At 50.6% G+C, this 48,319-nt stretch carries 47 protein-coding genes, 1 tRNA gene and 1 pseudogene (1 of these 49 only partly in view); 34 read left to right on the forward strand and 15 right to left on the reverse strand.

From position 1 onward, the window contains the following. The 4 genes from DUE52_RS28515 to DUE52_RS28530 all read left to right on the forward strand — a co-directional run. A protein-coding gene (locus tag DUE52_RS28515) for a sulfate adenylyltransferase subunit 1 (protein ID WP_114409503.1) crosses the window boundary here: on the forward strand, positions 1–838 show its 3' portion. It extends 416 nt beyond the left edge of the window; the window shows 838 of its 1,254 coding nt (coding positions 417–1,254); the start codon falls outside the window, past its left edge; its stop codon occupies positions 836–838. 213 nt (positions 839–1,051) lie between these two features. Next, a complete protein-coding gene (locus DUE52_RS28520; RefSeq protein ID WP_114409504.1) occupies positions 1,052–3,196 on the forward strand; it encodes a ferredoxin-like domain-containing protein in 2,145 nt (714 codons plus the stop codon). 100 nt (positions 3,197–3,296) lie between these two features. Further along, the gene (gene cobA / locus DUE52_RS28525; RefSeq protein WP_114409505.1) at positions 3,297–4,046 is read left to right on the forward strand and encodes a uroporphyrinogen-III C-methyltransferase; all 750 of its coding nucleotides are present in this window, start codon (positions 3,297–3,299) and stop codon (positions 4,044–4,046) included. A gap of 124 nt (positions 4,047–4,170) precedes the next feature. Then, on the forward strand, positions 4,171–4,740 hold the full coding sequence (locus tag DUE52_RS28530) for a precorrin-2 dehydrogenase/sirohydrochlorin ferrochelatase family protein (RefSeq protein ID WP_114409506.1): 570 nt from the start codon (positions 4,171–4,173) through the stop codon (positions 4,738–4,740). On the opposite strand, the gene DUE52_RS28535 is transcribed toward DUE52_RS28530, so the two are convergent. After that, entirely contained in the window at positions 4,737–5,072 is a 336-nt protein-coding gene (locus tag DUE52_RS28535; protein WP_114409507.1) for a hypothetical protein, read from the reverse strand. The genes DUE52_RS28530 and DUE52_RS28535 overlap by 4 nt on opposite strands. A 90-nt stretch (positions 5,073–5,162) precedes the next feature. Here DUE52_RS28535 and DUE52_RS28540 point away from each other — a divergent pair, with 90 nt between their 5' ends. Together DUE52_RS28540 and DUE52_RS28545 are read left to right on the forward strand one after the other, a co-directional pair. Continuing rightward, positions 5,163–5,624, forward strand: coding sequence for an OsmC family protein (locus DUE52_RS28540; protein WP_229312341.1), 462 nt, complete (start codon positions 5,163–5,165; stop codon positions 5,622–5,624). Positions 5,625–5,786: 162 nt separating this feature from the next. After that, positions 5,787–6,581: a thymidylate synthase gene (locus tag DUE52_RS28545; RefSeq protein WP_114409508.1), complete on the forward strand. Its 795-nt coding sequence runs from the start codon at positions 5,787–5,789 to the stop codon at positions 6,579–6,581. A 3-nt stretch (positions 6,582–6,584) separates the two neighbouring features. Here the strand turns inward: DUE52_RS28545 and DUE52_RS28550 are convergent, their stop codons facing one another. Beyond that, positions 6,585–6,869 carry a 2TM domain-containing protein gene (locus tag DUE52_RS28550; protein WP_114409509.1) on the reverse strand — a complete coding sequence of 95 codons (285 nt, stop codon included), beginning with the start codon at positions 6,867–6,869 and terminating at the stop codon, positions 6,585–6,587. Between the two features lie 143 nt (positions 6,870–7,012). On the opposite strand from DUE52_RS28550, the gene DUE52_RS28555 reads away from it, so the two are divergent. The 19 genes from DUE52_RS28555 to DUE52_RS28645 all read left to right on the forward strand — a co-directional run bounded on the left by DUE52_RS28555 (position 7,013) and on the right by DUE52_RS28645 (position 31,320). Beyond that, positions 7,013–8,707 carry a helix-hairpin-helix domain-containing protein gene (locus DUE52_RS28555; protein ID WP_114409510.1) on the forward strand — a complete coding sequence of 565 codons (1,695 nt, stop codon included), beginning with the start codon at positions 7,013–7,015 and terminating at the stop codon, positions 8,705–8,707. A gap of 114 nt (positions 8,708–8,821) precedes the next feature. After that, positions 8,822–11,224, forward strand: a complete 2,403-nt coding sequence (locus tag DUE52_RS28560; protein ID WP_114409511.1) for a TonB-dependent receptor — start codon at positions 8,822–8,824, stop codon at positions 11,222–11,224. Positions 11,225–11,230: 6 nt separating this feature from the next. After that, on the forward strand, positions 11,231–12,328 hold the full coding sequence (locus DUE52_RS28565) for a DUF4249 domain-containing protein (RefSeq protein WP_114409512.1): 1,098 nt from the start codon (positions 11,231–11,233) through the stop codon (positions 12,326–12,328). A 382-nt stretch (positions 12,329–12,710) separates the two neighbouring features. Beyond that, a complete protein-coding gene (locus tag DUE52_RS28570; protein ID WP_114409513.1) occupies positions 12,711–13,175 on the forward strand; it encodes a hypothetical protein in 465 nt (154 codons plus the stop codon). A 163-nt stretch (positions 13,176–13,338) separates the two neighbouring features. Further along, positions 13,339–14,361, forward strand: coding sequence for a glycosyltransferase family 9 protein (locus DUE52_RS28575; RefSeq protein WP_114409514.1), 1,023 nt, complete (start codon positions 13,339–13,341; stop codon positions 14,359–14,361). Positions 14,362–14,378: 17 nt separating this feature from the next. Next, positions 14,379–15,251, forward strand: a complete 873-nt coding sequence (locus DUE52_RS28580) for a carbon-nitrogen hydrolase (protein ID WP_114409515.1) — start codon at positions 14,379–14,381, stop codon at positions 15,249–15,251. Positions 15,252–15,259: 8 nt separating this feature from the next. Then, entirely contained in the window at positions 15,260–16,930 is a 1,671-nt protein-coding gene (locus DUE52_RS28585) for a hypothetical protein (RefSeq protein ID WP_229312342.1), read from the forward strand. A 184-nt stretch (positions 16,931–17,114) separates the two neighbouring features. Then, complete coding sequence (locus tag DUE52_RS28590) at positions 17,115–17,846, forward strand: hypothetical protein (RefSeq protein ID WP_114409516.1); 732 nt, start codon at positions 17,115–17,117, stop codon at positions 17,844–17,846. A 30-nt stretch (positions 17,847–17,876) separates the two neighbouring features. Then, complete coding sequence (locus tag DUE52_RS28595; RefSeq protein ID WP_114409517.1) at positions 17,877–18,902, forward strand: hypothetical protein; 1,026 nt, start codon at positions 17,877–17,879, stop codon at positions 18,900–18,902. A 118-nt stretch (positions 18,903–19,020) separates the two neighbouring features. After that, positions 19,021–20,055, forward strand: a complete 1,035-nt coding sequence (locus DUE52_RS28600) for an acetate and sugar kinases/Hsc70/actin family protein (protein ID WP_114409518.1) — start codon at positions 19,021–19,023, stop codon at positions 20,053–20,055. A 114-nt stretch (positions 20,056–20,169) separates the two neighbouring features. Further along, positions 20,170–20,673 carry a hypothetical protein gene (locus DUE52_RS28605; RefSeq protein WP_114409519.1) on the forward strand — a complete coding sequence of 168 codons (504 nt, stop codon included), beginning with the start codon at positions 20,170–20,172 and terminating at the stop codon, positions 20,671–20,673. A gap of 83 nt (positions 20,674–20,756) precedes the next feature. Then, entirely contained in the window at positions 20,757–21,836 is a 1,080-nt protein-coding gene (locus tag DUE52_RS28610) for an agmatine deiminase family protein (RefSeq protein WP_114409520.1), read from the forward strand. Beyond that, entirely contained in the window at positions 21,836–22,174 is a 339-nt protein-coding gene (locus tag DUE52_RS28615) for an avidin-fold protein (RefSeq protein ID WP_114409521.1), read from the forward strand. Before DUE52_RS28610 ends, DUE52_RS28615 begins: the two co-directional genes overlap by 1 nt. Positions 22,175–22,184: 10 nt before the next feature. Next, entirely contained in the window at positions 22,185–22,865 is a 681-nt protein-coding gene (locus DUE52_RS28620; protein WP_114409522.1) for a hypothetical protein, read from the forward strand. Positions 22,866–22,899: 34 nt separating this feature from the next. Then, entirely contained in the window at positions 22,900–25,233 is a 2,334-nt protein-coding gene (locus DUE52_RS28625) for a peptidylprolyl isomerase (RefSeq protein WP_229312343.1), read from the forward strand. A 100-nt stretch (positions 25,234–25,333) separates the two neighbouring features. Continuing rightward, positions 25,334–26,695 carry a peptidylprolyl isomerase gene (locus tag DUE52_RS28630; protein ID WP_114409523.1) on the forward strand — a complete coding sequence of 454 codons (1,362 nt, stop codon included), beginning with the start codon at positions 25,334–25,336 and terminating at the stop codon, positions 26,693–26,695. A 176-nt stretch (positions 26,696–26,871) separates the two neighbouring features. Next, the gene (locus DUE52_RS28635) at positions 26,872–27,837 is read left to right on the forward strand and encodes an AAA family ATPase (RefSeq protein WP_114409524.1); all 966 of its coding nucleotides are present in this window, start codon (positions 26,872–26,874) and stop codon (positions 27,835–27,837) included. Between the two features lie 208 nt (positions 27,838–28,045). Next, on the forward strand, positions 28,046–28,831 hold the full coding sequence (locus DUE52_RS28640) for a hypothetical protein (RefSeq protein WP_114409525.1): 786 nt from the start codon (positions 28,046–28,048) through the stop codon (positions 28,829–28,831). A 38-nt stretch (positions 28,832–28,869) separates the two neighbouring features. Beyond that, on the forward strand, positions 28,870–31,320 hold the full coding sequence (locus tag DUE52_RS28645) for a TonB-dependent receptor (RefSeq protein WP_114409526.1): 2,451 nt from the start codon (positions 28,870–28,872) through the stop codon (positions 31,318–31,320). Between the two features lie 38 nt (positions 31,321–31,358). On the opposite strand, the gene DUE52_RS28650 is transcribed toward DUE52_RS28645, so the two are convergent. From DUE52_RS28650 to purL, 6 genes are all read right to left on the reverse strand, one after another. Beyond that, complete coding sequence (locus tag DUE52_RS28650) at positions 31,359–31,931, reverse strand: dihydrofolate reductase family protein (RefSeq protein ID WP_114409527.1); 573 nt, start codon at positions 31,929–31,931, stop codon at positions 31,359–31,361. Positions 31,932–32,051: 120 nt separating this feature from the next. Then, the gene (locus DUE52_RS28655) at positions 32,052–32,642 is read right to left on the reverse strand and encodes a nucleotidyltransferase family protein (RefSeq protein ID WP_114409528.1); all 591 of its coding nucleotides are present in this window, start codon (positions 32,640–32,642) and stop codon (positions 32,052–32,054) included. Continuing rightward, positions 32,639–33,616: an XdhC family protein gene (locus DUE52_RS28660; protein ID WP_229312344.1), complete on the reverse strand. Its 978-nt coding sequence runs from the start codon at positions 33,614–33,616 to the stop codon at positions 32,639–32,641. The genes DUE52_RS28655 and DUE52_RS28660 overlap by 4 nt, the downstream gene beginning before the upstream one ends. A gap of 84 nt (positions 33,617–33,700) precedes the next feature. Beyond that, positions 33,701–34,471, reverse strand: coding sequence for a tRNA pseudouridine(38-40) synthase TruA (gene truA / locus DUE52_RS28665; RefSeq protein ID WP_114409549.1), 771 nt, complete (start codon positions 34,469–34,471; stop codon positions 33,701–33,703). A gap of 39 nt (positions 34,472–34,510) precedes the next feature. Beyond that, positions 34,511–35,113 carry a Uma2 family endonuclease gene (locus DUE52_RS28670; protein ID WP_114409530.1) on the reverse strand — a complete coding sequence of 201 codons (603 nt, stop codon included), beginning with the start codon at positions 35,111–35,113 and terminating at the stop codon, positions 34,511–34,513. Positions 35,114–35,128: 15 nt separating this feature from the next. Continuing rightward, positions 35,129–37,378: a phosphoribosylformylglycinamidine synthase subunit PurL gene (gene purL / locus DUE52_RS28675; protein WP_114409550.1), complete on the reverse strand. Its 2,250-nt coding sequence runs from the start codon at positions 37,376–37,378 to the stop codon at positions 35,129–35,131. 268 nt (positions 37,379–37,646) lie between these two features. On the opposite strand from purL, the gene DUE52_RS28680 reads away from it, so the two are divergent. Together DUE52_RS28680 and DUE52_RS28685 are read left to right on the forward strand one after the other, a co-directional pair. Then, the gene (locus DUE52_RS28680; RefSeq protein WP_114409531.1) at positions 37,647–38,441 is read left to right on the forward strand and encodes a HipA family kinase; all 795 of its coding nucleotides are present in this window, start codon (positions 37,647–37,649) and stop codon (positions 38,439–38,441) included. Then, complete coding sequence (locus DUE52_RS28685; protein ID WP_114409532.1) at positions 38,422–38,802, forward strand: DUF3037 domain-containing protein; 381 nt, start codon at positions 38,422–38,424, stop codon at positions 38,800–38,802. Before DUE52_RS28680 ends, DUE52_RS28685 begins: the two co-directional genes overlap by 20 nt. 40 nt (positions 38,803–38,842) lie before the next feature. On the opposite strand, the gene DUE52_RS28690 is transcribed toward DUE52_RS28685, so the two are convergent. The 5 genes from DUE52_RS28690 to DUE52_RS28710 form a co-directional block, all read right to left on the reverse strand. After that, positions 38,843–39,067: a hypothetical protein gene (locus DUE52_RS28690; RefSeq protein WP_114409533.1), complete on the reverse strand. Its 225-nt coding sequence runs from the start codon at positions 39,065–39,067 to the stop codon at positions 38,843–38,845. Continuing rightward, entirely contained in the window at positions 39,051–39,284 is a 234-nt protein-coding gene (locus DUE52_RS28695) for a hypothetical protein (RefSeq protein WP_114409534.1), read from the reverse strand. Before DUE52_RS28695 ends, DUE52_RS28690 begins: the two co-directional genes overlap by 17 nt. 107 nt (positions 39,285–39,391) lie before the next feature. After that, entirely contained in the window at positions 39,392–39,619 is a 228-nt protein-coding gene (locus tag DUE52_RS28700; RefSeq protein ID WP_114409535.1) for a hypothetical protein, read from the reverse strand. Positions 39,620–39,710: 91 nt separating this feature from the next. Then, positions 39,711–39,784: transfer RNA gene (locus DUE52_RS28705), tRNA-Arg, on the reverse strand. 66 nt (positions 39,785–39,850) lie between these two features. Continuing rightward, entirely contained in the window at positions 39,851–39,991 is a 141-nt protein-coding gene (locus tag DUE52_RS28710; protein ID WP_222930338.1) for a VOC family protein, read from the reverse strand. 593 nt (positions 39,992–40,584) lie between these two features. On the opposite strand from DUE52_RS28710, the gene DUE52_RS28715 reads away from it, so the two are divergent. Beyond that, a complete protein-coding gene (locus tag DUE52_RS28715) occupies positions 40,585–42,909 on the forward strand; it encodes a T9SS type A sorting domain-containing protein (RefSeq protein ID WP_165841054.1) in 2,325 nt (774 codons plus the stop codon). Positions 42,910–43,033: 124 nt separating this feature from the next. Here DUE52_RS28715 and DUE52_RS28720 read toward each other — a convergent pair whose 3' ends face one another. Beyond that, positions 43,034–43,879 (reverse strand): DUF1206 domain-containing protein, encoded by an 846-nt coding sequence (locus DUE52_RS28720; protein WP_114409537.1) that lies wholly within the window; start codon positions 43,877–43,879, stop codon positions 43,034–43,036. Between the two features lie 572 nt (positions 43,880–44,451). Between DUE52_RS28720 and DUE52_RS28725 the strand changes: the two are divergent. From DUE52_RS28725 to DUE52_RS28735, 3 genes and pseudogenes are all read left to right on the forward strand, one after another. Beyond that, positions 44,452–44,790: pseudogene (locus tag DUE52_RS28725) on the forward strand (DDE-type integrase/transposase/recombinase); the annotation flags it as partial. A gap of 227 nt (positions 44,791–45,017) precedes the next feature. Then, complete coding sequence (locus DUE52_RS28730) at positions 45,018–45,596, forward strand: Crp/Fnr family transcriptional regulator (RefSeq protein ID WP_114409539.1); 579 nt, start codon at positions 45,018–45,020, stop codon at positions 45,594–45,596. A 77-nt stretch (positions 45,597–45,673) separates the two neighbouring features. Continuing rightward, on the forward strand, positions 45,674–46,291 hold the full coding sequence (locus DUE52_RS28735; protein ID WP_114409540.1) for a hypothetical protein: 618 nt from the start codon (positions 45,674–45,676) through the stop codon (positions 46,289–46,291). A 1-nt stretch (position 46,292) separates the two neighbouring features. Here the strand turns inward: DUE52_RS28735 and DUE52_RS32230 are convergent, their stop codons facing one another. Further along, positions 46,293–46,487, reverse strand: coding sequence for a hypothetical protein (locus DUE52_RS32230; RefSeq protein WP_133299971.1), 195 nt, complete (start codon positions 46,485–46,487; stop codon positions 46,293–46,295). A gap of 47 nt (positions 46,488–46,534) precedes the next feature. On the opposite strand from DUE52_RS32230, the gene DUE52_RS28740 reads away from it, so the two are divergent. From DUE52_RS28740 to DUE52_RS28750, 3 genes are all read left to right on the forward strand, one after another. Beyond that, complete coding sequence (locus DUE52_RS28740; protein WP_114409541.1) at positions 46,535–46,906, forward strand: DUF6567 family protein; 372 nt, start codon at positions 46,535–46,537, stop codon at positions 46,904–46,906. A 131-nt stretch (positions 46,907–47,037) separates the two neighbouring features. Continuing rightward, positions 47,038–47,661, forward strand: coding sequence for a hypothetical protein (locus tag DUE52_RS28745; RefSeq protein WP_114409542.1), 624 nt, complete (start codon positions 47,038–47,040; stop codon positions 47,659–47,661). A 10-nt stretch (positions 47,662–47,671) separates the two neighbouring features. Beyond that, positions 47,672–48,118, forward strand: a complete 447-nt coding sequence (locus DUE52_RS28750; protein ID WP_114409543.1) for a DUF6326 family protein — start codon at positions 47,672–47,674, stop codon at positions 48,116–48,118. Positions 48,119–48,319 lie beyond the last annotated feature (201 nt).

Genomic DNA, 48,319 nt, shown 5'->3' on the forward strand with positions numbered 1-48,319 from the left:
AGCCATCAACAAAATGGATCTGGTGGGGTATTCGCAAGACGTCTTTTCCAACATCTGCATCCATTATAACGAGCTGGCGCAAAAGCTGAATGTTGGCGAAGTAACCTATATTCCGCTGAGTGCCTTAAATGGTGATAATGTGGTTGATAAGTCGGTCAACATGCCGTGGTATGAAGGTGAGCCGTTACTCAGCCATCTGGAAACCGTCGTACTTGATCAGGATGAGAACCTGACGGATGCCCGTTTCCCCGTTCAGTATGTGATCCGCCCCCAAACCCCTGAACTGCACGATTACCGCGGGTACGCCGGTAAAATTACCAGCGGTATTTTCCGCAAAGGCGATGCCGTAACGGTTTTGCCAACCGGCGAAACGTCGACGATAGACGCCATCGAAATTGCCGAAAAACACTATGACGAAGCCTTTGCACCGATGTCGGTCGTTCTGCATCTGGCCGACGATGTGGATGTGAGCCGTGGCAATCTCATCGTGAAGTCGGACAACCAGCCGATTGTGAGCCAGAACGTCGAAGCGCTGCTTTGCTGGATGGACGCCAAACCGCTGAAAGTAGGCAGTAAATACACGCTTCAGCACGGTACATTCCGGACGCGTTGTGCGGTACGCGAAATCGTTTACCAATTGAACGTCAACACCTACGAAGAATTTACGGATGCCGAGAGCCTGAAACTGAACGACATTGCCCGTGTCATTCTAAAAACGGCGAAACCGGTCAGTTTTGATCCATACGGCAAAAACCGGGTCAACGGTGGTGCGATCCTGATCGATGAAACCTCGAACGTCACCGTGGGTGCGTTGATGTTACAGGGTGAAGTGGCGTAAGTGATGTATTCCTGTGGATCAGGGGATTGGTCTAGCTATAACCGCAGGGAATGACCAATAATAAAAAGTAGGTCTGCTCCTGCCGGTAACGGAACTCATAAATGAGTACATTTGTATGTAAACCATAGCTAAAAGTGCCGGAAAAACTTCCGGCCTTTTATTCAGAATATTAGTCTTTTAATTCTATCGACTATCTCACTAAAGCAATAGATCATGTCAGTTCAATTCACCGATAACGTCAGCGCAGCCGCAAAACGCGATATTCTGGTTCTACAGGAAAAAATTGGCAGTTTTGCTTCCGGCGACATGGCCGAAGAAAATTTCCGCAAATTCCGACTGGGACGCGGGGTGTATGGCCAACGCCAGCCGGGTGTGCAAATGATCCGGATCAAATTGCCCTACGGACGCATTACGGCGGATCAATTGATTCGAATTGCCGATATTTCCGACAAATACGCAACCGGAAACCTGCACGCTACGACGCGTCAGGACATCCAACTGCACTTTGTCAAACTGGCCGACACGCCCCAACTCTGGTCGGACCTCGAAGATGCCAAAATTACGCTGCGGGAAGCCTGTGGCAACACCGTCCGGAATGTGACCGGTTCGGCCAAAGCGGGCATTGATCCCGACGAACCGTTCGACATCACGCCCTACGCCTACTCCATTTTCGACTACCTGCTCCGCAATCCGATTTGCCAGGAAATGGGCCGGAAATTTAAAATTGCCCTGTCATCGAGCGAGAAAGATGCGGCTTACGGCTACATGCACGACGTTGGTCTGGTTCCCCGCATCAACGAAGAAGGCCAACGGGGCTTCAAGGTGATGGTCGGTGGCGGTTTGGGCGCGCAGCCTTACATGGCCGAAACCGCTTTTGAATTCCTGGAAGAAGATAAAATCATTCCGTTTATTGAAGGCTGTATCCGCGTTTTCGACCGCTACGGCGAACGGACCCGGCGGCACAAAGCCCGGATGAAATTCCTGTTACAGGACATTGGTCTGGAAGAATTTCTACGCCGGGTAGAAGAAGAACGGCTGGCATTGAAGAACAAAACATATGCAATTGATACCGATCTGGGTTTTACCTTCACCACGGACGAACCGTCATCCCAGGTAAATCCGGCGGAATTGTCAACCGACGCGCCGTATCAGGCGTGGTTGAAAACCAACGTTTTCGAGCAGAAACAAAAAGGCTGGTACGCGGTGCAATTGCGCGTTTTGCTGGGTGACATGCATTCCGACAAAGCCCGGGCACTGGCGTCGCTGGTGAAACAATACGCGGGGGATGACATCCGGGTGACCGTCAATCAGGGGTATCTGCTGCGCTTCGTTCGTCCGGAAAACCTGCCCGCTCTGTATGCCGGGCTCGACACGCTCGGACTGGCAACACCCGGTTTTGACTCAACCGCCGACATCACCACCTGCCCAGGAACCGACACTTGTAACCTCGCTATTTCGAGCAGCTACGGGATTACACGGGTGCTGGAAAAAATGATGACCGCCGAATTTCCCGATCTGATTTACAACAGCGACATCAAAATCAAGATTTCGGGTTGTATGAACGGTTGCGGACAGCACTCGGTCGCCAACATCGGTTTTCACAGTAGCTCCGTGAAAAACGGCGCTTACGTCATTCCAGCTTTGCAGGTGTTGCTCGGCGGTGGTTTCAACGGCAAGGGCGAAGGGCTATTTGGCGATAAAGTCGTTAAAATTCCAACCAAACGCGGCCCCGACGGACTCCGGATTTTGCTGAACGATTACGAAACCAACGGATTCGAAGGCGAATACTACAGCGACTACTACGCCCGTCAGGGTAAAAATTACTTTTACACGTTACTAAAACCGCTGGCTGATCTGAAAACCCTGTCGCAGGAAGACTATACGGACTGGGATCATACCGAACAGTTTGTGACCGAAATCGGAATCGGCGAGTGTGCGAGTGTCATGATCGACCTCGTTGCCACCACCCTGACCGAAGCCGCCGAAAAGCTGGGCTGGGCCAACGAAGCCTTCCGGGAAAGCCGCTGGGCCGACGCCATTTACCACGCGTACAACGTGTTCATTACCGGGGCCAAAGGCAGTTTGATGACGAAAGAAATCAACACCAATACCCAGCACGGTGTTGTGAGCGATTTCGACAAAAACTTCATCGGTGAACCCGGTTTTCATACCGAAGAAGGTGGCTTCAAAGCCCTGGTGTTCAGCATCAATAAAAACGAACCGACCGAAGAATTCGCACAGTCGTTCATCGCCCAGGCCGAATCCTTCATCGAGAACGTGAAAGCGTACCGCGAACGACAAATTGAACAGGACGGTCTGCCGCAACTGCGGGAACTGGTTATTGCGAAAGACAGCTAAGAATGATGAGTTGAGAGTTAAGAGTTAAGAATTAAGAGTTGGCTGACGCAGACAACTTTTAACTTTTAACTCTTAACTCTTAACTCTTAACTTATTTCTAATGAAATTAACGTTGGTAGGTGCGGGTCCCGGTGATCCGGATTTGATAACTTTGAAGGGTGTGAAGGCATTGCAGCAGGCTGATGTGGTCATGTACGATGCATTGGTACACCCCGATTTACTGGACTATTGCAAGCCGGATGCGCTGAAAGTGTACGTTGGCAAACGTTTGAACGAATACTCTTGTACGCAGGAAGAAATCAACCCGTTGATCGTCCATTATGCGCAGAATTACGGCCACGTTGTTCGGCTGAAAGGGGGCGATTCGTTCATTTTCGGGCGCGGGTATGAGGAGATGGAATACGCCCGGCAATTTGGCATTGAAACCGAAGTGATCCCGGGTCTATCGAGCAGCTATGCCGTGCCGGCACTGGCAGGCATTCCGCTCACCACGCGGGGCGTCAGCGAGAGTTTCTGGGTGGTTACCGGCACTACGAAAACCGGACAACTCTCTCAGGATCTGCACCTTGCCGCCCAGTCGACAGCGACTGTCGTTATCCTGATGGGCATGCACAAGCTGGCCGAAATCATGACGGTTTTTGGCGACTGTGGCAAAGCCGGACTGCCGGTTGCCATCATCCAAAACGGTTCACTCACGGAAGAACAAGTGGTTACCGGAACGGTTTCGACCATTCTGGAGCAGGTAGCTAGTTCACAAATAAGCTCCCCGGCCATCATCGTCGTTGGCGAAGTAGCCCGGCTGCGGGAGTTGCAGTTGGCTGATTTACAGAACTCTCTGGAACGGGATTAAGCCCATTACTTTTACATTTATTATTCATCATTTATTATTTTACATTGTTTTTTTAATAATAAATGATGAATGTAAAAATTAGAAGTAGGTTGTAAAATGGTATCATTTGCTTCTTTCCCCCTCTATGAACAACCTCTTCCCTATTTTCCTGAAGATTGAGAATCTGCAAACACTGGTGGTGGGTGGCGGATATGTGGGACTGGAAAAAGTGACAGCGCTGCTCTCCAATGCGCCCAACGCACCGGTTACGCTGGTTTCGCCCGAAATCCGGCAGGAAATTGTGGCTCTCGCGGAACAACACGCCAATCTCCACCTGATCTACGACTCCTATACAATCAAGTATCTGGACAACAACGATTTAGTCATCGTAGCGACAAACGATAAAGCCGTTAATGTTCAAATACAAACCGACTGCAAAACCCGCCGGATTCTCGTCAATGTGGCCGACACACCCGATTTGTGCGATTTTTACCTGAGTTCGGTTGTCAAGAAAGGGGATTTGAAAATTGCCATTTCGACCAACGGCAAATCGCCGACATTTGCCAAGCGGTTTCGGGAAGTGCTGGAGGACATATTGCCGGACTCCCTGCAGGAAACCCTCGACAACCTGCAAGCGATCCGAAACCGCCTAAAGGGTGATTTTCAACACAAAATGGAGCGGCTGAACGAGATTACTAAGGTGATGAAATCCTAAAACCGGGGCAGCAATTCCGCCAGATTGAGCGGTTCTTTCCGCAAAATGAAAACGTAGATCAACCCGGCCAGAACCAGATACATCGCAATCAACCACTTCTTTTTCTGCTCAAACTCGGCAGGGTGATGGTAGTAATCGTAATACATCGAGGCTGACAGGGCCAACACCATCAAAAAGAAAGAGAACACCGCACAATCCGTCCGATACGCCACCAGATCATGCATGAAACGGGCCCCCATCACAATGTAAAGCAGCCAAAAACCGAACCCGGCGCGGTATAGGTAAACGCTGAACCGCCGGTCGTTTTTTAAATCAAAGAGTCGGTCCGACATGATTGTCAGGAATTTATTCGAGTGAAATTACGTAATTTATAAGAAACAAGCAATTTTGTAACGGGTCCGTATACCACTAACGAAAAAACCATGCTAAGTGAGCAATCCAATACCGTTTCTCCGAAAGTAAAAACCATGAAAGTGGAGTTGAATCGCGTCGACGACGCTTTCCATTTTGAAGGCACGGGAGTTTCCGATGTTCCCATCCACATCGACGGTGCTGTTGACATCGGCGGTCACAACGCCGGCGCGCGGCCGATGGAGATGCTGCTGATGGGGCTGGCCGGCTGTAGTGCCATTGACGTCATTCTGATTCTGAAAAAACAGCGTCAGGTGATTGAGAACTTCCGCATTACTGTCGAAGGGCAACGACCCGCCGATGTTACGCCCGCTCCTTTTCAGTCCATCCATTTGCACTATATTCTGAAAGGTGATCTGGACGAAGACAAGGCGCGCCGGGCCATCGACCTGTCCATGGACAAATACTGTTCGGCTACGGCCCAGCTTCGTCCGACGGCCAGCATCACGTATTCACTGACGATTGAAAAATAAAAATAGACAAAAGAGGTGAGACAAGAGATGTGAGAAAAACCGGACGTTAGTAGTCAGAACATGAACGCTTTGTCTTTTTTCTCTTGTCTCACCTCTTTTGTCCGGAATCTTTTATCTCCCGAAAGGCTTTTTAACCCGAAAGCCTTTTTTTATTTTGGCACTATGAAACAGTACCACGACCTGCTCCAACATATTCTGGCAAACGGCACCCGTAAAACCGACCGAACCGGTACGGGTACACTCAGTGTTTTTGGGCACCAGATGCGGTTTGATTTACAGGAAGGCTTTCCGCTCGTTACGACGAAAAAAATACATTTGAAGTCGATTATTCACGAATTGCTGTGGTTCATCAAGGGCGATACGAACATCGGGTACCTGACCGAACACGGGGTGAAGATCTGGGACGAATGGGCCGATGAAAATGGCGAACTGGGCCCGGTATACGGCAAACAATGGCGGAGTTGGGAAGCACCGAACGGCCAGCTCATCGACCAGTTACAGGACGTTCTGAAGCAACTGAAATACCGCCCCGACTCGCGCCGGATGATCGTCTCGGCCTGGAATCCGGCCGACGTTCCCAACATGGCGTTGCCGCCCTGCCATGCGTTGTTCCAGTTCTATGTGGCTGAAAATCAACTATCTTGCCAGTTATACCAGCGCAGTGCCGATGTGTTTCTGGGCGTTCCGTTTAACATTGCTTCCTACGCGTTGCTCACGATGATGATTGCGCAGGAATGCGGCTATGAAGCGCACGAGTTTATCTGGACAGGCGGTGATACTCACCTGTATCTCAACCACCTGGATCAGGTAAAGGTGCAGCTTTCCCGCGAACCACGCGATTTACCGGTGATGAAACTGAATCCGGCGGTGAAGTCGATCTTCGATTTCAAATACGAAGACTTCAAGCTGGAGAACTACGATCCGTATCCGGCCATCAAAGCACCCGTAGCAGTTTAACGGCTAAAGACCGTGTGTACGTTTGAGTTTTTCATATTCGCGTTCGGCCAGGCTTTTTTCGTTAAAACCGTGGTAAACGCTGAAATAATGAGAGATTAAGCCGATTCCCCAGCCCAATGTAGTCCAGAGAGGCCACGGATACGTGCCCCATTTCTCCTGAAAAACCAAAAAGATAACCAGCCAGATCAGCCAAAGAACAACGTTGACAAACAGATAAGTCCGCAGATGCATTTTAAAGCCGGCACGGGCTTTAGCCTGCTTCCAAAGATGAGGGTCGCGTGTGTCCATGAAGGGGTCTACGAGTGTTGGGAGAATTAAGTTAGTGAGATTCAATCCATAATCCATACGTTAGGCCAACTTTCTTTTGCAGCGGGACTATAAGAAACCGTTTTTGAAATCTTGGTAACAAAAATCCCCCTTTATCCGACACCATGACCAACACCGAAATTATCGATATTCTGGAACTGACGGCCAAGCTCATGGAGCTTCACGATGTGGATGCGTTCAAAACCCGGTCGTTTCAGGCAGCCGCTTTCAACCTCGACAAAATCAGTGAAGACCTCTCCAAAATGTCTTTTCCGGAACTGCTCAAATTGCCGGGGGTTGGTAAATCCGTAGCCGGAAAAGTATTGCAGATTATCGAAACCGGGCGGCTTCAGGACCTCGACGATTTGTTGGCCCAAACCCCCGAAGGTGTGCTGGAAATGTTTCGGATCAAAGGCATCGGTGCCAAAAAAATCCGGATCATCTGGCGGGATTTCGGGATCGATACCATCCGGGATTTGCGGCTGGCCTGCGAAAGCGGGGAAATCGCCAAAATCAAAGGATTCGGCGAAAAAACACAGCAGGCCATTCTCGAATCGCTGGCCTTTCTGGAAAACCAGTCGGGCAAACTTCGCATGGACAAAGCCGAAGCCTTGTCGAACATGCTGCTCGATGTGTTTGAAAAAGAGTTCAGCCGCGTGGAAGTGGCCGGACAAATCCGCCGGAAAAGCGAGGAGGTCGACACCGTGCAGTACATTGTCTGTACCTCCGATCCAATTGCCGCCTTTGAATTTCTGAACTCCCTCTCCTACCTCGAACAGAACGAAATCGATTCCTCCCCTTTCATCTGGCGCGGGCAAGCCAGCGGTTACGACGTTCAGCTTGAGATCATTACCACCCCATCCGATCGGTTTGAAAGCCAGTTGTTCACACATTCGGCGGCTGAAAAACACCTGACGACTACCGGCACGTCGGGCCGGACGTTATTACAAACCAGCCGGGCGTTTCCGGCCGAAGCCGAAGAAGCGGTGTATGAACGGGCCGGACTGCCCTTCATCGTGCCGGAAATGCGCGAAGGCGGTTTTGAGTTCGACTGGGCGCAAACCCATTCGCCCGACGACCTCGTGACCTGGGACGCACTGCGCGGCATTCTGCACAACCACAGCACCTATTCCGACGGCAAACACTCGCTCGAACAAATGGCAACCTACTGCCGCGAGCTGGGATTTTCGTATTTCGGCATCGCCGACCACTCCCAATCGGCCACGTATGCCAAAGGGCTGGAACCGTACCGCGTGCAGCAGCAGCACGAAGAAATCGACCGGCTAAATGCTCAGTTTGGCGGTTCGTTCAAGATTCTGAAAGGAATCGAATCTGACATATTGGGCGATGGTTCGCTGGATTACAGCGACGACCTGCTGGCAACGTTCGATTACGTCGTGGCATCGGTGCATTCCAATCTGTCGATGACCAGCGAAAAAGCGACGGCCCGGCTGATCAACGCCATTCAGAATCCCTACACGACCATTTTAGGACACCCGACGGGTCGTTTGTTGCTGGCCCGGGCGGGCTACCCCATTGATTACAAAGCCGTCATCGATGCCTGCGCCCAACACGGCGTCGTCATCGAAATCAACGCCAGTCCCTGGCGGCTCGATCTCGACTGGCGCTGGATTCAATATGCCGTGAATCAGGGCGTTATGCTGAGTATCAATCCCGATGCGCACGAAATGCCCGGTTTTCACGACATGCACTATGGCGTGGCGGTTGCCCGCAAAGGCGGTTTGACCAAAAGCATGACGTTTAATGCCCTCAGTTTAAATGAAATAGAAGCGCATTTGCAGAAAAGAAGGCGTCAGTAGCCAGTTTCGGTATCGATCAAATAACGAATGTAATTTTAATCCTAAGTTTATTCGTTATTTACTATTCAATATTTGATCTTTACAACACGAAACCAATTTTACAACCTGACCTAGATGCGATTTTTCTACTTCACCATTGTGTGCAGTTGGCTTATCCTATTTGCTGCGGCAGCCCAGCCAAAAACCGACAAATCCAATCATTCCCTTACGGGCTACGTTCGCGACGCAATCACCAAAAAACCCATTCAGGGCGTCACGGTTTTTATTACCGAAAACCGCCGGGGCGTCAACACCAGCCGCGACGGTTTTTTCGTCATTCCCCTCCCCGGCGGCACCTACAACGTCAAGTTTACCCACATCGGTTTTCGGCCACAAACGCACACCATTGTCCTGAACAAAACGGTTTTGACCGAAATTTTGCTGGAAGACGATTCCAAAGATCTGGAAGAAGTGACCGTCACGACCGAAGCGCCCGACCGAAATGTGAAGAAAGTGGAGCTGGGCGTAACGCAGATGTCCATCAAAACCATCAAGCGCATTCCGGCTTTTATGGGGGAAGCCGATGTAGTGCGGAGTCTGCTGCTGCTGCCGGGCGTCACCACCGTGGGCGAAGGCGCTCCCGGCATCAACGTTCGGGGGGGCAGCACCGACCAGAATCTGGTGCTGATGGACGACGCGCCCATCTTCAATTCGAGCCATTTGATGGGCTTTTTCTCAGTTTTTAACCCCGACATTGTCCGCGACGTTACGCTCAACCGGGGCGGAATTGCGCCGAGTATGGGCGGACGGGCCGCTTCGGTGCTCGACATTCGGGTGAAAGAACCGGAGATCGACAAACTAACGGTAAATGGCGGGATCGGGATCGTTGCCAGTCGGTTGGGCATTGAGGGGCCGCTCTTCAATAAAAAACTGTCCTTTCTGCTGGCCGGTCGGGCGTCGTTCAATGATTTTCTGTTTAAGCTCATGCCCCGCAGTATTCGGGAAACGAAAGCGAATTTCTACGACCTGACGACCAAATTAAAATTCCAACCCAATGAAAAACACACTGTTACGTTCACGGGGTACGCGAGTCGCGACGAATTTAAACTGGCTTCCGATTCGCTTTCGACCGTAGAAGTCAATGCCTCTTCCACGGTTTTTGAATACCGAACCGTGAATGGAACGCTGAAATGGAACTACTTCATCAACGACCGTTTCAATCTGACCACGACCGCCGTATACAGCCAATACCGCCCCGAAACGTCGGCTCCCGACCCGGCCAACGCCTTTCGGCTTACCTCGGAAATTTTGCACCGCCAACTGAAAGCCGACCTGAGTTATGCCGCAACGAGTAACCACCAGTTGCAGGGCGGCATCAGCCTGATCGATTATTACCTCCAGCCTAACAAGCTCGTCCCCGGTTTTCAATCGAACGTGCTGCCGAAAGCGATGCCCATCGAACGGGCGTATGAACTGGCGGTTTATGCCCAGGATGAATGGAAAGTGAACGAAGCCTTTTCTATTCTGGGCGGGATTCGCTATTCCCAACTGCTGAATCGGGGACCGGCCAGCGTCCCCGTTTATGAGGAGGGTGTTCCCCGCGAACCCGAAACGACATCGTCTTCCACCGCCCACGCCAAAGGACAGATTTATCACCAGGCAGGCGGTATCGAACCCCGTCTGGCGTTGCGCTGGACCGTGGCCGAAGGTCAGTCCATTAAGGCGGGCTACAACCGTCTACGGCAATACATCCACCTGATTACCAACACGACAGCCGCGCTGCCTGTCTCGCGCTGGAAGTTGAGCGATTCGTTCGTGAAGCCCCAAATTGCCGATCAATGGTCGGTGGGGTATTTCAGAAACACCGCCGGAAATGCGTTTGAAGCGTCGGCGGAAGTGTATTATAAAACATTGCAAAACGCCATTGATTTCAAGGATGGGTCGGAATTGCTGCTGAATCCGACCCCCGAAACCGAGTTGTTGCAGGGAACCGGCAAGGCCTACGGACTGGAAACCCAACTCCGCAAAAACAAAGGTCACTGGATCGGCTGGGTCAGTTACACCTACTCCCGGTCTTTATACACCATCAACGGGCCTTTCCCGGAAGAACGGGTGAATAATGGCCTCGAATACCCGACCAACTTCGACAAACCGCACACGCTGAATGCGATGACGACCTTTCGGCCCAACAGCCGGGTGAATGTGTCGTTCAATTTTACCTACAGCACCGGCCGCCCCGTGACCCAGCCCTACGCCCGGGCCCGCGTCAACGGCATCATTGTTCCCATTTATATAAACCGGAACCAGCAACGGATTCCCGATTACCACCGCCTGGATTTTGCCATCGAGTTTAACCAGAATCCAGCCAAAATACGGCGGTGGGAACGAAGCTGGGTCTTTTCGATCTACAACGTTTACGCCCGCAAGAATGCCTATTCAGTGTTCTTCAAGGTCAATTCGGCGTCGTTGTCAGATGGCTATAAACTGTCGGTGTTCGGATCGGCCTTCCCATCGCTGACCTACAATTTCAAGTTTTGATGCGTTATGAAAAGCCTGATTCTTACCGGTTTTCTTTTACTGCGGTTTTGCTCTTCCCCCTTCGTCTTCTTGATTTTGGGTCTGGTCAGCTCGTGCATCAGTCCCTATCAGCCGGATACACAATCCATCGGGCGGGCATTGGTCGTAGAAGGATTGATCACCGACCAGCCGGGACCCTATGCCGTCAACCTCACGCAAACCGCCGACTACACGTATTCAGGTCTGAATCTGCTCGTGAGTGGTGCCACGGTAACACTATCCGACAATGCCGGGAATCAGGAGGTGCTTCGGGAAGTCAGTCCGGGCTATTACCAAACTACGGCAACCGGCATCCGGGGCACCGTGGGCCGCTCGTATAAAATCGCCATCCGAACCACCGACGGGAAACAGTATGAATCGTCTCTGGAAGTTTTGAAAACCGCCCCGCCGATCAGCCAACTGACGTATGAATTTCAATATAATACGACATCCTTCGAAAACGACAAACGGAACACCTGGGCGGTTTATCTGGACACCAAAGACCCGGAAACGCCCGGCGATTATTACCGGTGGGTCTGGAAAAATTACGAATTTACGGCAGCCTGTCTGTTGAGTCCCAACATCAATTCGGATGGATATTACATCGGTTTACGCCCCTGCTGCACGGATTGCTGGGACATTAACCAGTGCTACAGCAACTGCATCAACATCAGCTCCGACGCGGCCATTAACGGCAAAGCCATTAGCCGTCAATACATTATGAGCGTACCGTTTACGTCGCGCGGGATTTATTACGTGGAAGTGGAGCAGCAATCGATCAGTCCGGGGGCTTATCAGTTTTTCAACAGTGTCAAAAAATTGGTCAACAACACGGGCGGTTTATTTGATGCGGCTCCGGCAGCCGTTGGCGGAAATATCAAGTGCACCAGCCATCCGGGCGAGGTCGTTTACGGGTATTTCGGGGCCGCCGGGGTCAGCGTGATGGCCTTGAAAGTAGACCGTTCGAAAGATGCCGTCGGCATTCCAAACGGAAAGAATATCCTGCTCGATAACCTGGCGCCCTGCCTTGCCTGCGAAAACAGCATCTACCGAACACCCAACAAACCGCGTTTCTGGGATCAGTAGCTTCCCACCCCGTCAGCGGTCGCAGACCCTGACAGCGGTGGGAAGCTACTGATCCCAAAGGCATCCAAATAAACAGCTATTGGGGCACCAAATAATACCTTCCAAAGTCATCCAATTAGCACCAGCACCGCTGTCAGGGTCTGCGACCGCTTACAGGGTGCTGATGCTAATTGGATGACTTTTATTACCGGTTTTCGTCAAAACCTGAAACGAAAAACCGATGGAAGAAATTGAACCCCTCGAACCAGGGCGGTATTACCACATTTACAACCGTGGCATCAATGGAACAGCCCTTTTTTCCACCGCCCACCATTATCGTTTCTTCTTAAAACAATATGCTAATTACCTAACTCCGGTTGTTGACACATTTGCGTATTGCCTCATGAAAAACCACTTTCATCTGATGGTTCGGGTAAAAGAAGCGCATGAATTTGATCGGGAGAAGCTTTTAAGCGAACGGGGCTGGTTGAAAGTCCCCAATGCCAGCCGACAGTTTTCCAATCTCTTCAACAGCTATGCCCAACATTTCAATGCCAATACCCAACGAACCGGCAGTTTGTTCGAACGCCCTTTTCACCGGAAAGTGGTTGCGGATGACTCCTACTTCACCCGGCTTATTTTCTACATTCACAATAACCCCGTTAAACACGGCGTAACCGGAGATTTGACAACATATTTGTATTCTTCCTACCAGAGTCACTTATCGACAAAGCCCACTTTATTGATGCGGGAAGCCGTTTTGACGTGGTTTAACGGGAGACAGGAATACATTCGTTTCCATCAGGAAATGGGCAACCAGGACTTCGATAACGTATTCACCCACCCCGTCAGCGGTCGCAGACCCTGACAGGGTGGAAATCCGGATCATAAGTGATTCGGTACTCCCACCGCTGTCAGGGTCTGCGACCGCTGACGGGGTGGGGCCACCGAATCACTTATAGATCGGCAATCACACAGGTTTTGCACCTTTCCTTCAAAAATCTCCCGGCCATATCGTAAATTTGGCGGCAATGCATACCACCCCTGCCAAGTTTCTGATTATCCGGTTTTCGTCCATCGGCGACATCGTGCTGACGACGCCGGTTATACGTTGCCTGAAACAACAGGTTCCGGGTGCCGAAATCCATTATTGCACCAAGCGATCCTTTCAGTCACTCATCGAATCCAATCCGCATGTCGACAAGGGAATCTACCTGGATGGAAACCTGAACGACCTCATCCGCCAGTTGCGAACCGAGCGGTACGATTACATCATCGATCTGCACAATAACCTCCGTACCCGCATCATCAAACTGCGGCTGGCCGTTCCGTCGCGCAGTTTCGACAAACTGAACTGGGAGAAATGGCTCTATGTCCAGTTCAAAGTGAATACCATGCCACCCCTCCACATTGTCGACCGGTATTTGAAAACGACGGAATCGTTTGGGGTGGTCAACGACGGGAAAGGGCTGGATTACTTCATTCCTTACAAAGATATCGTGGAACCGGAATGGTTTCCCATCACCCACCGCCGGGGGTTTGTCGCCTACGCCATTGGCGGCCAGCACAATACCAAAAAACTCCCCGTAGCGCGCATGATTGAATTGTGCCGAAAGATCAATTATCCGATTGTTCTGCTGGGGGGGAAAGAAGACGCTGCCGCGGGTGAAGAAGTCCGTCAGGCTTTGGGTGATAAACTGATTTACAACGCCTGCGGAAAATACAACCTGAACCAGTCGGCTTCGATTCTCCAGCAGTCGGCGCTGGTTTTCAGCCACGATACGGGGCTGATGCACATCGCGGCTGCCTTCCGAAAAAAAATCTACGCAATTTGGGGCAACACCACGCCACAACTGGGCATGTACCCCTACAAAACCAATTTTGTTTCGCTCGAAAACAAACTGTTGCCCTGTCGTCCTTGTTCTAAAATAGGTTACGATCAGTGTCCGAAGGGTCATTTCAACTGCATGAACGAACTACCGTTCGATTTTGACCTGAAAGAACTGAAACGTGGCACCGGGCCTTCTACGCGAAGAACCGGCCCGGAACGTTAATCCCATTGAAACATCACATGTCAAAAAAAGTAAACATTGGCCTGGTGCAGATGTCCTGCTCGGCCGACCTGGACGCTAATCTCGAAAAAGCCATCGCCGGCATTCGGGAAGCTGCCGCCAAAGGCGCCCAAATTGTTTGTTTGCAGGAATTGTTTCGCTCGCTGTATTTCTGCGATGTAGAAGATCACCACAATTTCAGTCTGGCCGAAGCCATCCCCGGCCCCACCACCGAACGGCTGGGAGAAATTGCGCGGGAAACCAATACTGTTGTCATTGCGTCGTTATTTGAAAAACGGGCCGCCGGTTTGTACCACAACACAACCGCCGTTCTCGATGCCGATGGCACGTATTTGGGCAAATACCGCAAAATGCACATTCCTGACGACCCCGGTTATTACGAAAAGTTTTACTTCACCCCCGGCGATCTGGGCTACAAGGTGTTTGAAACGAAATATGCCAAAATCGGTGTCCTGATTTGCTGGGACCAGTGGTATCCGGAACCGGCCCGCATTACGTCTCTGATGGGTGCCGAAATCCTGTTTTACCCCACCGCCATCGGCTGGGATACGGAAGAGACCGATCCCAAAGTGGATGAGGAACAATATAATGCCTGGCAAACCATCCAGCGCAGCCACGCCATTGCCAACGGCGTTCATGTGGTTTCGGTGAACCGGGTTGGGCAGGAAGGGGGCCAGAAATTCTGGGGCGGGTCGTTTGTGGCCAATCCCCACGGCACCCTGCTGTATCTGGCTCCTCATGAGGGAGAAGTCACTCACGTTCAGGAAATTGATTTAAGTTTAACTGACAAATACCGTACGACCTGGCCCTATTTCCGTGATCGGCGAATCGATTCGTACCAACCCATCACGAAACGCTATTTGGACGAATGACCAACCGTATGAAGCTTTTTCTGATTTCTTTAGTTGTTGCCCTGGCCGGGTTCGGTTTATGGTATAATCGGTATACCAGTGGCCCCGAGCCGGTTATCGTTCCTCACCAGGGTGCCTTACCGGCCCAAACCGCCTTGACCCCAACGCCCCGGCAATCCTTTACCCCCACCACCCGCAAAGGCTACTGGAATCCGGATGTCGTCGGAGATTTCACGCTCCCCGCCACCAAATCCGTGACGTTCAGCGGTGCCGGGCGCAATCTGCATGTCGAACAGGATTGGTCGAAGCTATTCCGGCGGGGCTTTTCGTCCGTCGACAAAACCCGGATGTCGCCGGACGAATACCGGAGTGAATGGAATCCCAAACCGCAAGGCTGGACCAGTCGGCTGAAACCGTCTCAGCGGGCGTTGACCATTGGACAGGGTTATTTGGCTGGTGCGCCTTTTAACATTGAATGGGCCAGGTCGGGCGATAAAGCACCGGAAACCTGGTACAAGCGTCCGTGGGGCGACCAGGGATTTAAAAATAGTGTGTATACTGCCATGCAGGAACTCAATGGAGAATGCGAAAATTTTGGCGATTGTAACCCGAACAATAAATTAAATACGTACGGAAAAATCTTTTTTGACATTGAAAATGAAGGCGTTGGCAACGTCCTGAACCGGCAGGAACAGGTCAATCTCTATGTTTTTATGATGAAGTCGCTTCGGGAGTGGATCAGCCCCTACACCGAAATCGGCTCCATTGCTCCGGTTCCACTCAACGGCTACGGGTATTCCCGCGCCCGTGAATACAAGGGTTCCCCGGAATGGCTTTGGGCCATGCCTGCCCGGCATACAGCCACCTCGCGCCAACGCGGGATGCCCGACGAAATTGTCGGCAAAACCTTTGCCGATTACATTGATTTTCAGATGCCGGGCACCTATTACATGTACCCCGATTTCGATTATTCCATTCCCCACAGCGACGATGGCGCCCGCCATTGGCTGGGCGCTTTGTTACACGAACAGGAAGTCAACGCCCGGCTTTCGCCCAAAAAACGCATTGCCTGGCAATGGCTTTTCAACACCCAAAGCAGTGAATTCCCCAACAGCGAGAAAGCAAAAAATGCGGCTCCCCCGGCGGTTGCCGAAGGAATTGCGGTATTTTACTGGTTCACGGGGGCCTATGGGGTGATGTTCTGGGATGACGCAACGGAACTGAAACCTGACCAACCAACGCCCGCAGACGTCAATCAGCAGGGTCTGGGTAATGACCGGGTGTATGCCTGTTACGAACATTATATCCACGGACTCTGGCGGTTGTTCAAACATCACGGCGACCTTTTCAATGGCCGCGAAAAATACCTGAACGACCAAACCGAATGCTCGGTTGACGGCGGAAAAACCTGGTATAAGTACACTGCCAATCAGCTAAAAACCAACAACGTACCGTTTGTCAGAGCCATCGTCAACGGGAATCAGATTCTGGTGGCGGCAACCCAACCCTACGGAAAACCCGACCAGCGCGAACAGGTGCTGGTGCGATACATTCAGGACGGGTACCAATTTTATACGACCATCAATCTGAAAGGCGACGAAATATTTCTGGGTCGGGCAACGATGTCGAGTGATGCCGCAAGCCGGAAGAAAGCGGCCAGCAGTCCAAAGAAAGTCGCGGTAAAACAAAAGAAAGCCTGATTCTTCTTCTGCCTTACGGTAAAAACCGGACAATGATGTCGATCCTTAGAGTTCGGCCCGGTTTTTATCCTTACAGGCCATCAGTAAACCGTTTGGCTTAAAACGGTTATTTTATCATCTTGCGCCCGTCTAATATTGTTCCGTCTTTCATCGGCAAGAACGATACGTTTTAACCTAACACAAGATGGCAGAACAAGAAACGAGTTCCGGGCTGGAGGGCTTCGGAAAAAAACTCCTGAATCTCTTTATCAAAGAAGAACCAACGACAGGTAAACCGATAACGGCCTTTCCACAAAACCCGCCCAATCCGGTTTCCGTGCCGATCACACCGGCCAGCCCGGTTCCGGCAGCAACGGTGCGTGAACCAACCGCTTCGTCAGCGGTGCCTGAGGGTGCGGTCGACACGAAGTTTGTCGATCATTTTGCGGCTGTGCTGTCGAAAGCGAACCAGCCCGGCCCCGATTATTTCGAGTTTCGGGAAACGCTGAAAAACCTGTCGAATCTCAATCTGAGTGAAGACCAGCAGTATCAGGCGGCCTGGGCCAGTTTCAAGGCAATGGGCGGTTCGGCCAACGTGGCCGGTCTGGTCAGTTCGGCCAACCAGTATCTGACGGCCTTGAACAACGACCAGCAGGCGTTTTCGAAAACCGTGGAGGAAGCCCTGACCGAAAAAGTCGGCGGTTTGTCGAACGAGCAGAAACAACTGCAATCGGAGAATGAGCAACTGGCCAAACAGATGCTGGAAATTCAGCGAAAAATGGACGCCAACAACGAACGGCTGGCCAGAATCGGCGGGGAGTTAAATGAACAACGGCAGAAAATCACCCAGAACCAAAGCAATTACGAAGCGACACTGGCCGTCTTCGTCGGCCAGATCAAGCGGGATCTGCTCAAACTGGGGGAGTATATTAAATGACGATTTAAACAATAAACCTTACACTAGACAATGGCATCAACTCCTGATTTTTCACAAGTGGGTGGCCGAACCGAGGACGGCGATAAGCGTTCGTTCTGGAGCCGCCCGGAAGGCATCGCGGGGCTGTTTTTTCTGGCCGCCATCGGTGCCATGGGACTGGTATACTTCAACCGGATCGTTGAATTTCTGATCAAGGTTACCGAAAATACGCTGTATCTGGCGGGTCTGCTGGCGGTTCTGGGCTTCCTGATCTTCCTCTTTACGAGTAAGGATGTGCGGACTGCGGTTTTCTTCCTGTATAAAACGCTGATGCGGAAATTGACAGGTCTCGTGATTCAGCTCGATCCGATTGCGATCATGAAGATTTACGTCAGTGATCTGAAAGACAAACGACGCAGCATGCAGGGACAGATCGACACGCTGGCGGGGCAACTGGTGAAACTGAACCGGAAAATTACAGAGAACAACGAGGTTATCAAGCAGAAGTTTGCCGAAGCCAACAAAGCCAATGCCATGACCGACCGGCCCGGTATGCGGGAAGCCGCCCAACTCGCCACCATCGAAGGCGCCGGTTTGCAGGAAATGAACGAAAAACTGCAACCGCTTCAGCGCAACATGCGGACGGTGCTGGAATTCATGGAGAAAGTGAACAAAAGCGCCGACTACATCATCAAGGAAACCGAGATCAAGGTCAAGCTGAAAGAGGCTGAATACCAGATTGTAAAGGAAAGCTCCAACGCGCTCCGGACGGCCATCAGCATCTTCAAAGGCGACCCCGACAAGAAGTTTTACTTTGACGAGTCGATGGAGTACATTCAGGACGACATGAGCAAAAAGCTCGGCGAAATGAAGCGGGCCATGGACATGTCGATGGACTTCATCAACTCGGTCGACATCCAGAACGGTATTCTTTCGGACAAAGGCCAGGCTTTGCTGGAAGCCTACAACCACGGTGAATTCAAAATCATCAAGTTGGATGAAGCCCCCCCGGCCACACCCGCCAGCCGCCAGGTCAACCCGCCGAAAGACAATGGTTACCGGAGTCTATTAGATTAATTTTGAATGAGTGAATGATAGAATGAGTGAATATTTTTCACCTTATCCTCATCACTCACTCATTCTATCACTCACTCATTCTATCATTCACTCATTCTATCATTCAAAATTTAACCCCATGCAACGCTTAACCGTAGCCGGAAGGCTCCTCATCACGGCCCTGATCCTGGCCGCTATCTACTTTGGTTTTAAATACATCGGTGGAGTCGATTTACTGAAAAAACTAGCGCCGAAAGAAACTACTGAACAAACGTCCGACTCGCCGTCAATGCCGTCGACCTCTGCGGATGCGACGTCTGAAGAAAGCACCAAACCCGCCGACGCGGAAGCGACCGACGAAGCCGGTTCGCGTCCCACGTTCAACTACACGCCACCGGCTCCGCAAAACGGCAAGCTGAAAGGCGTCGTGGAATTGGGAGCCAGCGGTTTTAACTCGTTCATCATTACCGTCGATGCCCAGAAAGCGTGGAAACTGGAGAAATCCGAATTTGGGAATAGCCTGGTGCTGGAAAATATGGCCACCGACCAGGACGTTCGCGAAGGGTTGAAAAAATACATTTCCCAGATGCTGAACTTCGGGGTAGCCGGGCGCGACATTCACTTTGTCGTTAGTTCGGGAGCGGTGAAAGCCGACAATACCCAGAAAATCATCAAGGCGTTGAAGTCGCTCAACTACGTAGTCAATACCGTAACCGCCGAACAGGAAGGTCGTCTGGCATTGCGGTCGGTCTTGCCGAAAGATTTTGAAAGCAATGGTTTTGTGGTTGACATTGGCTCCGGAAACACCAAGATTTCGTGGAAAGACGGTGGCAAAACCGCTGCGCTGGAAAGCTACGGCGCCAAGTATTTCCAGAATGGCGACGATGACACCAAAGTGTACAACGAGGTGAAAGCGCTTTCCGAGAAAATTCCGGCGGCCAATCGCAAGACTTGTTTCATCATTGGCGGGGTTCCTTTCGAACTGGCCAAGCAGGTTCGGAACGGCAAGGAACGCTACACGGTTTTGAACGCGCCATCGGCGTATACATCCGGTGAAGCCAAAACCAAAGCCGGTGTCAACATCTACAAAGCCATCGCCGACGGCACCAACTGCGACCAGTTCGTCTTCGACTGGGATGCAAACTTTACCATTGGTTATCTGCTGACGTTGTAATACGAGTTGTTTCGCGGAGTTGAGCGGAGAAAAAGGGAGTTAAGCAGAGAGAAATAAATACTCCGTTTAACTCTTTTTTACTCCGCTCATCTCCGCGAAATAACTTCTCATTCCATGACTTTACAGGACTTCTTCGACTCCGTTTCTGCCAACCCAGCCCTTCTGACGGTTTTTCTGCTGGCCATTCCGGCACTGGCGTTTGTCGTCAATATGTGGTCGGGCGAGAAGGCGGAGGAGATCTGGCGGTGGCGGTTTGTATACGCGACGCTGGTGTACCTGGCCTGTATTCCCGGTATTTTCGCCTTTACATTAAACGTCTATCTGTTCCTCTTCGAACGGCAAAGCATCTGGCGGATGAACCTCGTCACGCAGGTGCTGCCGGTGCTGACGATGGTGGCCACGCTGATGCTCATCAAACGCAAACTTCCCTTTTCTTACATTCCCGGTTTTGGTAAACTGTCGGGCTTCATGACGCTCATTGCGGCCCTCATCGGCATTCTCTGGATCATCGACCGAACCCGCATCTACGCCGTCACTTATATTCCCTTTACCTACATTCTGGTTGGATTCGTCGGACTGCTGCTGCTCGTTCGTTTTGCCTGGAGCAAATTGTTTTAGCTCAGTCCATCTTCGGAAGCTGTTCATTCATGAGTTGAGTCATCCATAATTTTGTAGTTTTGTGGTGTGATATCAAAAATTACATGAATATACATACCGAACATCATTCGTCAAACCCCCATTTTATTCCGGCTCAGAACGGGTTTTTCTTCCCGGCCGAATGGCATCCGCACGTCGCAACCTGGCTCAGTTGGCCGCATACCGAAGCGTCATGGTCGAACGAGCGGCAGGAATTGATGTTTCCGGCTTACCTGGAGTTTATTCGAGCCATCAGCGAGAGTGAGCAGGTTTGCATCAACGCCCACAACGAAACCGTCATTCAAACAGCCAAAATGCGGTTATTGATGGCCGGAATCGATTTGTCGAAAGTGACACTTCTGCCCCACCCGACCAACGATTCCTGGTGCCGCGACCACGGCCCGGCATTTCTGATCAATCCCGCTTCGAAGGAAAAAATTATCGTCAACTGGGAATACAACGCCTGGGGCGGAAAGTATCCGCCGTACGAACGGGACGGGCTCATTCCGGTCGAAATTGCGCACTACCGGCACTTGCCCTATGTCAATCCGGGCATTGTCATGGAAGGGGGCGCGGTCGAGTTCAACGGCAAAGGCACGGTTTTGACCAGCCGGGCGTGCCTGCTGAATCAAAATCGGAATTCGCACCTGACCCAAGCCCAGATTGAACAGTATCTGTGTGATTATTATGGGGTTCAGCAGGTGTTGTGGGTGGAAGAAGGTATAGTTGGGGACGACACCGATGGACACATCGACGATACCGTCCGGTTTGTCAACGAAGATACCGTGGTGGTGGCAACCGAAAACAATCCCAACGATGAGAATTACCCGTTCCTGCAGGAAATTCATCAGGAGGTGAAAGCCATGCGCTTGCTCAACGGCAAGCAACTGAACATCATTGAGTTGCCCATGCCCGACCCGGTCATTAGCGAAGGCCAACGCTTACCGGCTTCTTACGCCAATTTTTACATTTCGAACGGCTCGGTGATCGTACCAACCTTCCGGTGCGACAAAGACCAGACGGCCCTCGATATTCTTACCACCTGCTTCCCAACCCGGAAAGTGGTGGGCATCGACGCAACCGAAATCGTCTGGGGCTTAGGCACCTTTCATTGCCTGAGCCAGCAGGAACCAACCCTCGATTGATGCAGTACGACAAGAAGATCTTTGGCTCGGTTGCCAATACCGACAACGGGGAAGTAAGTGCCGCGACGACGTTCTGGTATCACCAGGAAGGCGAGGTGGTCTGGGCCGAATACCGGGGCGGTTCGGTAGTCAAAGGGTTTCTCGTCGCGAAAGTGCTGACCGACGGGGAACTAGACATGGTGTATCAGCATTTGAATACGGACGGTGACTTCCGAACCGGTGTCTGCCGTTCCACCCCCGAAGTGCTGCCCGACGGTCGCATCCGGCTGCACGAACGCTGGCGATGGACCAACGGCGACGGCTCGGAAGGCGCGTCGGTGATTGAAGAAATTGCCTGATCAACCTATTATGAAATTTCTGTATTTATTTGGTATTCTGTTTATTACCGCTTGTTCCAGTCAAAAGCCGCTCACGGCGGAAATGAAACTCAGCCAGCTCAAAGCGGTTAATCTGGAAGAGACACTGACCCGGAAAGACGAGCTGATGATGACGTGGTCGCTCACGGCATTCGATAGTAAAAACCGCCTGGTGGGGGTTGCCTCCAGCGCTTGGGGTGTAGAAAAGGTTCAGAAAGGGGCGGTTTTATCCTTTGAAAATCAAGCTCCTGTGCAGGTTTCCATGCCGAAAGGCGGTAAGATCATTGCGTCCCTGTTGCTGATTGAAGTCGATGACTATAGCCAGGCCCAGCAATGGATCAAACGCGTTCGCGACATCAACGGCTGGATTCAGGTGCCGGTCGGTTTTTTCGAGATCGGCTCCGAACTGCTGACACCCCTGAAATACGTTACCACCGCTCTGGCGGCCGCCGGAATGGGCGTTCAGTTGACCGACCGGCTGGATAAGGACGACATTCTGGGACAAAGCAGCGTCGAGTTGCGGGACAGCAGCAACGACCACCAAAAGAAGGAGACGGCGATGCACGTACCGGCCCGGTTTTCGGGACGACACCTGCGCGATTCGTTTGAATACCAGGTCGACTATGACATTCGGCTCAAAAGAATAAAAATAAAGCCCGCTTCCAGTCGTTAAAAAAGTAGATAACCGATTCTAATTCATACCTGTTTTGACTTCAAACCGTATTTCACAAAAAGTGCCCGGTATCGTGTTGCTCTGTCTGCTGGCAGGCTGCAAATCCTCGGCACCCGTCGTTACCAAAGCGCCCGAACCGGTTATTCTGAAACTGGGCAACAAGTCATTCACCACCGACGAGTTTTTTCAGTCGTTTACCAAAAATCAAATCAACGGCGATTCAGCCCGTCGGACGGATTTGCGTGAATACATCGATTTATTTACCAACCTGAAGCTGAAAGTGATGGCCGCCGAGCAGGAAGGGCGCGACACCACGGAAGGGTTCCGGGAAGAAATTTCCACCTACCGGAAGCAACTGGCGCAATCGTATCTCAATGACAAAGAAGTCATTGAACACCTGACGGCGGAAGCCTACCAGCATTTAAAGGAAGAAGTAAACGTTTCGCACATCCTGTTTGCCGTGGCCGAGGATGCGGCCCCGGCCGACACCCTGGCTGCTTATAATCAGGCCCTCGATGTTCGGAAACAGATTCTGGCCGGCACCGATTTTTCAACGGCGGCCCGTCAATACTCCAAAGACCCGACTGCCGCGATGAACGGCGGCAACCTGGGTTACCTGACAGCGTTTCAGGTCGTTTATCCCCTCGAACTGGCGGCTTATGCCACGCCCGTGGGCAGCGTTTCGGCACCGGTGCGGTCGCGGTCGGGCTATCACCTCGTGAAAGTGCTGGACAAACGGGCCAACCGGGGCAAGATTCACGTCGCGCACATGCTGGTGCGGATTAGCCCCAGCGCAACCACATCCGGTGGGGGTGACGAAGGCCAGCGGGCCGCCAAAGCCCGCATCGATGAAGCCTACAACCGGCTGGAAAAAGGCGAACCGTTCGACATGCTGGTAAAAGAATTTTCCGACGACCGGGAATCCCGCAACACTGGCGGTGTTTTGCCCGTCTTTGGTGTTGGCCAGATGGTGCAACCGTTCGAAGAAGCGGCCTATGGACTGTCGCAACCCGGCAGTTATTCCAAACCATTTCAAACCAATTACGGCTGGCACATTGTCCGGTTGATCGAACGGCAACCGCTGGAATCGTTTGAATCGATGGCCGGAGCCTTGCGGCAAAAAGTGGTGACCGACACCCGGGCCGAAGTGGTGCGCCAGGCGCTGGTGCAGCGGCTTCGGAAAACGTATTCTGTGACCGAATCGCCCGACGTGCTGGCCAAAACCCTCGCCATGGCCGACAGCAGTTTGCTGACGGGCAAATGGAAACTACCGGCAACGCTGGACGCGGCCATTGAAAAGAAACCGATCTTGCTGGTCAACAAACAACCGTATACCGCCAATGAATTTCTGGAAACCGTTGTGCGTCGCCAGCAACCCCGCAAGGACCCGAGTTCTTCGGCTCGGGTGCAGATGGAGCGGTTGTTCCGGCGGTTTGTCGATGATAAAGTGATCGAACAGGAAGAGGCCGCTCTGGAAAAGAAGTACCCGGAATTCCGCTCACTGATGAACGACATCCGCGACGGCGTGTTGCTTTCGCAGGTGATGGAAATCAACGTGTGGGAAAAATCACTGGTCGATTCGGTCGGCCAACGGTCGTATTACGACGCTCACAAGGAAAAGTACCGCTACGACCAGCGGGCTGCGGCCACAATTCTGGAAGTTCCGAATGACGACATGCTCAAGCAGGCGTCGGAAATGCTGGCGAAGAGTCCCTACCAGCTCCGGCGGTCGGTCGAAGAACTGAACTACGGCGTCAATCAAAGTGCGCTGACCACCAAGCAGCGGGAAACGCTGTTTGATTTATTGGTGTTGATGATTAAAAACCCGGATTACCTCGTGGAGGTTTCCGGATCAGCCGATGCCACGGAGCGGGATACGGTTTCGGCGAGCCGGATTCGGACGGTGGTTAATTTCCTGATGGCCAACCGCATCCCGATTGTCCGGATCATGGAAAAAGATTACGGAAAATTCCGGCCCGGCCCCACCACCGGACCAGGTAAAAATGAGAAGGCCCGGCGCGTGACCTTTCAGTTGTTTTCGACGTCTAAAAAAGATGTGGAGAAGATTTTGAATACAAAACAGCCGGGCGCTGTTAAACTGACGGAAGGTACTTTTGCCAAAGGAGCCAACCCCTTCCTCGATGCCGTTGACTGGCAACCGGGAACGACCACCATCCGGCGTGACGGGAAAGTGGCCCTGATCAAAATCGACCAGATCGATCCGCCCCGGTTGAAAACCTTCGACGAAGCGCGGGGAGCGGTGATTAACGACTACCAAGGAGTTCTGGAAAAGCAGTGGCTCGACCGGCTCAAGCAACAGTATCCGGTGCAAATGAACGAAGAAGAAGTGCGGAAGCTGGCCAAATAGGTCATTTCTTAACATCATTTAACAGATTCACCGTTTTGGCATATCAATAAATCCTGCCGAAATCCGTAATATTGAATAATAAACCTGAATGAAGTTCTTAATGAAATCAATCCTTCTCTCCTCCTTTATTCTGACGGCGCTACTGGTTTCCGTATCGTCTCCCTCCTATTCGCAGGGGAAAGGAGTCAGTTTAAACAAGATTATTGCGAAAATCGATAATTACTACGTGCTAAAGTCGGATCTGGAACAGGCCCGGCAGTCCTACGCACAACAGAATCAGAAAGCCCCGGCCGATTGCCAGCTTCTGGAAAGTCTGGTTGTTCAGAAAGTGTTGCTGGCCAAAGCCGAAATTGACTCCGTCACCGTCGACGACAAGCTGATCGAAAACCAGATGGACGGTCGGATGTCGTACATGATTCAGCAATTCGGTTCGGAAAAGAACCTCGTCGAAGCCTACGGAAAAAGCATTGAAGCGTTGAAAAGTGAACTCCGGACAGAAGTGAAAGAACAGATGCTGGGACAACGGATGCAGACCAAAATCACCGACGATGTGAAGGTGAGTCCCAACGAAGTCCGCAAGTTTTTCAACGGCATTCCCAAAGACAGCCTACCGTATATCCCGGCTGAGGTCGAAATTGGACACATTGTGCGTCTGGCCAAAGTAACCAAAGAACAGACCGAAGAATTGAAAAAGCGGCTGCTGGCCCTGCGGGAGCGCGTTGAAAAAGGCGAAGATTTTGCCAAACTAGCCACCGAATTTTCCGAAGACGTCGGTTCTGCCCAGAAAGGCGGCAGCCTGGGTTTTGCCAAACGCGGGGCGATGGTTGCCGAATTCGAGGGCGCGGCCATGAAGCTGAAACCCAACGAAATGTCGGACATTGTCCAATCGGAATTTGGTCTTCACCTGATTCAGCTTATCGAGGTGCGTGGGGCTGAATACCACGCCCGTCACATCCTGCTCCGGCCCGACTACAACCGGCTCGATCTGACCGAACCCCGCCGGTTTTTAGACAGCCTGCGGACATTGATCGTCGCCGATAGTATTAAATTTGAAAAAGCCGCCAAAGACTTTTCCGAGGATAAAATGACGGCCGATGCCGGTGGTGTCATTCGCGATCAGCAGTCAAACAGTACGCTAATGCCCCACGATCAGAATATGGATTACACCCTGTTCATGACGCTGGATACGATGAAAGTCGGCAGTGTCAGCCCGCCGATGGATTACCGGCTGGAAGATGGAAAAAGTGCCGTACGGCTGTTGTATTACAAACGGAAGGTGGCCCCACACACGGCCAGTTTGAAAGACGATTTCGAGAAGATTGCCAACATTGTGATGGTGAACAAAAAGAACACCGCCATCGACGCCTGGTTCCGAAAAGCCGTCAGCGACGTCTACATCAATGTCGATCCGGAATACCGAAGCTGCAATATTCTGGGTGCCCAAAAAACCGAGGGACCTTAGAAGAGTTATGAGTTAAAGCCCTTCGCCAGTTGCCCCTAAATCCCCTAAAGGGGACTTGGACTCGAAACCATCCGGATCAAAAGTCCCCTTTAGGGGATTTAGGGGCAACTGGCAAAAATGTTTAATGATTACGAGCCTGTTTTAATTCTTAACTTCCAACTCTTAACTCCTATCCTGTGGTACAATATAATTCTGACGTTGAGGCTGCTGAAGCGCTGAATGAAGCGTATAAACGATTAAAGAGTGAGATTTCGAAAGTAGTCATCGGTCAGGAAGAAACCGTGCGGCTTTTGCTAACGGCTATTTTTTGCCAGGGACACTGTCTGTTGGTGGGCGTACCGGGTCTCGCCAAAACGTTGCTCATCCAGACCATCGCCGGAGCGCTCGACCTGAGTTTCAATCGGATTCAGTTTACCCCGGATTTAATGCCGTCGGACATTCTGGGTTCCGAAACGCTCGATCAGGAACGGCGGTTTAAATTCATCAAAGGGCCGGTTTTTGCCAACATCATTCTGGCGGATGAAATCAACCGGACTCCGCCCAAAACGCAGTCTGCTCTGCTGGAAGCCATGCAGGAATATTCTGTGACCATTGCCGGACAGAAATACCCCCTCGAACGCCCGTTTTTCGTGTTGGCCACCCAAAACCCGATTGAGCAGGAAGGAACCTATCCGCTGCCCGAAGCGCAGTTGGACCGGTTTATGTTCAACGTTTTTCTGGACTATCCTTCGTACCAGTCGGAGCTGGACATCGTGAAGTCAACGACCAACGACGCGAAATACCAGGTACAAAAGGTCTTGTCGGGCGACGAACTGCTGGCCTTCCAACACCTGGTGCGCCGGGTTCCGGTGGTCGATAATGTAGTGGAATACGCAGTCAAACTGGTGCATAAAACCCGCCCGAATACCGAAATGGGTTCACCGGATGCGAATACCTATCTTGAATGGGGAGCAGGACCACGGGCTTCGCAGGCGCTGATTCTGGCGGCAAAATGCAACGCCCTACTCAACGGCAAGTATTCGCCGGACATTGAAGACGTTCGCGCCGTTGCCTACCCAATCATCCGTCACCGCATTGTCCGGAACTTCAAAGCCGAAGCCGAGGGCATCACGGTAGACCAACTTATCAAACGGCTTTTGTAAAAGACTACGATTTTTTATTCTGACTACGCTGCGGTTTTCCAGACGGGAAACCGCAGCGTTTTTTTTTGACCGATTAGTAAATTGTCATACTTTCACCGGGATCATAAAGAAATATTTGCAAACTTGATCGACGGATCGTGCTGCCTCTATCCTCCAATTGTCTTTTTTCATTGGTAATTGGAACCATAATCGCGCGCACCCTTGCCCTATGACCCTAAACTCTCTGGCATTTTTCGCCAGCCGACATCCGAAAGTGGCCGCCGGGCTGATTGTCCTGTCGGAGTGTACGAATGCCGTTCTGGGTATGCTGCTGGGTAGCTCGCTGCTGGCCGAACAGCCGGGCTGGTACCTGTCATTCCTGCTGGGCGGGCTGGTTTTGGTCCGGTTTCAATTCGGCCGGTACGTCGCCCTTCGCTTGCCGGATCTGGTTTCGACGGAACGGTTCTGGTTTCAAAAACGCAGCTACACGGTTTTGTTTCTGATCAACTTCCTGGCGTACGGCATAGCGGGTGGCATCAGTGGCCGGACCATAATTCACCCGGAACCGTCGGTCAGCGTTTCCAGCGAGCGTATCATTACGTATTCAGAAGTAAGTAAAACAGACACACTGCCGCAACTTACGCCCAATCAGCTTCTCCATTCGAATCAAAACCCGGATCCGGTCGTTCGTGAAAAAAGCCAGACCGGTACCAAAATTGCTTACTTTCTACTGTTTTTGACAAGTCTTTTTTTAGCCGTTGCGGCCAGCGGTTTAGCATGCCAGTTAGCCTGTACCAGTCATGGGTTTGCCGCTGTATTAGTCATTCTGTTGGGCATGGGTGTCCTGGCGGGCGGATTTTATTTCCTTGGTCGGGTCTTTGATAAAAAAATGAAGCTTTACAAGCAAATGACCAAAGCCGAACGCCAGCGGGAAGGGCGACGCTATGGCAGAACTTTGCTGGGAACCGTTCTGGGTTTACTTATTTTTGCCTTGTTGCCATCAGTACTCCGGTAACCCTTTTTATCTTTTGTGACGAGAGACCCATTCATCGTATGAAATACATTTCCAGTCTGCTTTTCTTTTTTTGCTTTCATTCTGCTTTCGCCCAAACTTCACTTACCCAAACCGTCCGGGGTCGAATATCCGACAAGGAATCCAAATACCCCTTATCCGACGTTACCATTCAGGTTCTGACTACGAGTTCTACCGGAATCACGGCCGGAGCCCTTACGGATTCATCCGGGCGCTACCGCATCCCGAATGTCCCGGTTGGCCGACGAACCATTCGAATTACCCGGATTGGGTATAAGGAGGCTTTGTTAAACAACATCATTGTCGATGCGGGGCGCGAAACCATTCTGGACGTCGATCTGGAAGAAGCCATTACGGAACTGGCCAGCGTCACCGTTAAGGCGCAGCGGACCGGCGACGCCCGCAACGAGATGGCGGTGGTTTCGGCCCGGCAATTTACCGTCGATGAGGCCGATCGTTACGCCGGAAGCCGGGGCGAACCCGCCCGGATGGCGTCCAATTTCGCCGGGGTGCAGGGGGCCGATGACTCCCGCAACGACATCGTCATCCGCGGAAACTCACCGGGCGGTGTTCTCTGGCGGGTCGAGGGCGTCAGCATTCCGAACCCGAACCATTTTGCGGTTTCGGGAACCACGGGCGGGCCAGTGAGCATCATCAGTAACAAAATGCTGGCCAATTCCGACTTTTTTACCGGTGCTTTTCCGGCAGAATTTGGCAACGGCATTGCCGGTGTTTTCGACCTTAGGCTGCGTAACGGCAACAACGAAAAACACCAGCGAACCCTCCAGTTCGGCTTCCTCGGCACTGAGGCCGCGCTGGAAGGGCCGCTTTCCAAAAAAACCGGCTCGTCGTATTTTGTCACCTACCGCTACGCCAACCTCTGGCTGTTCAACAAAGCCGGTATCGACATTGGAACCCAGGCCGTTCCCACCTACCAGGATGCTTCGTTCCGGTTTAATTTCCCGCTCAAAAACAACGCCCGGCTGGCTTTTTGGGGATTCGCTGGCACCAGCACCATCGACGTGCTGATCAGTGAACAGAAAGTTTCGGACCGAAATATTTACGGCCAAAACGACCGCGACCAATATTACACCTCCCGCATGGGCGTTGTGGGCGTGACCTATGAAAAACCGCTCAATCGCCGGACGTTTCTGCGCGCCACGCTGGCCCAATCGGGTTATGTTCAGTTTACGCACCACAACTATTTGTTCTTTGAGAACGACGCCGACGGCCGGCCGGTGGTCGAAAACGACCGGTACAAAATAACGAGTCAGGCCAAAGTACTGGAATACCGTTTTGCCGACACCAAAACCTCCCTGGCTGCGTCGGTTAACCACAAATTTAGCCCGCGCAGCACGTTGAAAGTCGGTTTGAACGCCGATGTGTATCACTTCAACTTTGTCGATAGTGCCCGGAACGTCACGATTTTGCCCAATCTGCCGACCCAGTTAGAGCCCTGGCAAACCCGCTGGAATTCACGGCAGTCGGCGCTGCTGGTGCAGCCTTACGTGCAATGGCGCGTCAATCTGGCCGACCGGCTGACGTTGAGCGCCGGGCTGACCAGTCTCTATTTTTCACTCAATCAAAACAGTTTTTCACCCATCGAACCCCGCGCCGGTCTGGCCTGGGATTTACCAAACCGCCAAAAACTCAGCGTTGCAGTCGGGCTGCACAGTCAGATTCAGCCCACCTACATCTACTTTTATCGATTCAATCAACAGAGCGATCCCTCGGGCGGTCAATTCAGCCGGGACCTGGGACTGACCAAAAGCTGGCACTATGTGACTTCGTATGACTGGCTTCCGGGTCGGAACCTGCGGTTAAAAATGGAAGCCTATTACCAGAAACTGTTCAACGTACCGGTCGAGGAGCAAAGCAGCTCGTTTTCGATTTTGAATACCGGAGCGAGTTTCTCGCGGGTTTTTCCGGGTCGAATGGTTAATAAAGGCACCGGTCGGAATTACGGGGCGGAACTGACGCTGGAGAAGTTTTTCAGCGACGGCTACTATTTTCTGGTGACCGGTTCGCTGTTCGACGCCAAATACAAAGGTTCCGACGGCGTGTTGCGAAATACGGATTTCAACGGAAAATATGCCTATAACGCGGTTTTTGCCAAGGAATTTACGCTAGGCCGAAACACGTTGAGCGTGGGAGCCAAATTTACGGCCATCGGCGGACGCTGGTATGGTCCGGTCGATGAAGCCAAATCGAAAGCCGCTCAGGACATCATCTACCAGACTGCCAACCGCAACACGCTCCAGTTTCCGGACTACCGCCGGTTCGATTTGAAAGTCGACTACAAACTAAACCGCACCCGTTTGACGCACACCATCGCCGTTGATTTCGTCAATGTGTTGGGCATTCAAAACATCCTGAGCCTGAGCTACGCCCCCCAACCCGACGGCACATTCATCAAGCGGGAATACCAACTGGGTTTCCTGCCAGTTTTCTATTACCGGGTTGATTTTTAAGAAGAGAGACGATAAAGTAGAGACAAAAGACGTGTATTCTAGCCCCGCTTGGGTTCGTAATGAAGGACAACAATTCCGCAGTCGAAAGCGGTGGATTTGACCAGTTTCAGATTTTGTCGGCCTTCAAGTTCTTTGAAAATCGGCATTCCGTTCCCAATGGCTGCGGGATTGATGAACAAATGGTATTCGTCAATCAGATTGTGTTGGATGAGTGATGATACGAAAGTCGCCCCACCGTAGGCCATGATGTCCTGACCATCCTGTTTTTTCAACGCATTGATCTCGTCAACCAGGTCATTTTTGGCTAGCACGGTATTCTTCCATTCGGACTTTTCGAGGGTTTTGGTGAACACGACTTTGTGGGTATCTGTAAATTTTCTGCCGGCCGAAACCTCTGGGTTGTCAGGATTTTCGGCCACAGAACCCCAGTAGGGAATGAACCCCTCTGCCAGTTTGCGTCCCAGCACGATGCAATCAATCGGGTCGGTTAATGCCCCCACATACGTTTTCAATTCATCGTCCCAGTTGAACGTCATACAGTCCATTTCGCCCGTTGGTCCCGCGATGAAGCCATCGACGGTCATTTGCACCTGAAGTTTTAGTTTTCTCATCTTTTTGTAAGGTTATTTACAAAAATAGCCTGTGAGATTTAAAGGATGGGGTTGTTGGTGCGGCTTTAAACGGGGGCGATTGCGACAAATAAGATTACGAAGATGGAGCCTCCGGATTATTCACAACCCCAAAAACAGCTCGACATCCTGACTTGTATCCAGATCGACGCTTCCCGGTTCAAAAGGCACTTCGGTGCAGTCGTCCGGGTGATTTTTGATGATCCATTTCGCGCCCTGATCACCTTCCAGACTGAGCAGTTCACTGATGTATTTCCGGTCGAACAGCGCCGGAACACCCAGGCTGTTGGCGTAGCCGGACGCCACGATGCCTTTCCCGGTTTCTTCGTAAACCTGCACCAACTGCAACAACAATCCCCGGTCGACGTGCGGTTGATCGGTGAGCAGAAACACCACAGCGTCGATCTCTTTCTGGGTCAGATACACGGCCGCCAGACCGGTTTTTACCGACGACGACAGGCCCTGCGGCCAGTGCTGGTTGTCGATAATCGTCACGGGCAACCCGTCCAGTTCGGGCGTGATCCGGTTTTTGTTCGCACCGACGACCACCACAACTGGTCGAAAGGTCGTTGACAGAGCGGTATCGACCACTCGCCGGAGCAGCGTACGTCCCTCCCACTCAATCAGTTGCTTGGGTTGGTTATTCAGCCGGGAGGAGGTTCCGGCGGCTAGTATGATGATGGCAATGTTCATTCTACCGAAGTGCTGATCGATTGTACCGGCTGGTGAATGGGTGCATTCTTGAATTTCAGCGATTGCGCGGAAGTCTTGCGGAAAACCGCCTGAACCTCGGCTAAAATCGACAGCGCAATTTCCTGCGGATTATCGGCGCCGACGTCCAGACCAACGGGCCAGAAAAGCCGCTTTTCATCCGTCGGAGCGACAAAATCACGAACCTCATCCAGCAAAGCATCGCCCCGTTTTTTGGGACCCAGCAGACCAATGTAGGGAATTTCGGTTTGCAGCAATTCCTGTAAAACCGCTTTGTCGTATTTGAAGTTATGGGAAATCAACACCGCTGCGGAGTACGCGTCGATTGGAATCTGCTGCCGGATTTCATGCCGCTGAACGGCCAGCATGTCGTCGGCTTCGCCAAACCGCCGGGGTTGCAGGTGCGCCACACAATCGTCGGTGATCACCACGCGCCAGCCAATCTGTTTCGCCAGTTTCACCAGCGGAACGGCATCGTACCCGCCCCCAAAAACCAGCAACTGAATGTCCGGTTTGAGTTCCTCCACAAACACACCCGCCCCGTCGGGCAAAGCGGTTTCGAAGGTTAAGGGCCGCCGTTCCTGCATGACGCGGTCGAGGGTTTCGAGCGGATTTTCCGAATCGTTGGGGTCGATGGGCTGAATCAGAACGTCCAAAACCCCATTGCAGCCCAGCCCGATGCCGAAATTTTCGCCCTCGGGGTCGGACGTATCGTAGGTTACCAGACGGGCCTGCCGGGTTTGCATCACCTCACGGGCTTTCCGCAGGGCGTCGCCTTCCAGACAGCCGCCACTGATGGCTCCGGTCCACTGTCCGTCGTCGGTGATGTACATGCGGGCACCCGGTCGGCGATACCCCGAACCACTCAGCCCCACAACGGTCGCCAGGGCGGCTTTGCGTTGGCTAAAGTCAGTTTTTCGGTAGACCCCGATGATTTGTTGAAATTCGTTGATCACGTTCTTAAATAATGATGACCGGGTCGCCGGTGCGATGATGAACGATGGATGATGAATTAAGGCTAATTTAGAAACATTCACCGTTCATCGTTCATCATTCATCATTTTCTTACTAAATACTTCCGCCGGATAACCCACTTCGACCAGAAACAGCCCACTGGCCGGGGCCGAACGACCGGCTTTCCGGCGGTCATTCGCCAGCAAAATCTCCTTGAATTCGGCAACTGTCATCCGCCCCTGCCCCACTTCCAGCATGGTTCCGACCAGCGTCCGGACCATGCCGTAGAGAAATCGGTTGGCCTTGATGTGAAAAACCAGTTGATCATTCTCGATCAGCCACTCTGCCCGGTGAATCACGCAGCGGAAGTGCGAAACGTTCGTTCGTACCTTGCTGAAACTCTCAAAATCAGTATGTTGCAAAACAAGATTGGCGGCTTCGTTCATCCGATCAATGTCCAGTTCGGGGCGAAAGACGTAGACCAGGAAATCCAGGAACGGACTTTTCTGCTTTCGAATGCGGTATTGGTAATAGCGGGTGGTGGCCGAAAACCGGGCGTGAGCGGTCGGATCGACCGGAAAAATGGACTGAATCGCAATGTCGGGCGGCAACATGCAGTTCAGGGCATGGATCATCAAATCCGTCAGGGCGATGGGTTTTTCGATGTCAAAATGCGCAAACTGCTGTTCGGCGTGCACCCCGGCATCCGTCCGACCGCTCCCCACAATGGAAATTCGCTCTTTCAGAATCAGGCTCAGCTTCTGCTCCAGGACTTCCTGAACACTAATACCGTTGGGTTGAAATTGCCAGCCGTGGTAGGCCGTTCCGCGGTAGGAAAGTTGAATAAAGTAGCGCATAAAATGCAAAAATAACGCTCCAATGCGCAAAACCGTCTTTTAAGGCCGAGCAGGTTCTTCGTCGATCGCTGTAAAATCGATGCCTTCGTAGATGGCCCCGACAGATAATTCAAAATTAAAGCGCGGAAAAACCACGAGTTCTTCCGGTTGAACATACCGCTGATAAGTCCACTGATCCGTATTTTCCACCCGGGCATACAACTCCACTCCCAGCTTATACTGGTTAATCAACAGGTAATATAAGAGGGAAGGCATTTTCTGGTATTCCTCCCACTTATAATCCCGATCGGTAGCCACCGACGATTTGGATAAAACTTCAACGATCAGGCTCGGCTGCCGGATGATGTATTGGCTTTGTAAATCGAAAGGATGGCAGGTCAGAACGATGTCAGGATACGGATAGTACTCATTTTTGACTACTTCTACTTTGACGGTTTCGGAATAAACCCGACATCCTTTTGGGCGAAAATGGCTTTTTAATAAATCTTTTACGCTATCAACCAGTAAGTTATGGCGGAGTGTACTCCCCGCCATATCAAAGATCTGTCCTTTGTAAAATTCATGACGAATTTCACTGGCTTCTTCCAGCTTGAAATATTCTTCTGCCGTTAAAATCGATTTTCCAACCGGAAGAGCATCCATATTGTCAAAGGTTCTTTATTGCATCTTCTTACCCAACGCGTTGTCATACAACTCCTTCGCTTCGACAACTGACAAAACCGTTTCACCGTCGATCACAAAACCGCCTTCCGAAACCGTTCCTAACCGAGTAACAGAAACACCCGACTTTTCCAGCGATCCTTCGAATTGAGCCTGTTTGTCCGGCGAAACCGACACCACCACCCGGCTCTGGCTCTCACCAAACAGGAAGGCATCTTTTCGGAAACTGCCGTCGGTCTGAATCGTAAAACCGGTTTGTCCCGCCATCGCCGATTCTGCCAACGTGACGAACAAACCGCCGTCTGAAATGTCGTGCGCGGACACAATCAGTTTTTCAAGAATAATTCCTTTTACAACCGCTTGCAGGGTGAATTCTTCCTCCAGATCGAAAACCGGGGCCGGAGACCCTTTTACATTCCGGTACGAATACAGGTATTCCGAAGAACCGACGTCATTTTTCGACTCACCCAGCAGGTAAATCAGATCACCGGGTTTCTGGAATCCAAACGTCATGCGGTTGTCCGGGCTTTCCATTAGACCCAGCATGCCGATCGTTGGCGTCGGGAAAACCGGGCCTTCGTCGGAGCTTTGGTTATAGAAACTGACGTTACCGCCCGTCACCGGCGTGTTGAACCGCTCGCAGGCCTTTTTCATGCCTTTGATAGCGCCCACAAATTGCCAGTAAACTTCCGGCACGTAGGGATTCCCAAAGTTCAGGCAGTTTGTGATGGCCAGCGGCTCACCACCCGAGCAAACAATGTTGCGGGCGGCTTCGGCTACGGCAATGGCGCAACCCTCTTCGGGATCGGCATTTACGTAGCGGCTGTTGCAATCGACCGTAATGACGATGGATTTGTCGGTTCCTTTGACGCTGACGACGGCGGCATCCGAGGGCGCGTTCGTGCTGCGGTTGGCGGTTCCCACCATCGAGTCATATTGCTCATAAACCCAACGGCGCGAGCAAATATTGGGGTGCGAAAGCAGGTGTTCGGCTACGGTCCGGATTTCGCCGGTTTCCACATCCGGAATGCTATCGATGGAGAACTTCTTAAACTCCTGAAAATAAGCCGGTTCGCGGTATTCACGCTCATATTGTGGGGCACCGCCCCCCAGCACCAGGTCATCCGCCGGTACATCGGCAACCAGTTGACCGTAGCGGTGAAAATGCAAACGACCGGTGTCGGTGACGACGCCAATCTGTTCGCAATTCAAATCCCATTTATCAAAAATCTGACGGATGACGTCTTCTTTTCCTTTTTCAATTACGACCAGCATCCGCTCCTGCGACTCCGACAGCAGGATCTCGAACGGTTCCATGTTAAGCTGGCGCGTCGGTACTTTATCGAGGTCGATGTACATACCGTGTTCGCCTTTGGCACTCATTTCGGAGGTCGAGCAGATAATACCAGCCGCCCCCATATCCTGAATCCCAATCACATAGCCCGTTGCAATGATCTCCAGCGTGGCTTCGAGCAGCAGTTTTTCCATGAACGGATCGCCCACCTGCACCGCCGGGAGTTTTTCGGTCGATTTATCCGAAATATCTTCCGATGCGAACGTCGCGCCGTGAATACCGTCTTTGCCCGTGGCCGAACCGACGATAAAAACCGGGTTCCCGACACCATACGAAGTCGCCTTGGCCACTTTATCGGTTTCGACAATCCCGGCCGAAAACGCGTTTACCAGCGGATTGACGTTGTAACAATCATCGAAATACACTTCCCCGCCGACGGTCGGAATACCGAACGCGTTGCCATAATCGCCGATGCCTTTGACAACGCCTTTCAGCAAGCGCCGGGTTTTGGGCAGCGACAAATTGCCAAACCGCAGGGAGTTCAACTGGGCAATGGGCCGCGCACCCATCGTGAAAATATCGCGGTTGATACCGCCGACGCCCGTTGCCGCGCCCTGGTAGGGTTCGATGGCCGACGGGTGGTTGTGCGACTCGATCTTGAAACTACAGGCCAGCCCGTCGCCAATATCGACCAGTCCGGCGTTTTCTTCACCCGCTTTGGCCAGCATCCGGCTCGGCGCATCGCCCGTCGTGTCGCGGGGCAGGGTTTTGAGCCAGATGATCGAGTTTTTATACGAGCAGTGCTCCGACCACATGACGGAGAAGATACTCAACTCTGTAAAATTGGGTTTACGGCCCAAAATGGCAATAATACGGTCGTATTCGTCGGGAAGCAGACCCAGTTTGCGGGCCGTTTCGAGGGTTGGTAATTGATCGGTCGTTTCGGCAGACATGCGGATTGAGCAGAATGTTCGTTCCGGCAAAGGTAAGGCTTTTCGGCCATCCTGCCGAAGTCCACACCAAACGAATCGGGAATTCGACCCGGTTTTCTCAAAAAAATGGCCTAAATTTCCCGGATTTCCGTTGGAACCCTGAAGCCGTTTCGCCCCCAACCCCCTAAAGGGGGCTTCTCAATTCCGGCAAAGCCCCCTTTAGGGGGTTGGGGGCGAAACGGCTTCAGGGCGAAAATATGAAGATCAAATTTATTACTAATCAAACCTTGTGAGTACGAACGATTCCCAAATTCGAACCGTCCAGGTAACCCGGTATGTAACGCCCCTGCGTGAAGGTGGTTCGCTGCCCGCCATTGTGGAAGCCGACGATGATTTTCTGTACGTTTTGAAATTTCGCGGGGCCGGGCAGGGTGTCAAAGCGCTGATTGCCGAACTGATCGCCGGTGAAATTGCCCGCGCCCTCGGTTTCCGGATTCCCGAAATTGTGTTCGCTCTGCTTGACCCGGTGATGGCCCGCACCGAACCGGACGAGGAAATTCAGGATTTGCTGCGGGCCAGCGGAGGGCTGAATCTGGGTCTTCACTACCTCTCCCGCGCCATCACCTTCGACGCCATTGTGAACGACGTCGACGCCCGGTTGGCTTCCCAAATCGTCTGGCTCGACTGCTTCATTACCAACGTTGACCGCACCGCCCGCAATACCAACATGCTGATCTGGCACAAAGAACTGTGGCTGATCGACCACGGTGCCGCACTCTATTTTCACCATTCGGGGCAGAATTGGGCCGAACAGGCCGTCAAACCGTTCGGAGCCGTGAAAGACCACGTGCTGCTGTCGAAGGCGACTGAACTCGAAACGGTCGATGCCGAATTTTGCCGGATTTTAACGCCCGAACGCATCGCGTCCATCGTGGCGCTCGTTCCCGATGCGTGGCTGTTCCAGGAAGGCTCTACCGATTCAGCAGAGGAGCAGCGGCTCGTTTACACCCGGTTTTTAGAAACCCGGCTTGCCCATTCAGAAATTTTTGTCAAGGAAGCGCAACATGCCAAAACACTTGTTTGAGTACGCCGTCATTCGGGTCGTACCGCGCGTCGAACGGGAAGAATTTCTCAACGTCGGCGTCATTCTCTACTGCCCGGCGCAGGGCTTTTTGAAAACCGTATTTGAGCTGAATGTCGCACGGCTGAGTGCGTTTTGCCGCGAGATCGACATTCCGGAACTCCACGAACGGCTGCGTGCTTTTGAACGCATTTGCGCGGGTCGGCGGGAAGGCGGAGCCATCGGGCAATTACCCATCGCGTCCCGGTTTCGGTGGCTCACCGCCAACCGCAGCACCATCGTGCAAACGTCGCCGACGCATACCGGTTTGTGTGACGATGCCGGAGAAAAGCTACAACAACTTTTTGAGCAACTGGTGCAGTAGTGGGTACTTTGGACGCCGGTTTTCTCCAATAGCAAACAGATCATTTTTCGGATTTTTCCGGCCGATTCAACCCGTTTTTCAGCAATTGCTGCAGTAAATCAGTCATCAAAAAACCCATTGCTCCTCCCCAGAGTGTCATGGTCTGCCAATGGGATTGAATCGGACAGTGACCGGTTAAACAACCCACTTCATGCCAATACAGAAAACCGCCCAATGCACCCAGGATGGCTCCGGCTCCTTTCCATCCATTAGTGTATTTCTTCATAATCAATTTCTTTTACCGGTTCATCGATTTTTTTTCGCGCTGCCGGTATGCCACACTGACCGCCCGCGCAACCCAGATTCATCATCGCCTGAATGACCAGCAAGCCCCCGATGATACCCATGAGCGGCTGATGATCGACAAAAGAACTCCACAGAATAAGCAGGCCGACAGAAAGACGGACAATCCGCAAGACTCCCCAGTTTTTAAGATTCATCATCGTTATGGTGTTTAAAAGGCCGCCGGTTTTTAACCGATACCGGGGCCGTATTTTTAACAAATGACGCCAAATCTATCGGGTTATTCAGTGATAAAAATCACACTGACTCACTCTTCGTCGGAAGCGGGGTGCTTGCCTTCATACACTTCTTTCAGAAAGAGGCCTGTCGATCCCGAAAACGACATAATGGCGTATTGGGTAGCGGTATAGCCCTGCTTCCCTTTGGTTTTGGCCAAAGCCAGCATATCCGCCCGCTTTGATTCCAGGTGCAGGTTAAGCCAATGGACCATTTGCCGGTAGGCGTCATTAAATTCTTTCTCTTCCTCCGGGCTCATGGCTCAATCGGATAAATTCGTCCTGATCAGATTGTGTATAAAAGAAAATAGCCACCCTTCCAAAAGAGCGGCTACGTGACTTGACATCCGGTGATCCCGTTTGGATTCGAACCAAAGACCGTCTGATTAGAAATCAGATGCTCTATCCAACTGAGCTACGGGACCGAAATCGAGTCCAAAAGTACAGGATTAGCCGCAATTCCACAAGAAAACACCAGTTCATTGTCTAATTCATGAATCCAGGCCATCGGCACCCATTCGGTTGAGACTCAGAATCTCGGAATTTTTAAAGATTGAAACGTAAAAATTCATGGCCTCTTCGGCCTGGTTATCGAACCACCGGAACGGGGTAACTTTTGGCTGGCGTGTCATCGGAGTCGTAGAAAAGGGTAATTCTTTTCAACAAATGTATCACCATTACCGCTGGAAAGACGGGGGTAAACGCGACAATCTAAAGGGTCGATTACGCCATCGAAGGAGACGACCCGGAAGCTCGAAGCGGCTTTTTATGCCCTGAAGCGTGGAAACGAATAACGCTTCGGCCTGGTGAATTACCTGAAAACTAACGGAAACGGGCTCACATGCCTTACTGAATTACCTGGCATTTCGACGGCAGTTTTAACGTCAAAATAAACGTCTTTTTTAACATTTAAACAGACCATCAGAACAGACGTCAAAACATCCGCGTCCACTTCTCTTTATTATTCAGCCTGATCGCCCCAGCCATTCTGGCTTCAGGTAATTAAAACACCTCACAAATCACCCGAATTTAAACCATCTTATAAATCCGGTTATGCTATCTATCAATACGGTTTATAGCGTAAATGTGTCAGTTTATGTTCACACACAAAATTAATATTAACATAGTTGTATTCTTTTTTAACTTTAAGCCGCATACCGCTTCTAATTGTGCAGGAGCTGGCTGTTTAAACAAGTTCACATCCCCTATTTCCCTTTCATTTCTTATGAAAAACAACTACTGTTTAACCCTGACACGCCAGGGTTTATTACTTTTCGTCGCGCTGTGGGGAAGTATTTCCTCCCTGTTGGCCCAGTCCCCTATTCCGCCTGTTTACTGGCAAACGGTTTTCGATAAAACCAATACGCCGGATTTTAGCCGGGGCGAACTTTTTAGTTCTGTCGAAATAGCCCGAACGCCAGACGGTGGTAGTGTCATCATGGCAAGCCCCTTTTTTTTCAATGCGAGTACACCGTTCGTTACCAAACTGGATCCAAGCGGCAAAGTCGCCTGGACAACCGCTCTGCCTAACTTTTTTTTCCCCACTGGAATCCAAACCCAGCCAAATGGGAACATTGTGATAGCAGGAAATTTTTCATCGAATTTTGCTCCGATCAGTATTGGATTTATTCGTCTTAACCCGGCTGGCTACATAAATTATAACAGCGCCCTAGACCTGCCCAATAAATTCACCATTCAGCGTAATCTGGGCGATATGGTTCCCGCTCCGGATGGTGGTTTTCTGTTGATTGGTTATGATACCCCTCTGAATAGCCCTACCCAGCGTCTGGACATTGTGTTAGCGAAAGTTGACCAAAATCTTACTTTAAGCTGGTATAAAACGATAGGCGGAAGCGGAGTAACGTTTTTATTTAAAGCGGTTCGGGCCTCTGAGGGCGGAGGTTATCTGATTCATGCTACGTCCAGTGATCCAAAGATCACTGGCAATCCGGATATGACCTATGGGCTTTCATTCGATTTTAAAATTGATGAAACCGGCACGATTGTCTGGCAAAGTGTAGGCCGCCAGAACGGCGTCCTGCGCGCACTTTCTCCGCGGAATGGCGGTTATTATGCCATCGGAAATTACGGTTGGATTACAACCAGAGCGATTTTTAAACTCGACGAACAACTCAATGTAATCCAGGGTGTGCCACTGCCTGATGTGGATGATAACAACAGCCAATATTCCATTTCAGTAGCTACAACACCCGATGGAGGATGTATTGCCGTTGATAAATTAATAGACCGCTATCCTAATGGACCTCATTCGGACTACCGGATCACGAAGTACTCTCCCAATTTGGAAATCGAATGGCAGGAACAAGGGGGAGGTCCGGGAAATGATGAAGCCCGTCGTGTCATTGTCAATCCCGAGGGAACCTACCTGATAGCAGGAACTACGACATCACCCCGGACATTTGGCGGGGTCGATGACGGGGGGAAAGTGGCCGTTTGGGTCCGTCGGCAGGCGGCTTCCGTTAACGCTTTGCAGCTCAAGGCTCCGACCTATGATTGCAACACCGGGGCCATTACCTTCAATACCGTAGGCGGTGATGGTAGTGTCATTACGTTTGTGGCCCCAGGCATTAGCAGGGCCACACCGGCCAGTAACTCAGGGGTTGTGGAAGCCGGTTTACGGTTTGACCCCAAACCCATCCCGATTCAGGCTACTCAAAATGGCGTAACAGTAAGCCTTACGTTTGACCTCAAAGCCCATTGTAACGGCGGAGAACCTGCTCCGGGCGGTAGCCTGTCACTAATCCAGCCCACCTACGATTGTAATACCGGAGCCATTACGTTTAATACGACGGGCGGGGATGGAACAACCATTTCTTACCTGGCACCGGGTATCGCCCGGTCCAGTGTCACGAGCAATACGGGAACGGTGGAAGCCGGTTTGCGGTTCGACCCCAAGCCCATCCCTATTCAGGCCACCCAAAATGGCGTCACGGTTAGCTATCTGTTTGATTTACCGGCTTTCTGCAACGGCGGGCAGCCTTCTCCGGGTGGAGGGAGCCTGTCGCTCACTCAGCCCACCTATGATTGTGCCACCGGGGCCATTACGTTTAATACGACGGGCGGGGATGGAACAACCATTTCTTACGTGGCTCCGGGTATCGCCCGGTCCAGTGTCACGAGCAATACGGGAACGGTGGAAGCCGGTTTACGGTTCGACCCCAAGCCCATCCCCATTCAGGCCACTCAAAATGGCGTCACGGTTAGCTATCTGTTTGATTTACCGGCTTACTGCAGCCCCAACCCGAATGCCCGTTTTGGAGAAAGCGAATCTGGCCAAAAGCTGACGGTCCGAATCCTGGAAAACCCCGTACGTCACCAACTCCGTGTTCAACTGGCTGGGCCCGCTCAGGCACCAATTCAGTTACGGATTACTGATTTACAAGGCCATGTCCTCCAAACCCGAACCATCAATCCTGACCAACGAAAAGACAATCCGGTGTTTGGGGTTGATCAGTTGCCGACCGGGCTCTTTATCCTGCAGGCCACGACAGGTCAACAGGGCCAAAGCATTAAGTTCCTGAAAAAATAACCTGTTCACCGATCAGAACCGGCTCCACTTCACTCAGCCCTGGCTTTAAAAGCAAGAGAGCGCAGTAAAGCGGAGCCGGTTTTTCGACCGGTGAACCGCACTGCTCCCTTCGCCAAAGAGGGACTTAGCTATTCGTGTTGATTACTTCGTACCGGGCGCGTACAAACATGAATATACCGTAGCAAAACAAGCCCAGCGCTACGGCGCCAAGCAGAAAAGAGCCGTAACTGGCTTTCTCCAGAAAAGCAAAAGCACTGCTACTGCCTCCCGCTTCGCGGGCATTGGACTCCAGGGCGGCTTTTATAAACAAGTAGCCGATCAGCCCCCAGACAATTCCCCGTGCGATGTAACCAATTTTCCCGGACCGGATGATCATCTCCTTCAGCTCCGTTTTGATGGAAGAGGTCCGGACATTTTTCAGGTATTTACCAGACGTGGCCCGGTAGATCTGGTACAATCCGATGCCAATGATACTGAGGCCAATCAGGCCGACAAGCCATTGACCATACGGTTTCTCCAGGAGTTCCCGGACGAGGGTCTGCCGCGAATTATCCCCGCCCTGATTACCCCGGCTACCCAGTACCATCCGGAAAGAACCGTACGCCAGGAAACCATAGACCAACCCGCTGAAGGCATACCCTAACCGACGACCAATGCCTTTGGCGTCGGTCCCCTTGTGCTCGTTATCGAGAAAAGCCTGCGTTAGCCGCCAGAGGGCGTAGCAGACCAGACCCGCAGCCACCAGTGCCAGCAAAAACTGCCCAAACGGTTGATCCAGTATAAATCGAAAAACTCCCTGTTTGTTGAGATTACGTTCTGAACTGCCGCCGATTTCAAAAGCAGCCATAAACGCCAGTATGCCAACCAGGCAGTAAACAACTCCTTTGGCCACCAGGCCAAACTTGGCAAAACGCTTCACCCATTGAGGCTGGGTCGATGGTAAGTGGGAGGAGATGCTGGATAAGTTCATTATCGAAATCGATTTGTGTAAGTTGCTTTCCGCACATCGGTCTGCTGTAAATACCATAATTGATTTAAATACTAAATGTTTTATGTTTCGCTGCTGAACCAGCCGTTGGCGGTAGAAATAGGGTGATGAAAGCCATGAGAGTGGATGAACAACCGGTTTTTTGGGTTCTACCAGGATGTCTACGACAGCGACGAATCGGACGAACCGCCCCTGGTCGACATACAGATTTTTGTAATTAATTCTCCAATCCTGTCCTGTACAAGTCCAACCCGGAATTGGGTGGACGTTTTTGGGGTGTCACGTCCTAAAATAGGCTTACAGCCTCCGGCTAAGCTATAAAATGGACAAACGACAAAAAGCAGTACGAAAATACTTGCCGGGTGGGTGTAGCTACCGGCAATTGAAAGAAAAGTATGATCAGCCACGCCACACTTAATCGGTGTGTGATCAAGTTTGAAGCGCGTCAACAGACCCGACCCCAAAGTGAGACACAGCGAAAATTGACACAGCCCGTCGTCGTTGCATGCACTGCTTGTAACTCATATTCTGGTAGGTGATGTTTTGCTTACTTAAGCTTGGTGACGGCTGCCTATAGCCGGAAAATCGTCGGATTTTGCGCATCGGAAACCCTGAGTGCGATGGGTAGTTTAAAGGCCTTGTCGATGGCCTTGAAAGCCTGCCCAGACGCAAGTGGATTGATTCACCATAGTGACCGGGGAATCCAGTACTGCTGTTTGGAGTATGTAAACCTTGTAAAGGAAAATAACATTCAAATCAGCATGATGCAAAGTGGAGATCCGTTGGAAAACGCTGTGGCAGAACGGGTGAATTGCGAAGGCGATAGAAGAATTATTATCAGAAAAGGGGAGTTAATCTGGAAGCCCCAGTTGATTTTAGATGGGCTAATGTAAACTGATAGTAGGACTATAACCTTGAAACAATCATATTCACATAGAAAATGGAAGCTTATTGTAGGACGCTACAAGATGACCCAATAGGCTTCATGAGTATATTTACCAATAGGCTTACTCTACAGCAATACAAAATACGCATTGGGTATTTTGTATTGAAAGTGCGTCAATCGGCGAGGTGGTGGCCAATATAACAGAAGGCAATAACATAACAACATATAAAAACAATGCAAAACATACTATTTGACTTTATATCCAAATACGTTTCTCTGACAGAAGATGAGAAGAACGCAATACTTTCGTTAGACCTGTTTCGCTCGGTAAAGAAAGGAACTACTTTACTAAAAGAAGGACAGAAATCACAAGATTTCTATTTTGTTTTAAAAGGATGCATACGGAAATATTACATCATAGACGGCGAAGAAAAAACAACAGCTTTCTACACAGAAATGGAAGCTTTGACGCCCCATTGTGTAATAAGTAAAACGCCGTCCGAATATTTCATCAGTTGTGTTGAAGATAGTATTCTTTTAGTCTCAAATTCTGATATGAGCGACGAAGTAAACAGTAAATTTCCAAAGTTTGAAATAATGTGCAGGATATTATCGGAAGAATTGTTAGCCAAACAACAAATCAATTTTGACGAATTTAAGACTTCTTCACCTGAACAACGATACCTGAACCTACTACAAAATAGACCGGACCTTATTCAGCGTGTTCCACAACACCAATTAGCGAGCTATTTAGGGATCAAACCGCAATCACTAAGCAGGCTAAGAGCAAGAATTTTGGAAAAAAAGATTTAAAACATATTTCTTCACTTAAGTGAACAAGTGATAGCAGCTTGCCAAGCTACTTTTGCAGTATCAAAAATAAAAAAGATATGCAAAAGAAAATTTTATGGATTGGACTTGCCTTCGTATTGGCAAGCAGTTTACAGGTGAATGCACAATATGCCACAGAAGACAGTACTTATAAAAGGTGGTTCGTTGGGAGTTCGCTCCTGATGTTAGGAAATTTTGATAAAAAAGACAACCCGGAGTATATACAATTAAATGTTGGCTATAGGATAACACCTAAAGATGTTGTTTCCTTTGAATTTAAAAGATCCATTTATTCTTGGCCTATAGGTATCCCTTTTGGACCATCTTTTCGTAAACCAGGAGGGAGCTATCCCGGGCATTCACGCATACTTGCACCTACATTAGGATACCAGCGTTTTTGGTGGAAAGGAGTCTATACATCCGTTCATGCATTGAATGCTTTTGAAAAATATTTGGATGAGAATAAAAAAAAGATTGGAAATGGATACACGTTATATCTGAACTTCCATTTGGGTTACCAGTTTAAGTTTTTTAAAAACCGGTTCTTTTTTGAACCAGCTATTGGATGTAGTTATTGGCCAGTAAGAACTAATGTTCCGGATACTTTTAATTTAGTAGAAAAAAAATGGCCTAACTACTTTATTCAACCTGGGCTTCATTTTGGGTTTAACTTTTAGCTTACTTACCAAAAAGTTTATCGGATACTTTCCGACCTAATAAAACGCCCAACAGCAGTTTTCCCAGTTCAAAAATTGTTTTTTTAAAACTTCCATCGCGGCCACTTTCTGTCCCGTGAGTGCCAACATACCGGATTTTTTTAGAGTACAAGACAACAAGTGGGAAGAGTAGTTGATCGGTGAGCCGGGGCTGCATTTCGGATTTAAGTTTAAATACATGTATAACAATAAATAATTACTACAATGAAAAAGATCGGCATTTACTCCGTGTTGTTATTGCTCGCGGCATTTTTTAGTTCATGTGGCATCGGCACCGCCCTTGTTACCAACCACAATCAAAACGCCACTCAGGTACACTTAAGTGGGAACAACTTCAAAGTAATTGATCAGGTAAGCGGAAGTTCGGAGGTGTCTTATGTATTGGCAATTGGAGGTATGAACAAAAGACAATTGTACCAAAATGCATATTCAACGATGATGAAGAAAGCCAACTTGCTGAATGGTTCCAAAGCCATAGTCAACGTGATGACAGAGGAACACGTCAGTGGTTTTGCCCCTTTCTTTGTCAGAAGAACGATAACTGTGAGTGCCCAGGTAGTTGAATTTACGAGGTAAGTTCAAAGATGTCCTAAGAGCAGGAATCCTTGAAAAAAAGAGCTAAAGCGTATTTCTTAACTTAAGTGAACGACTTATTGTATCTCGCCAATCTACTTTTGCCGTATCGTTTCACATAAAAAAAGAAAGAAATGCAAAAGAAAATTTTTTTCATTGGTTTTGTCTTCTTGATGACAAGCACGCTCCAACTCTACGCGCAATATGCTAAAACAGACAGCACGTATAAACGGTGGTTCGTTGGTAGCACTATATTTTTATTAGGTAATTTGGATTCTACAAACCCTCCCGGCTTTGCTCAACTCAATGTTGGCTATCGGATTACAGGAAAAGATGTAATTTCACTTGAACTAATAACTTGGAAACATGCTTGGCCTCTTGGTATTAACCCATTTTATAATAAGGCATACGGAACACCTGAAGAGAAATTCCCTGGTTATATAAGAGAATATGGAATTGGCCTGGCTTATCAAAAGTATATTTGGAAAGGTCTTTACGTAGCAGTACATGCAATGCCTATGTGGCAAACATTTAAGAATGAAAACGGTGATAAGGTGGGTAATGGCTTCATTATATTCAACACTAATCGAGTTGGCTATCACATTAAACTCTTGAAGGATAGGTTTTTTATAGAACCTTCTCTTGGTGTTGCTGGTCGTGCTTTTTACACGGAAATGCCCAATGGATTTAAAGAAAAAGATGACAACTGGCCAAAATACACGCCTGAACCAGGGCTACATTTCGGGTTTAATTTTTAATTAATAATTTATGAATACTCAAACAACAGCACAAAATGCACTGGAAGACATCAAAGTCAGTTTGAAACTGAAGCTTGCTACGCTGTGGACGAGTTTAATGTTTCTACTTATCTATCTTGATTATTTCCACTTATATATGCCAAGTAAGATAGAGGATATTCTGAAAGGGAGGGTGTTTGAATTTGATATTACGAAAGTATTTCTTTTGGCAGCACTCTCCTTAGTGACAATTCCGGCACTGATGATTTTTCTTTCTGTTGCCCTGCCGGCTAAAGTAAATCGCTGGGCAAATATCATTACTGCTGCGGTGAATATTCCCTTTATATTGTTTAATTTGGCAGGAGAGGCTTGGATACACATGGTGTTTGGCGCTGTTGTAGAAGTCGTTCTTCTTTGTCTAATTATCCGTTATGCGTGGAAATGGCCTCGCATTGAAACCTGGGCTACCTCAGTTTAGCCGAAAATTTATATCCGCTAACATACTCCTTACTTAAGTTAATTAAGCATTGCAGCTACAGCAAGGATAACAAGGGATCAAGAGCAAAAGTTGTGGAGCATCTTGGTTTAAGCATATAACTGCGTTAATCGATAAAGGAAAAACTCGACGTTTCTTACCCCTCTGAACTGAGTCCGGAAGGCTTTGATCTTGGCATTGAAG

Source organism: Larkinella punicea (genome assembly GCF_003334855.1).
Lineage (GTDB): Bacteria > Bacteroidota > Bacteroidia > Cytophagales > Spirosomataceae > Larkinella > Larkinella punicea.

Coding starts and splice junctions, on each gene's coding strand:
- DUE52_RS28540 (WP_229312341.1), top strand. CDS start 5,163: ATGCTAAGTGAGCAATCCAATACCGTTTCTCCGAAAGTAAAAACCATG.
- DUE52_RS28740 (WP_114409541.1), top strand. CDS start 46,535: ATGAAAAAGATCGGCATTTACTCCGTGTTGTTATTGCTCGCGGCATTT.
- DUE52_RS28640 (WP_114409525.1), top strand. CDS start 28,046: ATGACCCTAAACTCTCTGGCATTTTTCGCCAGCCGACATCCGAAAGTG.
- DUE52_RS28710 (WP_222930338.1), bottom strand. CDS start 39,991: ATGACACGCCAGCCAAAAGTTACCCCGTTCCGGTGGTTCGATAACCAG.
- DUE52_RS28555 (WP_114409510.1), top strand. CDS start 7,013: ATGACCAACACCGAAATTATCGATATTCTGGAACTGACGGCCAAGCTC.
- DUE52_RS28535 (WP_114409507.1), bottom strand. CDS start 5,072: ATGTCGGACCGACTCTTTGATTTAAAAAACGACCGGCGGTTCAGCGTT.
- cobA (WP_114409505.1), top strand. CDS start 3,297: ATGAAATTAACGTTGGTAGGTGCGGGTCCCGGTGATCCGGATTTGATA.
- DUE52_RS28690 (WP_114409533.1), bottom strand. CDS start 39,067: ATGAAGAAATACACTAATGGATGGAAAGGAGCCGGAGCCATCCTGGGT.
- DUE52_RS28595 (WP_114409517.1), top strand. CDS start 17,877: ATGGCATCAACTCCTGATTTTTCACAAGTGGGTGGCCGAACCGAGGAC.
- DUE52_RS28730 (WP_114409539.1), top strand. CDS start 45,018: ATGCAAAACATACTATTTGACTTTATATCCAAATACGTTTCTCTGACA.
- DUE52_RS28605 (WP_114409519.1), top strand. CDS start 20,170: ATGACTTTACAGGACTTCTTCGACTCCGTTTCTGCCAACCCAGCCCTT.
- DUE52_RS28615 (WP_114409521.1), top strand. CDS start 21,836: ATGCAGTACGACAAGAAGATCTTTGGCTCGGTTGCCAATACCGACAAC.
- DUE52_RS28700 (WP_114409535.1), bottom strand. CDS start 39,619: ATGAGCCCGGAGGAAGAGAAAGAATTTAATGACGCCTACCGGCAAATG.
- DUE52_RS28545 (WP_114409508.1), top strand. CDS start 5,787: ATGAAACAGTACCACGACCTGCTCCAACATATTCTGGCAAACGGCACC.
- truA (WP_114409549.1), bottom strand. CDS start 34,471: ATGCGCTACTTTATTCAACTTTCCTACCGCGGAACGGCCTACCACGGC.
- DUE52_RS28530 (WP_114409506.1), top strand. CDS start 4,171: ATGAACAACCTCTTCCCTATTTTCCTGAAGATTGAGAATCTGCAAACA.
- DUE52_RS28720 (WP_114409537.1), bottom strand. CDS start 43,879: ATGAACTTATCCAGCATCTCCTCCCACTTACCATCGACCCAGCCTCAA.
- purL (WP_114409550.1), bottom strand. CDS start 37,378: ATGTCTGCCGAAACGACCGATCAATTACCAACCCTCGAAACGGCCCGC.
- DUE52_RS28620 (WP_114409522.1), top strand. CDS start 22,185: ATGAAATTTCTGTATTTATTTGGTATTCTGTTTATTACCGCTTGTTCC.
- DUE52_RS28670 (WP_114409530.1), bottom strand. CDS start 35,113: ATGGATGCTCTTCCGGTTGGAAAATCGATTTTAACGGCAGAAGAATAT.
- DUE52_RS28685 (WP_114409532.1), top strand. CDS start 38,422: ATGCCAAAACACTTGTTTGAGTACGCCGTCATTCGGGTCGTACCGCGC.
- DUE52_RS28650 (WP_114409527.1), bottom strand. CDS start 31,931: ATGAGAAAACTAAAACTTCAGGTGCAAATGACCGTCGATGGCTTCATC.
- DUE52_RS28580 (WP_114409515.1), top strand. CDS start 14,379: ATGTCAAAAAAAGTAAACATTGGCCTGGTGCAGATGTCCTGCTCGGCC.
- DUE52_RS28735 (WP_114409540.1), top strand. CDS start 45,674: ATGCAAAAGAAAATTTTATGGATTGGACTTGCCTTCGTATTGGCAAGC.
- DUE52_RS28575 (WP_114409514.1), top strand. CDS start 13,339: ATGCATACCACCCCTGCCAAGTTTCTGATTATCCGGTTTTCGTCCATC.
- DUE52_RS28750 (WP_114409543.1), top strand. CDS start 47,672: ATGAATACTCAAACAACAGCACAAAATGCACTGGAAGACATCAAAGTC.
- DUE52_RS28565 (WP_114409512.1), top strand. CDS start 11,231: ATGAAAAGCCTGATTCTTACCGGTTTTCTTTTACTGCGGTTTTGCTCT.
- DUE52_RS32230 (WP_133299971.1), bottom strand. CDS start 46,487: ATGCAGCCCCGGCTCACCGATCAACTACTCTTCCCACTTGTTGTCTTG.
- DUE52_RS28645 (WP_114409526.1), top strand. CDS start 28,870: ATGAAATACATTTCCAGTCTGCTTTTCTTTTTTTGCTTTCATTCTGCT.
- DUE52_RS28520 (WP_114409504.1), top strand. CDS start 1,052: ATGTCAGTTCAATTCACCGATAACGTCAGCGCAGCCGCAAAACGCGAT.
- DUE52_RS28695 (WP_114409534.1), bottom strand. CDS start 39,284: ATGATGAATCTTAAAAACTGGGGAGTCTTGCGGATTGTCCGTCTTTCT.
- DUE52_RS28570 (WP_114409513.1), top strand. CDS start 12,711: ATGAAAAACCACTTTCATCTGATGGTTCGGGTAAAAGAAGCGCATGAA.
- DUE52_RS28715 (WP_165841054.1), top strand. CDS start 40,585: ATGAAAAACAACTACTGTTTAACCCTGACACGCCAGGGTTTATTACTT.
- DUE52_RS28745 (WP_114409542.1), top strand. CDS start 47,038: ATGCAAAAGAAAATTTTTTTCATTGGTTTTGTCTTCTTGATGACAAGC.
- DUE52_RS28600 (WP_114409518.1), top strand. CDS start 19,021: ATGCAACGCTTAACCGTAGCCGGAAGGCTCCTCATCACGGCCCTGATC.
- DUE52_RS28560 (WP_114409511.1), top strand. CDS start 8,822: ATGCGATTTTTCTACTTCACCATTGTGTGCAGTTGGCTTATCCTATTT.
- DUE52_RS28550 (WP_114409509.1), bottom strand. CDS start 6,869: ATGGACACACGCGACCCTCATCTTTGGAAGCAGGCTAAAGCCCGTGCC.
- DUE52_RS28590 (WP_114409516.1), top strand. CDS start 17,115: ATGGCAGAACAAGAAACGAGTTCCGGGCTGGAGGGCTTCGGAAAAAAA.
- DUE52_RS28610 (WP_114409520.1), top strand. CDS start 20,757: ATGAATATACATACCGAACATCATTCGTCAAACCCCCATTTTATTCCG.
- DUE52_RS28655 (WP_114409528.1), bottom strand. CDS start 32,642: ATGAACATTGCCATCATCATACTAGCCGCCGGAACCTCCTCCCGGCTG.
- DUE52_RS28585 (WP_229312342.1), top strand. CDS start 15,260: ATGAAGCTTTTTCTGATTTCTTTAGTTGTTGCCCTGGCCGGGTTCGGT.
- DUE52_RS28630 (WP_114409523.1), top strand. CDS start 25,334: ATGAAATCAATCCTTCTCTCCTCCTTTATTCTGACGGCGCTACTGGTT.